The following is a 54940-nucleotide window of genomic DNA, read 5'->3' on the forward strand; positions in this document are numbered from 1 at the left end:
GGTGTTTCCAGCGCACATACAACATTTGAATCAGGCGTTTCAAAAACTGAGTCCGACTCAAATGCAGACACTTCAGGAGTCACTGAAATTACTTGAAAGTATTTTTTAATGAAGCAAGACAATCAAACAAACAGGAGAAGAACATGAGTAAAGTTGCTGTTGTATTTCATAGTGGCTATGGCCATACCGTTAAACAAGCTGAAGCTATTGCAAAAGGAGCGAATGCAACTTTAATTGCAATTGATGCTGAGGGTAATATCACTGAAGCCCAATGGGTAACGCTGAATGAGGCTGATGCCATCATCTTTGGATCCCCAACCTATATGGGTACAGTGAGCTGGCAATTTAAGAAGTTTGCAGATGCAAGTTCTAAGCCTTGGTTCACCCAGCAATGGAAAGATAAGGTATTTGGTGGGTTTACGAATTCAGCCACGATGAATGGCGACAAGCACTCCACCTTGCATTATTTCTTTACCTTGGCAATGCAGCACTCTGGATTATGGGTTGGTACTGGCCTCATGCCTTCTAATTCCAAAGCTGCTAAGCGTGATGATGTGAATTACGTTGGTTCATTTGCTGGTGCGATGATGCAAACACCATCAGATGCAAGTGCTGATGAAGTGAATCTTGGCGACTTGGAGACAGCGCGTCTTTATGGTGAGCGCGTAGCTAAGATTACTCAACAATTGCGCGGCTAAGAATGCAGGCTAGATACTCAACCGTCGCCATTGTGTTGCATTGGCTCATGGCCGTACTGATTTTGGTCACATGGTCTATCGCTATAGCAATTGATGATATGCCGCTGAGCCCAGCCCGCATTACTGGACTCAGTTGGCACAAATGGCTCGGCACCACCGTATTCTTCTTGGTTTTGCTACGCATTTTGTGGCGAGCATCTCATCCTGCTCCCGCCTTAAAGACTGTTATGCCTGTATGGCAGGAGAGAGCGATGCAGCTGACCCATCTGGCCTTGTATTTATTGATGCTGGCAATACCGCTAGTCGGTTGGCTGATGAGCTCTGCCAAGGGTTATACGGTCAATTACTTTGACCTCTTTGAGCTACCAGATCTGGTACCCCAGGATAAGGCACTCGGGCATCTGCTCAAAGAGATACATGAGACCCTAGCTAATGGTCTGATGGTGCTAGTGGGGCTGCATATTTTGGCTGCCTTGAAACATCAGTTCATCGATCGGGATGATCTACTGAGTCGCATGTCTTTTAAAAGGGGCGGTCAATGAAAAAGCATTTACGCAAAATAACGCAGTGGTTTGTTATCGCTTTTTCTCTGGCTGGTGCGGGCTCTGCTTTGGCAATGGAGTACACCTCAATTGATGTTGCTAAAAGCAAGATTACATTCACTAGTAAGTTGATGGGTTCAAAGCTTTCGGGCGGCTTCGGAAAATTTTCTGGAAAAGTTATTTTCAATTCGGATGAGCCTGAAAAATCGAAGGCCAATTTAGTGATTGATATTGCGAGCTTTGCTGCTGGTGGAGAAGAGCTTCAAGAGGAGGCTAAAGGAAAAGATTGGTTTAACGCCAAGAGTTTTCCGAGTGCAAACTTTGTTGCTGAATCTGTGAAAGCTACTGGGGCTAACGCCCTTGAGATTCGGGGATCCTTGACCATTAAAGGCAAGTCGGTGCCAGTGACGATTGCTGCTAAATACCAAGTACAGGGTAAGCAAGTCATATTTGATGCCGCCTTCCAGTTGTTACGTCTTGACTATGGTTTGGGCGCTGGTAATTGGGCGGATACCTCAGCAGTAGCCAATGAAGTTCCAGTGAATGTGCATTTAGTGCTCAATCAAAAATAGTATTTGTTGTGACCATTTTTTTAATCAAGTTTCAATTACGGAGAAATACATGAAATCAAATTTTTTAATCGCATTGCTAGCAAGCATTGGTTTAGTTGCAACAGCTTCTGCTGCGCCTGCCACTTACACTGCTGATGCAAATCATACCTTTGCTCAGTTTGAATATAACCACTTGGGTTTTTCAAATCAGACTAGCCGCTTTAATACTGTGACTGGTACTGTGACTATTGATCAGGCTGCAAAAAAAGGTAGCGCTGATATCACCATCGATACGAAATCTGTTGATACTGGCTCTGCTTTGTTTAATAGCCATATTCAAAGCGAAGACTTTTTGTCTACGACGCAGTTCCCAACGGCCACTTTCCAATCTAATGACATGATCTTTAAGGGTGACAAGCCAGTTGCTTTGAAAGGCACTTTGACTTTGAAGGGCGTAAGCAAGCCAGTGACTTTGAAAATCTCGAACTTTGAGTGCAAAAAGCACCCAATGTCTGGGGTGGATTACTGCGGTGCGAATGCGGAAACCAAGGTAAAGCGTACTGAGTTCAATATGGGTAAATATGCCCCTAACGTTGGTGATGATGTGACCATCTTGATTGCTATTGAAGCGGCTAAAAAAGAGTAATTTTGGGGATAAAACCGCTGATTACTGAAAAACCACCTTCGGGTGGTTTTTTATTTCCTAGTCGAGTCGGTTTATAATTCGCTAAGCAATTGAATTCAAAGAGATTATTCTCAAAAATCCCTTTCAGTCCGTTTGACAGCCCAGAGGGGCTCTTGGACAATGCCTGGGGCGCTTTGAATCAAGCCTAACCATCCATGACAGTCACTTTCCCAACCACCTCTAGCCACCCTGATTCGGTGCTCGAAGCCCGCGCTCTGAGTTGCGTGCGGGGTGAAAAAGCTTTGTTTGCTGACTTGAGTTTTGAGCTCAAGACTGGTGAGTGTTTGCATATTCGCGGTGAAAACGGCGTTGGCAAGACTAGTTTATTACGCTTATTGAGTGGTTTATCTAAGGCTGAATCGGGCGAGGTGCTTTGGCGCCAACATTCTATTTTTGCGGATGTCAGTGCGTATCATCGCCACCTATTATTTCTGGGGCATCGTGATGCACTCAAGGAAGAGCTCAGCGCATTAGAGAATTTACAAATGTACGCATCCCTTGATGACGTGGATTTATTGCTTGAGGATGCACTGGGTGCTTTGGCGCGATTTGGTTTGCGTGGGCGTGAAAACTTACCAGTGCATTATTTGTCTGCTGGCCAAAAGCGAAGAGTGTTAATGGCGCGCATGTTGACTCGTCAAGCCAGTCTTTGGATTTTGGATGAGCCTTTTAATGCCCTAGATGTTCAAGCAGTCGCCGAACTCGAGCGCTTGATTGCAGAGCATCAGGCTCGCGGTGGGGCGGTAGTTCTCACTAGTCATCAGGCTGTGAGCCTAGATCACGTCAAGGTGCTGGAGCTATGAGTCCTTTGTTGTCGATGGTGCATCGTGACTTGCTGTTGGTGATGCGTCGCAAAAGCGAGGTGCTCACCGCCTTGTTTTTCTTTGTGGTGGTCACTAGCCTTTTCCCTTTAGGCATTGGCGCTGATACTGCATTACTGCGAAAAATTGCGCCCGGTGTTATCTGGGTTGCCGCTTTGCTATCTACCTTATTGGGTTTACAGCGGATGTTTGCTGCAGACTATGCAGATGGTGCTTTAGAGCAAATTGCTTTATCACCTCAACCCATGGTCTTGTTGGTCGCGGGAAAAATTCTGGCGCACTGGATTGTATGTGGCTTACCTTTAGTCATTTTGGCGCCGATGATTGGCATCCAGTTTGATTTGGATGCAAGCTCACTCTATGTATTGATGGGGACTTTATTGCTAGGCACCCCAGTGTTGTCGCTAGTGGGATCTATTGGTGCTGCACTAACCCTGGGCGTCAGAGGCGGCAGTGTCTTAATGAGTTTGTTGATCTTGCCCTTATATATTCCCGTGTTGATTTTTGGGGCTGGGGCGGTATACGCCAATAGTGTGGGCCTGGATAGCTCGGGCCATTTTTCACTATTGGGCGCTTTATTGATTTTGGCTTTAGCATTTGTACCTTGGGTTAGTACTGCAGCTGTGAAGATTGCGATTGAATGAGTCAGACAAATAATTTTTCAAATCACCGCTTGGTGAACTGGTTTAAGTTATCCAGCCCCAGCACCTTTTATCCGGTGGCGGGGAAACTCATTCCGCTTTTCTGGGCGCTTACTGTCTTGTTTGGCTTGGCTGGCTTATGGGTAAGTTTTTTTGTTGCCCCCGTGGATGCCGTGCAAGGCCAAGGCTACCGAATCATTTTTATTCATGTACCAGCATCCTGGATGTCGATGTTTATTTATATCGTCATGGCAGCATGGGCTGGTCTTGGCTTGATCTTTAATACCCGCTTATCCGCCATGATGGCGCAAGCTCTGGCACCTATCGGTGCTTGGATGGCTTTTCTGTCTTTATGGACTGGCGCGTTTTGGGGTAAGCCGATGTGGGGCGCTTGGTGGGTCTGGGATGCACGCTTAACCTCCGAGCTGATTTTGTTATTTCTCTATCTGGGGTTTATTGCGCTTCAGGCCTCGATTGATAATCCTCGACGAGCAGATAAAGCGGGCGCGATTCTGGCCTTGGTGGGCGTTGTGAATGTGCCGATTATTTATTTCTCGGTGAAATGGTGGAACACCTTGCATCAAGGCGCTTCAGTCTCCCTCACCAAAGCACCTGCCATGGCTCAGACCATGTTGCTAGGAATGTTATTAATGGCCCTCTGCTTTTGGATGTACACCATTGCGGTAGCGTTGATGCGGGTGCGCACCATTATTTTGGAGCGTGAAGCCCATACCGATTGGGTGAGACAATTAGATGAGGTGAAAAACTGATGTGGAATAGTCCAGCAGAGTTTTTTGCAATGGGTGGTTATGCCCTTTACATATGGAGTAGCTTTGGGGTATGTGCTGTCATTCTGTTGTTAGAGCCCCTCACCATTTGTTATCGTAAAAAAGCCATCATTCGCAGATTGAAACAAGAATACTTAGCAGAGCAGTTCGATAAAGAGAATCGTCATTGAAGCCTAGACATAAACGTGCATTGATTATTGTTGCAGCCTTAGCGGTGATTGCTGTGGCTGCTCTGTTGATTTTGAATGCCCTTAACAGCAATATCGCTCTGTATGTCACCCCAAGCGAAGTGGCAGCAGGTAAAGCTCCACAAGGTCAGGCTTTTCGGATTGGCGGCATGGTGAAAAACGGATCACTCCAGCGCGATGGCTTAACAGTGCATTTTGTGATTACCGATCTAGTTAAGGATATTCCCGTTTCTTACACTGGCATTCTTCCGGATTTATTTAAGGAAGGTAAGGGCGCAGTGATTCAGGGACGCCTCAATTCCAATGGGGAATTTATCGCTAGTGAAGTTTTGGCTAAGCATGATGAAAACTACATGCCCCCAGAAGCAAAACATGCGTTAGAGCAAGCGCAAAAAAATGGAAATAAATAATGATCCCTGAGTTTGGCCACTACGCTCTGATATTGGCTTTATGTGTGGCCTGTATTCAAGGAGTGCTCCCTTTAGTGGGTGCTCATTTTGGCCGTCGTGAGCTCTTCATTTTGGCTAGACCTGCCGCACAAACTGTATTTATGTTGCTGGCGATTGCTTTTGGCATCCTCGCATGGAGTTTTTACGTCAATGATTTCTCTGTTCTCTATGTAGCAGAGCACTCCAATTCTCAATTACCTGTCATTTATCGTTTAGGTGCTGTTTGGGGTGGTCACGAAGGCTCCTTGTTGTTGTGGATTTTCTTGTTAAGTACCTGGACGATTTTGGTGGCGCAATTATCTAAAGCTTTAGATGAGTTTATGGTGGCGCGTGTGATTGGTGTTTTGGGTTTGGTGACGAGCGGGCTTTTATTATTTGTTCTGACGACTTCAAATCCTTTTGAGCGTCTCTTGCCAGCAGCGCAAGATGGACGCTCACTCAATCCTCTATTACAAGATCCCGGTCTTGTCTTCCATCCGCCCATGCTGTACATGGGATACGTTGGTTTTTCAGTCGCCTTTGCTTTTGCGATCGCTTCTTTATTGTCCGGAAGGCTAGATGCTGCCTGGGCGCGTTGGTCACGCCCATGGACTACCGCTGCCTGGGTATTTTTAACCCTAGGGATTGCATTGGGATCATGGTGGGCTTACTACGAGCTGGGTTGGGGTGGTTGGTGGTTCTGGGATCCTGTTGAGAACGCTTCTTTTATTCCCTGGTTAGTTGGAACAGCTTTATTGCATTCTCTTGCGGTGACTGAAAAGCGTGGTGGATTTAAAAGCTGGACAGTACTTCTGGCAATTACCGCTTTCTCTTTATCGCTCTTGGGAACATTTTTAGTGCGCTCAGGTGTGCTGACTTCGGTGCATGCCTTTGCGACCGATCCAAGGCGCGGCATTTTTATTCTTATTTTCTTAGCCTTGGTGGTTGGCTCTTCATTGACGCTCTATGCATGGCGTGCACCTAAAAATACCTTAGGTGGAAAATTTAGCCTGAGCTCCCGTGAGACATTTATTTTGTTGGGTAATGTGTTTTTAGTAGTGTCAGCAGGCTCTGTCTTATTAGGAACTCTTTACCCACTATTAATTGATGCGCTCCATCTGGGAAAAATTTCAGTAGGGCCTCCATACTTTAATAGCGTCTTTGTCCCAATCATGGTGCCTTTGTTGGTGCTAATGGGAATCGGGCCTTGGGCTCACTGGAAAAATACCGATTTGTTAACAGTGCTTCGCCGCTTGTGGTCAGCTGGCCTGGTTGCTGTGGTTGCTGGTATCGCCATTCCACTCATCATGGGTCAATTCACTTGGCTTGCTGGCCTTGGATTCTTATTGGCCTTCTGGATTATTGCTTCGGGTTGCTTGCAGATCGTAAGACAAATCAAATTAGGAAAACCAACCCGCTCATTTATTGGTATGCAATTCGCGCACCTAGGCATAGCCATCTTTGTGATTGGTGTGACCATGGTTGGTGCTTATCAAGAAGAGAAAGATGTGCGGATGTTGGCGGGTGAGACAGTGTCTGTGGGTGGCTATCAAATTCAGCTACTAGGGGTTGAGTCTGTGCCAGGACCAAATTACCAAGCAATGCGCGGCAGCTTCTTGTTGACCAAGAACGGCATTGCACAGGCCACTCTCTATCCAGAAAAGCGGAGTTATTTTTCTTCTACGATGCCGATGACCGAAGCTGCCATTAATGTCAGTCTGACGCGCGATATTTATGTATCGCTTGGAGAAGAATTGAGAGATAAGGCATGGGCAGTTCGGGTCTACTACAAGCCTTTTGTAGATTGGATTTGGGGCGGTTGTTTATTGATGGCTTTAGGAGGCGTATTGGCGATCTCTGATAAGCGATATCGCATGAAGCTCAAGCGAGTCTCAGTATGAAGGCCAAGTTTTTAATTCCCTTGCTGCTTTTTGTAGTTTTGGTGATCTTTTTGGCCGTAGGCCTCAATCGTGATCCACATGAGGTGCCTTCACCGCTCATTAATAAGCCTGCACCTGCTTTTGATATTCCACAATTAGCGCAAGCGAACAAAACTTTTTCCCCGGAAAGCATGAAAGGGCAGGTTTGGATTCTGAATGTGTGGGCATCTTGGTGTGTTGCGTGTCGTGAAGAGCATCCAGTGTTAGTGGAGTTGGCCCATTCTCAGCAAGCTCCAGTGATTGGCTTGGATTACAAAGACAAGCGCGAAGATGCCTTGGCGATGTTGGCTAAACAAGGCAATCCGTATGTATTGTCTGCATTTGATGCGAATGGACGGGTCGGCATTGATTATGGGGTCTACGGTGTTCCGGAAACATACGTGATAGATCGCGCTGGCATTATTCGATTCAAGCATATTGGACCTATCACGCCAGCAGTGTTGAACGAGAAGATTTATCCCTTATTGAGCGAGCTAAAAAAATCATGAAGCGCATCATTCTGATTGCACTTTCGCTCATGAGTTTGCAGCTGGCTTTTGCGAATGATGCCGCCCCGTTGGCGGATGATCCAGTTACAGAGCAGCGTCTCATTAGCATCTCAGAAGAAATGCGTTGTTTGGTCTGCCAGAATGAATCTTTAGCTGGCTCTCGCTCAGATTTAGCAAATGATTTGCGTAGAGAGATCCGCGCCTTAATTCGTGAAGGTAAGAGTGACGATCAGATCCGCAATTTTATGGTTGAGCGCTATGGCGACTTTGTTCTCTACCGTCCACCAGTAAAACCCGTTACTTGGTTGCTATGGATTGGCCCCTTTGTCATCTTAGCAATTGGTATTGCGGTTCTGTTAGGCTATCTGCGTCGTCGGAATGCTGGCCCAGTAGATGCCGCCCTATCTACTGAGGATAATCAAAAAATTGATGCCTTACTGAATGCTGCCGATCAATCTAAACAAGGTGAAATAAATGGCTAGTTTCTTGATCGCCGCGTTTTTATTGCTGGTCTTGGTTTTGCTTTTACTATTGCGCCCCCTCATTTTTGCAACTCAGGGCGAAGGCACCTCTCGTCGCCAGATGAATGCGGCTATTTATCGCGAAGAGTTGGATAAGCTGGCCGCTGAGCATGCTGCTGGCAGCATTAATGCCCAAGAATATGAAATCAGTCATGCTGAAATGCGTCAGCGCCTTTTCCAAGATACCAATGAAGAGGATGACAAAGCAGTGATGGGCTCCACTAAAAAAGTACTCATCAGTGTTGCCTTATTTGTAGTCTTGATATCTACAGCGCTATATTTTTCTTTGGGTGATGTTGTAAAGGTGGCAAAACAGAGTGCTGAGAAGCCAGTAACCCAGGCTGCTGTAGAGAAAATGGTGGCTGACTTTGCAGTAAAGATGGAGCAAGATCCCACTAATCTGAAAGGGTGGGCAATGCTAGCGCGCTCTTATCGCATTCTGGGGCGCAGCGAAGACGCTGTCAAAGCCTATGCACGCGCTGGTAGCTTCATTGATTCGGATCCAGAGCTTTTGGCAGAGTATGCAGATACTTTAGCTACTACGGCTAATGGAAATTTTGCAGGCAAACCACTGAAACTGATTCATCAATCTCTCAAGCTTGATCCCAATAATCTCTTGGCACTATGGTTATCCGGAACAGCCTCATTTACTAGCGGAAATTACAAAGCTGCGGTACAGACTTGGGAAAAACTAGCCAAACAATTACCAGCAGGATCTGATGAGGCTCGAGCTATTCAAGGTTCAATTGCAGAAGCGCGTAGCAGGGGCGGCTTACCAAGTACTGCCCCTATTGCTGGAGGCAAAGGAATTAGTGGCCAAATCGATCTGTCACCTGACTTGAAGTCAAGGGTGAAGCCTGGAGACGTTGTGATGGTGATTGCTCGTCAGCCTGGTGAGCGCATGCCTGTTGCTGTTCTGAAAACTGCTACCACTCAGTTTCCAATGACCTTTGAATTGAATGATGCCTTAGCAATGAATCCTAGCAATCCGCTCTCAGCACTGACTGAGGCCTCGATTGAAGTTAGAATTTCTAAAACAGGGATGGCAAAACCAGAGGCGGGGGATCTGATGTCCTCCGCTAAGACGGTGAAGGTCGGCTCTAAGCAAGTGCAATTGCTGATTGATCAAGTACGCCAGTAATACGGTGATTGGGCTGTTACTAGTCACCTGAAATCAACTATAGAGGCCTTATGATTTCTATCAAAAGACAAATGTATAACCCTTTGGCAATTGCCATTGGCTTTTGTGTGGTCCTCACTTTCCTTTTTGGAGTGTTGTGGTTTTTGGTGCCACCGCCACCCAAAGTCATTGAGATGGCCACTGGATTTCCAACTGGCTTGTATTACCAGTTTGGCGAGCGCCTCAAAACTGAGGTAGCTAGCGAAGGTGTCAAGTTGGAAGTGAAGGCTACTGGTGGCACGATTGATAATTTGGCTCTCTTAGATGATCCCAAGTCTGGCGTGAGTTTTGCCATGATTCAAGGGGGTGTAGCAGACGTTAGTAAGTATCCCAATTTAGTTTCTATCGCCGGGATGTTTTATGAGCCAGTTTGGGTTTGGTATCGCGAACCTGCTTTTAAAGCTGACGGTGGTCGCCTCCAGGTTCTGGGTCAGCTCAAAGGTAAGCGGGTTGCAATTGGTAATGAGGGAAGTGGCACCCTTGCATTGAGCACTGCCTTATTAAATGCCAGTGGTATTTCCGAGAATCAATTTACCGCTGAAAAATTAAAACCAGATCAGGCGCTCACAAAACTGAATAATGGTGACGTAGATGCTGTCTTTGTCGTGGCCGCTGCAGAGGCGCCGATTCTGAAAAAATTTTATGAGATTCCCGGAATTCGCTTGATGAATTTCGACCAGGCAGACGCCTATACGCGTAATTTGCCTTATCTCTCAAAAGTGAGTGTTCCTCGTGGTCTATTAAGCATCGAACACGATCTCCCGCGTCAGGATATTCAGGTACTTGCACCTACGGCAACCTTGGTTACTCACAGCAATGTAAGTCCAGCCCTGATTTCTTTGATGTTGGGCGCCTCTTATGACATCCTCAAAAGCTATTCACGGTTGCAAAAACCTGGTGAGTTTCCTTCCAGTGCAGGTATGGATTTTCCTTTACACGTGGATGCAGAAATCTACTTAAAAGATGGCCCCTCGTTTTTGCATCGCCACCTGCCTTTCTGGACTGCAGTATGGGTAGGGCGCTTTGTCAAAATTGTGATCCCATTGCTTGTGATCTTTATCCCCTTATTTACTTATATTCCATCGGCTAAAAATTTCCTATTGCGACTGAAGTTAGCGCAAGTGTATGCAGAGCTTAGGGAGATTGATAAAAATGCCTTTAATCCTGAGCTGAAGGAGAAAAACTTTAAGGATCTAGAGGTAATTGAAAAACGGGTCGGAAATATCAAAGTATCAATGATGGACTCTAAAGAGCTCTATGACCTCAAGGGCCATGTCGGGGATGTGAGAGCCCGCCTAACTCACCTCTATTCCTAAGCGAGAATCACATGCATCCAAAATTCATTTCATTTGTAGCAGTATTGCTGGGCGCATTGATTTCATTTGGATTGCATGCCCAGCCTTATCCACATAAGCCAATCAGCTTAGTTGTTCCGCAGGCTGCAGGCGGCACCAATGATATCGTCGCGCGCTTAATAGCACCTGCTTTTGGAGAGTCTATTGGGGCTTCAGTAGTGGTTGAGAATCGACCTGGTGCAGGTGGCAACATTGGCACGCAGAGTGTGGCGCGCTCACCTAAGGACGGCTACACCTTACTCTTAACCATTAATAGCGCTCAAGCGATTAACCCAGCGTTGTATAAAAACCCAGGATTTGATCCCGTAAATGATTTTGTGCCACTCTATTACGTTGGCGCAACACCGTATGTTTTAGTGTCTCCACCCGGATCCCCCTACAAGACACTGGCGGAAGTGGTGGCTGCAGCTAAAAAGAGACCCGGGGAATTGTCTTATGCCTCGGCAGGCAATGGGACTATCAGTCATTTATTGGGAGCTATGCTCAATACCAGTGCTGGTATTGATATGCAGCATATTCCCTATAAAGGGGTGGCTCCCGCAATTAATGATGTTCTGGGTGGGCAAGTGCCTTTGGCTTTTGCTAGCCTACCTTCTGCGCTCAATTACATTAAAGCTGGCAAGCTGCAAGCGATTGCCATTAGTTCAGCTAAGCGTTCCAGTGCGGCGCCAGAGATTCCAACGATTGCAGAGACCTATCCTGATTGTGTAGGAGAAGTATGGGTAGCGATCTTTGCGCCTAGTGGAATTTCTCCGGAGATTACGAAGAAGGTTCAGATAGCGATGGACAAGGTCATGGCGCGAGCCGATGTACGTGAGAAATTAACTGCTCAAGGTTTAGATCTACAGCCGGTAAACCCAAATCGACTCATGAACCTTTTAAAAGAAGAGTTGGCGAAGTGGGCCAGGATCGTGAAGGCCTCTGGGGCGCAGTTAGATTAAGCTTTTTGTGCTGCTTGCCCTAAAATAAGTCTATGAGCTCCACCAATCTATCTCCTGCGTTAACCTCGGCCAAAGATCTTTCGCACGCTTTGCGCGAGGAAGGCTTTGCAGTGCTATCCCCACAGACTGTAGCTGAGATTAGCAAAGTCAGTTTAGATAGCCTGCAACATCTCAGGCAATATTGGGAGGGTCTACCACGTGATCCGTATTTAAAGGATGGTGGTCGCTATCGTTTTCGACGTCATGCAAGTTATGAAATCAAAAACAATACCCTGAGCTTAGTGCCTCATCGCGCGCATTGGCAATCGATTGATTACAACGCACTGCATGGCGGCATTGAGCGCTGGTTTGAACCTGTTCAAGCCGGTCTTGCTAATGATCCCGCCTGGCAAGCCGTGTTACTTGGCATAGCAAATATATTAAATAGCCTAAAACCGGTGACTACATGGTTTGTCGAGGCGCATCAATTTCGGATTGACACAACGGATGGTATTGGGCGACCCACTCCAGAAGGCGCTCATCGTGATGGCGTGGATTTTGTGGCGGTATTTTTGTTGGATCGCGTCGGAATTAAGGGTGGTGAGACCAGAATATTTGATGCGAAGGGTTCGGCTGGTCTGCGATTTACGCTGACACAGCCTTGGTCTCTCTTGTTAATGAATGATGAGCGCATGATTCATGAATCTACGCCTATCCAGCCGCTTGCAAACTATGGCTACCGTGATACCTTGGTATTAACGTACCGCTCGAATGGCTTTCAAGATTCACCCAATCGGAGTCAACAGTAAGTCCGTTTACTCTGGCTCCATTCCAGCAGCCTTAATGGCTTGAGCCCATTTTGCAGTTTCAAGTTTAATTTTTTGTCCAAGCGCTTCTGGTGTTCCTGGTTGTGTCTCAAAGCCCAGAGATGCAAAGCGCTCTTTGAGCTCTTTGGATTTAGCAGCATCGTTAATTGCCTTGTTGAGCTTTAATACGACATCCTTAGGCATGCCTGCCGGACCAAATGCAGCAAAGAATGCAATCAATTCATAATTCTTAATTCCCAAAGCTTCGTTCACAGTTGGCAACTCAGGGATTGCGGGTGAGCGCTTGAGGGATGTGACGGCAAGGCCACGAATCTTTCCTGCCTGTACTTGAGGCAATGTCACCGCGAAATCTGCCGTAAACATATTTACTTGCCCGCCAATAAGATCAGTCATTGCGTTAGGCCCACTCTTATAGGAAACACCTGTCATCTTGATGCCGGCAGCGCTAGCCAAAATTTCGGAGGAAACCCGTTGGGAGGTACTGGCATAAGCAAAAGTCATTTTCCCTGGATCTGCTTTTGCTAGTGAGACAAAACCATTGAGAGACTTTGCGGGTACATCGTTGTTAATGGCAACAATCAGTGGCACTGAGCCAAAGTAGCCAATCGGAACAAAAGCAGTGTCTTGGTTGTAAGGTAGATTTTTGACTAGGCTTTTTAGGGCTGCGTTTGTGCTGTTGGTTCCAAAAAGAAGGGTGTAGCCATCGGCTGGAGATTTGGCTACAACATCTGCGCCAATCATGCCGTTTGCCCCGGGGCGGTTTTCAACTACGACGGGCTGTCCTAAGGATTCTGCCATTTTGGCTGCAAAAGCACGCCCAATTTGATCAGTGGCACTTCCCGGTGCAAAGGGAACAATTGCCTTGATCGGTTTTGATGGGTAGGTATCAGCGAGAGCAAGTGGTCCCAACAGGCCAAGATAGGCGCTCAAGCAGTAAGCAAGAAGCTGGCGAATTTTCATACTGTCTCCCTTGTATTTTTCTCTAGTGTAGCGGGTCTTTGCTGCCTTGGGCGAGTAGAATGAAATCACTTTTTACCGATACTTTATGCGCTTTCGATCCACTGGTTACACCCCTCTTATGCTGCTGGCGCAAACCTGTGCTTTATTGGGTTTTGCTTGTTATGCAGTTGTGCTTACTCCTTTGCAGGAAGAATGGCATTTAAGTAATTTGCAATCAGGCCTTATTGCCAGCGCTTTTTTCTTTGGTTATATGTTGGCAGTGCCTGTAGCTACCGCCTTAACGGATCGCGTCGACGCAAGAAAGGTCTATCTTTTTGGCGGCATTTGCGCAAGTGCTGGCTTGCTCGGAATGAGCTTCTTTGCATATAACTTTTGGACTGCAATCCTATTTATGGCTCTTAATGGGGCCGGACTTGCAGGAACTTATATGCCAGGCCTCAAAATTTTGTCGGATCGTATTCAGTCTGGCGAGTTAACGCGACACATTGCTTTTTATACGGCGTTCTTTGGAATTGGTACAGGCTTTTCGTATTTGTGTTCCGGATGGATTTTGAATGCGATGGGCTGGCATTATGTTTTTGGTCTGATTGCTTTTGGGCCTCTGGCGGCATTTTTGATTGTGCTATTTTTTATTCCACCCTTGGAGCATGAAAAATGGACTGGTCCACTCCAGATTCGTTTGCGAGATTTATTTCCGATCGATAAATGGAGGTTGGTGCTGCAAGATAAAAAAGCAGCTGGATTTATTTTTGGATATACCGCCCATACCCTGGAGTTGTTTGCTTCTCGCAGTTGGATTGTGGCGTTCTTTGCTTTTTGCGTCGCAAGTTCTGGCGAATCCTTTTTCTTAGCCATTACTACGCTTGCTGGCGTGATTAATTTCTTTGGTGTGCCGGCATCTATTTTGGGAAATGAAATTGCCTTACGCATTGGTCGTCAAAAGTGGGTTTGTATTGTGATGCTGACAAGTGCCATACTGGGTATCGCGCTTGCCTCCTCAACCGGTCATTCTTGGTGGCTTATCTTGACCCTAGCAGTAGCGCATGCAATTTTTATCATGGCCGATTCTGCAACCTTAACTGCTGGATTAGTTATTAGTGCACAAGAAAATATTAAGGGCGCGGCAATGGGCTTACATTCTTTGATGGGTTTTGGAGGAGGTCTTCTAGGTCCTGCTATCTTTGGCTTTGTTCTTGATATTGCAGGCTCACGCTCAAACGCCTCTGCCTGGGTATGGGCTTATGCTGCCATCGTCATTTGGGGTGTTCTATTCGTGCTCTATGAGCGTCGTAGTGGTTGGGTAGAAAAAATACGCTCTTGAGTTATTGATGAATCAACACATGCGCCTCACTTGCTATCACTGCTCCAGTACCATCTTGCCGGGTGAGCTGGTTGAGGCTGAATTAGCCGGCTCTATCCGCGCCTTTTGTTGTGCTGGATGCATGGCGATTGCCCAAACGATTCATGGCGAGGGATTGGAAGTCTTTTATGCGCGCCGCGCACAATCCAGTGATAAGCCTGCAGCATATCTAGCAAACAATGAAATTCCCGAGAAGCTAAAGCCTTATGACGACCCTTCTTTACGTGGTCGTTTTACAAGACCGTTTGGTGATGCAGGACAATTAGAAACGACATTGCGCCTGGAGAAAATTCGTTGTGCTGCCTGTGTGTGGTTATGTGAACAGCACTTGCGTCGAACCGTCGGCGTCAAAGATGTGCAAATTAATTATGTGACGCAAAAAGTGATCGTGCATTTTTCACCTGATCAAACAAGTTTGGCGAGATTACTTTTTGAGATCGAAAGAATTGGTTACGAGGCATGGCCATTTGAACCATCGCTCTCCTTAGATAAGGCCAAAAAAGAGCGCCGACAGCTACTGACCAGATTGGGTGTTGCTATGTTGGGCATGATGCAGGTAATGATGTATGCCTGGCCGACGTATGTTGGTGCCGATATCACTCCCGAGTTTGAAGTCTTGTTGGGTTGGACAAGTTGGGCGTTGACGGTGCCGGTCATGGTGTACTCAGCAGGGCCAATATTCCAGGCAGCTTGGCGCAGCATGCAAACCTTTAGGCAGACGCATTTATTGGGGATGGATGTACCCATTGCACTGGCATTAGCATTGGCTTTTATTGCGGGCACGATTAATTTGATTCGTGGCTCTGGTCAAAGCTACTTTGACTCCATCACGATGTTTGTGGCATTTATCTTGGCTGCGCGTTATGTAGAGTTATTGGCAAGACAGGACGCCCAAGGGGGGGCGGAAGCATTAGCGAAGCAATTGCCCGCAACTTGTGATCGTTTATCTGCTTACCCTGATACGCAGAAGGTGGAAGTAGTGCCGGTGGTGAACTGTAATCCCGGTGAAGTGCTGCGCGTCTCCCCTGGTGAAGTGGTGCCTGCTGATGGTATCTTGATTGAGAATGCTAGTGCACTAGATGAGTCTTTATTGACGGGCGAGTCAAAGCCGGTTGAGAAAAAAATTGGCGATCGGGTGTATGCAGGTACACACAATATTCTCAATCCCCTCATCATGAGGATTGAGGCGGTGGGTCAATCTACCCGAATTGCTGGTATCGCCTCTTTATTAGATCAAGCGCTACTGGCCAAGCCCATCATGGTGAGTTTGGCAGAGAAGTGGGCGGCTTACTTTGTGGCTTGTTTGCTTTGCAGTGCTTTCATCGCTTCGGCTATTTGGCTGTATTTTGATCCTAGTCGCGCTTGGACTGTATTGGTGTCTGTTCTAGTTGCTAGTTGCCCTTGTGCTTTATCGCTAGCTGTACCAACTGCAATGGCGGCATCGCAAGGCGCAGTTACAAAGTTAGGCTTATTGATTGTGCGTGGTCATGTCATGGAGGGCCTGGCCAAAGCCAGTGACCTCGTATTGGATAAAACTGGCACGCTGACGATGGGTCAGCCAGAGTTGCAAGAGGTTATTAATTTGCGTGCGGGCTATCGACGTGAAAATGCCTTGGCCTTAGCTGCGGTATTGGAGGCAGGGCAAAGACATCCGTTGGCACTTTCTTTGATGCGTGCCGCTACTGCTGAAAATTTATCTTTACCTACATTGAGTGAGCCAGTGATTAATCAACTGGGAAAAGGTTTAAGTTCAGGCGAGTATCGCTTAGGAAGTGCATTGTGGCTGGGGGTAGAGCAGAGTGCGCAATTAGGGCAATACGGTCAGGTGCATTTAGCGGATGCACAAGGATTAATAGCTAGCTTTGTATTTTTGGACACGCCTAGAGCAGGATTAGAGCAATTCCTAAAAGTAGTGAAGTCTAGAAAGATTGCAGTGCATTTAGTTTCTGGTGATGATCGCGCTACGGTTGCGTGGTGGGCACATCATGTTGGTATTAAGCAATATCGAGGCGGTTGTACGCCTGAAGATAAGTATGACTACATCGAAAGGTTGCAAAAAGAAGGTCGTTTTGTATGGGCTATTGGCGATGGTGTGAACGATGCGCCTTTGCTTGCTCGTGCTGATATTTCTATTGCAGTTGGCGCTGGTGCACCTTTGGCTGCAGCTGGAGCTGATGCAATTCTGACGGCTAGTTCTCTAGAGCCTTTAGCAAAAACTTTGTTGCTAGCTGATAAAACTCACGCAATCATCAAAGAAAACTTATGGTGGGCCTTGGCTTACAACTTGCTGGCTATTCCTGCTGCAATGATGGGCTTAGTAAATCCCTGGGTTGCTGGGATCGGGATGTCGCTTTCCTCGTTAGCCGTGACTTTAAATGCCTGGCGCTTACGAAAGGCTTAGACTATAGGAATGGAAAGTCTATTTCTTCTCATTCCCATTTCTCTGGTTTTAATTGGCCTTTTGGTCTGGATTTTGAACTGGTCCATAAAAAGTGGTCAATTTGACGATTTAGACGGTCCTGGTGAGGCGATTTTGATGGATGATGACACTCCAAAATCCAAATAAGTTAGTAAACACTCTAAATAATAGCTATATATTTAAATAGCCCAAGCAATCTAGGGTTTCCCTTAGATGTGCAGGGTGAATTTGCCTCACCCTTTTTGATATAGATCAAATCCCCCTTGGGACTCTACTTTGATAATCAATCCAGTCTATTTGGATTATGTCGCTGTTTGGTCACAAAAAAGGAGAAACCATGGGACTTACCGTGGGGAGTAATCAAGATACCTTCAATTACAAGGTTGTCAGCCAATTTGCCATCGTTACTGTGCTTTGGGGAATTGTTGGCATGCTCGTGGGGGTTATCCTCGCAGCCCAGTTGATCTGGCCTGAAATCACTTTTAATATTCCTTGGTTGAGTTATGGTCGCTTGCGTCCTTTGCACACCAATGCAGTGATTTTTGCTTTTGGTGGGTCAGCCTTATTCGCAACATCCTATTACATCGTTCAGCGTACATGTCAGGCGCGTTTGTTTTGTGACAAGCTAGCAGCCTTTACCTTCTGGGGCTGGCAGGCAGTTATTGTGCTGGCTGCAGTGACATTGCCATTGGGCATATCAACCTCAAAAGAATACGCTGAGCTTGAGTGGCCGATTGATATTTTGATCACTGTAGTTTGGGTAGCCTATGCAGTTGTTTTCTTTGGCACCATCATGAAGCGCAAAACGAAACATATTTATGTTTCGAACTGGTTCTTCGGCGCATACATTCTGACTATTGCCATTCTTCATATCTTTAATAACTTAGAGATGCCTGCAACATTATGGAAGTCCTACTCTGCATATGCTGGGGTTCAAGATGCAATGGTTCAGTGGTGGTATGGCCACAATGCAGTAGGCTTCTTCTTGACCACTAGCTTCTTGGGCATGATGTATTACTTCATTCCAAAGCAGGCTGAGCGTCCAATCTATTCATATCGTTTGTCGATTGTTCACTTCTGGGCCTTGAACTTTACGTATATGTGGGCAGGCCCTCACCACTTACAACACACTTCTTTGCCTGACTGGACTCAGTCGCTCGGTACTGTGTTCTCTTTAATTTTGCTAGCCCCATCTTGGGGTGGCATGATCAACGGCATCATGACATTGTCTGGCGCTTGGTATAAATTGCGTCGTGATCCGATCTTGAAATTCTTGGTAGTGGCATTGTCCTTCTACGGTATGTCTACCTTTGAAGGCTCCATGATGTCTATCAAGACAGTGAATAGCTTGTCTCACTACACAGACTGGACTATTGGGCACGTTCACTCTGGTGCTTTGGGTTGGGTAGCCATGATTACCATTGGCTCTCTCTACTATCTGATCCCGCGCTTGGTTGGTCAAAAAGAAATGTACAACACCAAGTGGATTGAGTTGCATTTCTGGATCGCCACTATTGGAGTTGTTCTCTATATCGCTGCAATGTGGATTGCCGGCGTTATGCAAGGTTTGATGTGGAGAGCGTTTGAACCAGACGGCACTTTGACATATAGCTTTGTCGAGTCTGTTAAAGCGACTTTCCCTTTCTATGTTATTCGTTTGATGGGCGGCTTGTGCTACCTAAGCGGCATGTTCTTGATGGCGTACAACGTCTTCAAAACAGTGCAGGGTAAAACTTTTGTAAATGCGCCTATTCCAATGGCCGTTGCTGAACACTAAAAGGAGAAGAAAATGTCTAGCGAAAATAAATTCTTTTCCCACGGAACGCTTGAGAAAAACGTTGGTTGGTTAATTATTGCAACGATCGTGGTTGTATCGATTGCAGGGTTGGTGCAAATTGTTCCACTCTTTTTCCAGCACACTACTACTGAGCCTAGTCCTGGTGTTGTTCCATACACAGCTTTGCGTTTAGCTGGTCGCGATATCTATCAGCGTGAAGGTTGTGTCGGTTGCCATTCACAGCAGATACGGACATTGCGTTCTGAAGTAGAGCGCTACGGCCCCTATTCATTGGCTGGCGAGTCTGTATATGACCATCCATTCCTATGGGGTAGTAAGCGTACAGGCCCAGATTTGGCACGTGTAGGTGGGCGCTATTCAGATGCATGGCATCAAATTCACTTGAATAACCCACGCGACGTAGTGCCAGAGTCCAATATGCCTGCTTATCCTTGGCTCGGAAAAAATGCAGCTGATGCAAGCTCTATTCAGTCACATATGGTTGCTATGCGTCGTTTAGGCGTTCCATACACTGATGAAATGATTGCAAATGCACCTGCAGAGTTAGAGGGTAAGACGGAGTTAGATGCATTAGTTGCTTACCTGCAAGGCTTAGGTATTACGCGTCGCTATATTACTGTCGAAGAAGTTGTAGCGAAGTAATTAACAAGGTTATTAATTAAAACTACTTAAATCAAATGGAACAGATTACTCCCTACCTCTCGGCATTTTCTACAGTAATAGGCCTAGTTTTTTTTGTAGGAATTGTTTTGTGGGCTTGGTCTCCTGGTCGCAAGAAAGCAAATCAGGAATCAGCAGAGCTTCCATTTGATCTTCCGGATGAATTTAGTAAGGACAAATCATGAGTGACTTTTTTAGCAGCGGTTGGAGTGCTTACATCGCCTTAGTTGCATTAGTTGGAATTTTCTGGTGTATCTGGCTTTTGTTCTCCCAAAGGAAAGCAAAGGTTGTGCATACGGCCGATGGCGCGGTTGCTGATACGGGTCACGTATGGGATGGCGATCTGCGTGAGTTAAATAATCCATTGCCACGTTGGTGGATGTGGATGTTCTTGCTCTCTTGCATCTTTGCATTGGTCTACTTAGTGTTATTTCCAGGTTTGGGATCATTTCCGGGGATTATGGGCTACACCACTGATGGTGCTTTGATGAGCTCTATGACTGAAGCAAATGATGAGCTAAAGCCTGTTTATGCGAAATACGTCAAGATGGACATTGATCAAGTGGCGGCCGATCCTAAAGCCCGCGAAATGGGTCAACGCCTCTTCCTGAATTCTTGTGCACAGTGTCATGGCTCTGATGCTGGAGGCGCTAAAGGCTTTCCTAATTTGACTGATGGTGACTGGCTCTATGGAGGTTCACCAGAAAATATCAAGGCATCCATTACCTATGGACGTGGCGGTGTGATGCCTCCATTCCCACAACTGGATAGCAAGCAAATCGTGGATGTAGCCAACTATGTTCGTAGCTTGTCAGGCTTGCCTGCGGATGACTTGAAGGCCGCTCGTGGTGCTGAAGTATTCAAGGCAAACTGTGTAGCGTGTCATGGTCCGGATGGCAAAGGCAATATTGCTTTAGGCGCACCAAATTTAACCGATAAAACTTGGTTATATGGTGGCTCAGAAGCGACGATTATTGAAACGGTAACTAAGGGTCGTATGGCTATGATGCCTGCTCAAGATAAGGTATTGAGTCCTGAGAAGATTCATTTGTTAGCAGCTTATGTCTGGGGTTTATCTAACAATAAACAACCGGCAGCAGCTAAATAAGATTAGTAATTAGTGCCATATATTTCGCCGGGCGGGAAGCCAATTCCGATAGAAGTTATTGAGGAGTCTCTTTACGAGGTCCGGCGAAAGATTTACCCGCGTTCAGTATCAGGATTATTTGCCCGCTGGCGCTTTATTCTGGTATTTGCCACCCAACTGCTGTTTTATGGCCTACCTTGGCTCAGTTGGAATGGTCGTCAAGCAGTTCTCTTTGATTTAGTTCAGCGTAAGTTCTACATCTTTGGTCTCGTACTATGGCCGCAAGATGTGATCTATCTCACACTCTTACTTATTCTTTCTGCACTTGCCTTATTTTTATTTACTGCGGTAGCCGGTCGCTTATTTTGCGGTTATGCCTGTCCGCAAACTGTCTATACCGAAATTTTTATGTGGATTGAGCGCAAGGTAGAGGGCGACCGATTTGCGCGGATTCGTTTGGATGGTGAAGAGTGGCCTTGGGGTGTTCGGAAGTGGCGTCTTAAGATTACCAAGCACTTCCTTTGGCTCCTAGTAGCCTTCTGGACAGGCTTTACCTTTATTGGTTATTTCACGCCGATAGAAACCTTGGGAATTGCTATCTTGCATCTCTCCTTAGGCCCGTGGCAGACCTTCTGGCTGTGCTTTTATAGCTTTGCAACCTGGGGTAATGCTGGCTTTATGCGCGAGCAAGTCTGTAAATACATGTGTCCGTATGCCCGCTTTCAAAGTGTGATGGTGGACAAAGATACCTTCTTGGTAACCTACGATAAGGTGCGTGGCGAACCTCGTGGTAGCCGTAGTAAATCCGCCGACCATGCTTCCTTAGGTTTGGGTGATTGCGTTGATTGCAGTATTTGCGTGCAAGTATGTCCCACTGGCATTGATATTCGCGATGGCTTGCAGTACATGTGTATTGGTTGTGGTGCGTGTATCGATGCTTGTAATCAAGTGATGGAAAAAGTGAACTATCCAAAAGGATTGATTCGTTACACCACCGAGCGTGCAATCGAAGATAAAGAATCGAATCAGAGTGCAATCAGGCATATTCTTCGTCCTCGGGTATTAATCTATACCGCTTTTATCACGGTGCTTGCTTCTGCATTCTTGATTTCTTTGGCTACACGCAATCCCCTGCGCGTGGATGTCATGCGAGATCGTGGTGCCTTGGCGCGTGAGGTTGAGGGTGTGCGTATTGAGAACATCTATCGAATTCAGATCATGAATGCCTCAGAGCATCCAATGAAGGTGAGGCTGAAGGCTGTTGGCTTGGAGGGCTTAAAGATCCTCAATTCTCAGGGCCAGGAAGTGACTGAAATTCAGGTGGCCCCAGCAAGCAATCAGCTGATGCCTATTAAAGTCAGCACCGATATTGGTTTGAATGAATCAGGCAACTACCCAATTCATTTTGATGTCAGTGCCCAGGAAATGGCGGGCGATGAAATGATTATCAGAACCCGCGATGAAAAATCGAGTTTTATTATTCCACGTTAAGCAGGCAAGAAAAGACGGAGAGTATGCATATGACCGAACAACAGATTAACAAACCCTGGTGGAAACAGTTATGGCCTTGGCTATTAATTAGCGGGCCAGCAATTGCTATGATTGGCTGCGCAGTTACGATTTGGTTGGCTGTCAATCTGTACGCAGATAAGCCCCTGCGCGATGGTGTTGTAAAGCAGGGTTTGAAAGTAGAGCAAATTAAAGAGACGCAGGCGAGCAAATGAAATATCGCCTCTTAATTTGGATCTTATGGCCTTCTTTTTTAGTGGCTGGTATGGCTGAAGGTCTGCTCTTTACGGTCATTCATCCACAGGACCTGTTATTTTTTGGATATCACCCGGATGTCTCCGACGAGGGTATTTACACCATTGGTTTTTTTATTATTTGGACTTTTTGCGCCGTATCGAGCGCATTGACTGCGTATATCCTGCCGGGAATCGAATCACCTGACAGCAAAGAGATTGACCGCGGCCTACTCTAAACCTGTTTTACTGGAATATCGCTACTCACGCAGGCCGTTCTATCTGGATTGGGGATGCTGGCTAACTCGTATAGACCATTCATGTCAATGAGTTTGATGTGACGCTGTTTAATTTGAATCAGGCCAGATTCTGCAAAGCGCGACAACATACGGCTTACAGTCTCAATCTGAATCCCTAGATAGCTACCAATCTCAACACGACTCATGCGCAAATCAAATTCATTATTGAGATAGCCGCGTGCTGCCAAACGTTGCGAGAGGCTGAGCAAAAACGCCGCTAGTCTTTCTTCGGCGCGCATTGTGCCTAAAGAGAGAAGGTGGCGCTGATCTTGAGTCAATTCACGACTCATAATTTTGTGGAACTGATTTTGTAGTACTGGAATTTCCCGTGCCAAATCTTCAAAGGCATCATAGCGAATGATGCAAACTTCACTTTCTTCCAGTGCGATAGCATCGGATTGATAGTGGCCATCGCCAATACCATCTAATCCTAAGATTTCTCCAGGCAGATGGAAGCCGATCACTTGCTGACGGCCATCTTGCAAACAGTATTCTGTTTTGAGTGTGCCAAAGCGTACGCTATAGACCGAGCTCAGGGGATCGCCATGGCGGTATAGGCTCTCACCCTTTTGAAGATGAACCCGCTCTTTGACGAGCGAATCGATTTTGGATACGTCGCTAGGATTCAGGCCGACTGGCAGACAAAATTGCCCTAGTACGCAAACGGAGCATTTGCTGGTCGGGGTATCGGTTGGTTTGTAATTCATATTGGGTTAATTATGCAGACAGTTTATTCTACTAGGGTGAAGGCAGATTTCTACCCCCTTATATGGCAAATTGAATGCTGACGACCAGTTTAGTTTTGGCTGTCTTTCTGGGTGCCCTAGTAAGCGGCTGGCACTGCGCCTTGATGTGCGGAGGTATCGCTGCAGCCATTGAGCGTCCGGCAGTCTCTGCGGCCCCTTTACGTTCTAAATCAGAGCTTTTTTACCTGCAGCTGGTCATGCATATGGGCAGGGTCACAACTTACGTCTTGCTCGGGGCTTTGGCAGCCTGGGTAGGGGTAGCCGTTTGGCAGCAAAGCCTTGTCCCTATACAAAGATCCTTATTTGTTTTGACTTCGATCATGCTGCTTTGGATGGGCTGGCGTTTGTTGCGCTTGGGTAAGTCTGAAGGTAGTTTTGGTGGCAGATGGTTGAGTACCCAGATAGCCGCTTATTGGGCCAAATATCTGGGGCGTTTTGCCAGTGGGCCATCTCGTTGGTTTAGCGGCATGCTTTGGGGTTTGGTGCCTTGTGGTTTGGTCTACAGTGTTTTGCCATTAGCATTTCTATCCGGGGATGTGTTTACGGGTGCAATGCTGATGTTAGCTTTTGGTTTAGGAACCTTGCCAAATCTATTGTTGATCTCTAAATTTTCTGCCGCTCTAACGCAGTTTGGGCAATACAAATGGGTGCGCTATTGTGCAGCGCTGCTTTTATTAATTGCAGGCACGGTCGGTTTATATCGTGCCTGGGTGCTACCCCAAGCTTTACTGCAAGGCGGATTTTGCATTTCTTAAAAGGGGATTAAGAGTGCGTTGTGGCTGTGATGCCTGATATCAAATCAGGATAGAAGCATTCAGAAGGTATTGTTTGCAGAAAACCACTACGTTCGGCCATTTCCCGGGGTTGATGATCAAGCCCACAAATAATGAGTTTGACGTTCCGAATCTTGCAAAGATGAGCAAGCTCTGTAATCGTTTCCATGCCAGAGGTATCAATATAAATCACATTCTTTAAATCGATTAATAAAGTTTGTGATGGTAGGTTCTCCTCAATTTTTTCCAAGAGCTTTACAGCACCAAAGAAGATGGCTCCATGGATGCGGTAGGCATCGATACGGCCTTGTTGATGCTCAAGCTGGGGATAGTGTTCGACATCAGCAATCTCACACCGAGAGAGGCTAGAAATCCGATAAATAAAGGTAATAAAGGCGAGCAACAGACCCACTTGAACGGCAACAGTGAGATCTAAGATGACGGTTAATAAGAAAACGCTGATGATGGTTAGTTTGTAAGGCAGTCTAAATTGCTTGAGGTCCACAAACTTTTTCCACTCACCCATATTCCAGGCGACGTACATCAAAATAGCGGCTAAGCTTGCCAGTGGAATATCTTTTGCTAGTGGCGCAGCAAAGAGCACTACTATCAATAGCGTGAGGGCATGCACAATGCCGGCAAGGGGAGTGTTGCCGCCACTTTCAATATTGGTAACAGTACGTGCAATCGTGCCAGTCGCTGGCATGCCGCCAAAAAATGGACTGACCAAATTGGCAACCCCTTGCGCCATGAGCTCTTGATTAGAGTCATGGCGATCATGGATTAAGCCATCTGCAATCCGTGCGCAAAGCAATGACTCAATTGCTCCCAGCAGGGCTAAAGTTAAAGCCGGGGTAATCATGAACTGGGCCGTTCCCCAGCTGATAGGGATCCATTCAAAATGGGGGAGGCTAGAAGGAATTCCACCGAATCGGGTACCAATAGTATCAACGGGAAGATCTAATAATCCATTTAGTGCTGTTGCAGCAACCATCGCTACGACAGTGCCAGGCAGATGACTCAGCCAGCCAAGATGTTTTTGAAATATCTTCCAAAGAATAATTAACGCCAAGCTCGCAGAGGCCAATCCGAGGGCTGCAGGATTTACAGTATTTGCAGCCGCATAGAGCGCTTGGATTGATTGAAAAAATTGGGCTGGCATTTTCTCAATTTGTAAACCAAAAAATTCTTTCACTTGCGATAGTCCGATTAAGACGGCGATGCCATTTGTAAAACCAATAATGACCGCAATCGGAATGAAGCGCACTAGCGTGCCCAGTCTAAATAGCCCCATGACAAAGAGGATGACACCAGACATTGCGGTTGCTAGCAATAAATTCGGAACACCATAGCGCTCAACTATTCCGTAGACGATGACAATGAATGCGCCTGCGGGCCCACCGATTTGTACTCGACTTCCGCCTAACAGGGAGATTAGTCCGCCGGCAATAATGGCAGTAAAGATACCGGCCTCAGGCTTGAGGCCACTGGCAATCGCAAATGCCATTGCCAAAGGAAGCGCCACTACTCCGACCGTCAGGCCAGCAAGAATATCTTTGGTAAAGAGGCTGCGGTTATAGCCTTGGAAAGCGTCGAGGATCTTTGGGTGAAAGAACATGCTTGCTTAAGAGAGTCGGCTGCCTACCCAATAGGTGAAGACTGCAGTAGAGGCGGTAACGAAAGAGCCCCATGCAATATCGATCAAGGCAAGACGCATGGGAAAGTTGCGAATCACTGCAAGATTAGTGAGATCGTAAGTCATGTAACAGAACAGACCAAAGAGGGCTCCATACACTAGGGCATCCATCCAAGATTGTTTGGTCAGGGCGGGAATGACAACAAAGATGCAAGCGCCAAGTGCGTAAAGAAGATAAAAGGCTAGTCCTGCAAGCAATTTTGGCTCACCAGCCATGAGCTCACCCATTTCCTCGCGATAGAGGTTTTTGGCAAGCCCTAGAAGCCATACTAAATCTACCGCGATTAGGGTAAATAGAAACGATAGGTAGACGCCAAAATACTTGAGCAATTCAGTTTCCCCTTGAGCTTTTATAGATCAATAATAAGTATTATGATGGAAAGAGTGGATGTGTAGTTCAATTTAAAAGGGGTTGATATGTTTAAGCATTTATTAGTGCCGGTGGATGGCTCCGATGTGAGCAAAAAATCCTTAAAAAAGGTGGCTGAGCTTGCTAAGGCTGATGGTGCTGCGGTGACTTTGGTCTATGTTTCCGACCCGCTTCCTCCTTTGGTGTATTCCGATAGCACGATGGGCTACGGCATTTCTGCAAAAGAGCACAAAACTGTCTGTGATGCCTACGCCAAAGATGTCTTTAAGAAGGCTGCTACTGCCTTAGGTGCCAGCGTCAAAGCCAAGTCTTTGCATATTTCCAATAGCAATCTATCCGAAGGTATTTTGGATGGCGCTAAAAAAGCAAAAGCCGATGTCATTGTGATGGCTTCACATAAGCGTACAGGCATCAAAGGAATTTTATTGGGTAGCGAAACGCACGAGGTGATTGTGCACTCTAAGTTACCTGTTTTAGTGCTCTAACTTCGTATTGAGGCATCATGAAAAAAGGGTCCTTGAGACCCTTTTTTATTGCTTCTTCATTGCCCGAAAACCAGATTACTTGCTTGGTGGGCTGCCTAAGAGCAAAACTTCGCGCGTTAGTTGTCCACTCTCGTTATCGCGCATCGACCATAAATCCAATTGTGTTTTTGAGCCATAAGGATCTACGTAAATACCATCTTTTCTGAGTTCAAAATGCAGGTGGGGTCCAGTTGATCTGCCGGTGGTTCCAACGAAACCAATCTCGAGGCCTCGGCGCACTTCATTGCCTAATTCAAGTTCGGTGTTGTAGTTACTTAAATGTGCGTAGTAGGTGTGATAGTTGCCAGGATGTTCTAAGACAATCAGATTGCCAAAAGCACCACTAAAGCCCATGTGTACTACTTTGCCATTGGCGACGCTGAAGATAGGGGTCCCGATGGGGGCCGCATAGTCAATACCCATATGGGCGCGATATCTTTGTTTTGTCGGTGCGGCTTGCGCTACAGGCGCATTTGCTTTGGAGCGCTTGGCTGAGCCGGCGCGGACCATACCCACACCACGTGAGATACGTCTATAACTCAAGGGGTTAGTCCAAAAGGAGCGCTCTAAGGGTTCGCCATTGCCTGTGAAGAATGCCCCCGGAATGTCATTACGCTCGACCCAGAATGCGCTAGCAAACACCTCTTTATTGGAGGGATCAATAATTTCTACTGCCCAAATTTGTGCCCATCGTTCGCGATCACCAAAGTCCACAATTAAGCGCACGATGCTATTGGTATTCTCCAGAGAATTATTATCTTCAGGATAAATTTGTTTGATGATGGAGTTGAGTTCCCAAACAAGTTCAACAGGTAGCTTATCGCCTAGCTTGCGTTGATCGTATAAAACTTCTTTTAGTGGTACTCGTATTTCAGTCAGATTCTTCGATTCATTTCTCAAGAAGTCTTGTTGCACCAAAAAGCCGCCGAATGCTGAAGGGGTGAATGTCCATACTTCAGTTCTGCTGTCCTGAATAGGACCATTCATAATGCTTAAAGAATCAAAGCGGTTACGGGTTGTGAATGCCACTGCATATGGAATGCAGTCACCGCGCATATTGTTGAAAAAGCCTTTGGTCTGACTTTTGAAAAATTCAGAGAAAGCCTTGTTGTCTATGCCAACACTGGCAGGTAAGTTGTCTTCATTAAAGTTGCGACGCAAACACCCTTGAGTAACCCGGTAGTCTAAATTAGCATCGCTATCGAGGGTGAGCTCATTGGGATCTTTTTTCTGGAATAAGGAGGGATTCAAGCTCATGCTATTGGACTTTGACCCTGCGCCAGCAGACTTATCTTTAAATCCTACTTGTCGGGTGTTCTGGACAAAGACTTTTTTACGTGCTGGATTGGATTTCTGGGTCTGGCTAGATTGCGCCTGGGCAATTGAACTCATTTCAGGAGCTAAGCCCAGGAGCGCGCAGCCAAACAGAGTGATGATCCCTTTAAGCAATAGGGATTGATAAGTTGCTTTTGTATTCACCTCGTAATTATCTAACAAGGCGAGTCTCTCCGCCGATATTCATGTTGTAGTGCAGCAAATTAAAGGGTCTCGTCATCTGGTGCGACTTTAAGAACGTCAAATGCAGCTTTGAGGCGCGTTTCGTAATGACGCTTTAAGGTGGCCGCTGCTTGTGGCGACCATTCTTTAAATCCCGCTCCTTTGGCGATGCCAGTTTTGCCACTTTTTACTAGATTGGTGACGCATGCAGGGGGCGCGGTGATGTTCGAAAGGGAGGGGTATATCAATTCAGCGGCCAAGGTCATTCCCTCCCAGCCTGAAATTTCTTTTTGAGTCATCGGCCCCACAGCCGCATAGCGAAAACCAAAGCTATAGCGCACTGCAGTATCAATATCGTCCGGTGTGGCAACCCCATCCTCAACGAGCGAGAGTGCTTCGCGCATCAATGCATGCTGAATGCGATTGGCCAAAAAGCCTGGAATATCTTTTTTGACTAAGACGGGTTTTTTGCCATGTGTGCGATAGAACTCGCAGAGTTTTTGAGCTAAATCTAAGTCTGAATGTTTGCCAGCTACAACCTCTACCAAAGGAACGATATGGGCTGGCATGAAGTAGTGGGTATTAAACATACGCGCTGCGGATGGCAGGTATTGCGCAATATCGCTTATCGGAAAGCCCGAGCTATTGCTACCAATCGGAATATGGGAGGGCACACGCTGATCAAGATCGGCAAAAAGCGCTTGCTTTAAATCGAGGCGTTCAGAAATCGTCTCAATAACCAGATCGGTGTTCTCCCAGTGATTCCAGTCTTGGAGGCTTCCCGTCAGTAGCTTGCCCCCACGCTCAGGCCATTGCGGGTGAATCGACTCCGCACATTCTTCAATAGCCTGGATGAGACCCTGCGCCTTAATTGGGTCACGCCCCAAAAGGATGGTCTGCGCTCCCGCAGCCAAAAAGTCTGCTGCAATACCAATACCCATAACCCCGGTACCAATAACCACCACTTTGCTCATCGTGTGCCTATCTAGAAGGAATGCAATAGCTTGATTATTCCCTATTCACGTTCATGTCACAAAATTCGATTCTAGATACAATTATTTTTTAAATAAGGAGTTGAGATGCCGATTATTGAATCCGTACAGGTTGCCTCAGTAGCTGTTCCTTTGGATAAGGTCACGTCTTTTTCAACCCGAACCGTATCTGAGCGGCACTACTGTTTAGTGAAGGTACGCGGCAAAGATGGTAACGAGGGCGTCGGATTCTGTTACGTTGGTAGCGCTGGTGGCGATATTGCCAAGATTGCCGTTGAGCAGTTACTGGCCCCCAAGTTGCTTGGTCAAAACAGCCATCGCAGCGAAGGCCTATGGATGGAGATGTATGGTGAATCCATTTTGCAGGGGCGTACCGGCGCAGTCATGCGCGGCATTTCTATTTTGGATACCGCCCTCTGGGATTTAAATGCTCGTGCAGCTGGTTTGCCGCTCCACCATTATTTGGGTGCGGTAGTAGATGACCGTGTTCCAGCCTATGCCAGCGGCGGTTACTACCTTGAGGGTAAGACTCCTGCTAAATTAGGCAAGGAGATGGAGTCTTATGTACAGCAAGGATTTAAAGCGGTCAAAATGAAGGTTGGGCGTCTCTCGCCTGCTGAAGAAGAGGCGCGCGTCAAAGCAGCTCGTAAGGCGATTGGCGATGACATTCTCTTAACCTTAGATGCTAATAACGCCTGGCGAGATTTACCTACTGCGCTGGAATACGTCAGACGCTTTGAGGCTTACAACCCCTATTGGATAGAAGAGCCATTTTCTCCGGATGCAATCGATTTGCATGCAGCCTTAGCACGTCAAACCAAGATCAATGTTGCTACTGGAGAGATGGAGGCTGGTCGCTGGCGTTTTAGAGAATTAATTGACGCAGGCGGCGCTGCCATTTTGCAATCAGACGCGGCAGTGTGTGGTGGTATTACAGAATGGCGTCGTATCTCGGCCTATGCAGACGCTAAAGGGATTACCGTTTGCCCCCATTGGATGCATGATTTACATGCCCCTTTAGTTGCTGCTACACCCAATGCGCGTTTTGTTGAATTCTTCTTGGATGATCAGGTGCTCAATTTCCGGAGATTGATTAATAAGCAATTGACGTTTAAGAATGGCGATTTAATCTTGCACCAAACACCAGGACTCGGGTTTGAGTTCGATGAAGCTGCTATCAAGCTGTATGCCGGTAAAGCAGCTTGGACCAAGATTGCATAAGCTAAAAATAATGAAGCCCGCATCTGCGGGCTTCATTATTGATGGTGACTAGATCTTGAGATTAGGAAGATCTTGGATTGAGTTTGAAATGGGTAATGGTTTGAGTTATCAATACCAAACCAAAACCCACAAAGCCCACTAAATCCGCCTCGGTTGAGGGGTAAGCTAAAGCGACTCCAGAGATCACCATAATGACACGCTCAAACACTTTGGTCTTCTCAATAAACCAGCCCTGTAAACCACCTGCTAAACAAATAATTCCTACGACAGCAGTAAAGGAGACCCAAGCGATTTGCATCCAATCCGCCTTTTCAAGCGCATCGGTTGACCCCATTAACAGCAAGCTCACACCAGATTGGTCGAGCACAAACATAAATGGCACCAGAATTGCTGGAGCAACATATTTCCAAGTTTGTAAGGTTGTTTTATAAGGATTACCTTTGCAAATAGCAGCTGCGGCAAAAGGTGACAGTGCGGTTGGTGGGGAGACCTCAGATAGAACGGCGTAATAGAAGATAAACATATGAGCTGCAAATGCCGGCACACCTAAATTAATGAGGGCAGGTGCAGCGATCACTGCGCAAATAATGTAAGAGGCAGTTACTGGAACGGCAAGTCCAACTACCCAAACAACCAACGCTGTAAAAATGGTAGTTAAGAGTAATGAGCCGCCAGCGTACTGAATCACAATTGAGCTAAATTTCAGGCCCAAACCGGTGAGGGTGACAGTTCCCACAATTAAGCCAGCGCCAGCACAGGTAGCGGCAATCGCCAATACCCCAGTGGATCCTGAGGCTAGTGCCTTTGTGAGGTTGGAGTTGTATAAACCGGAAAGAATAGGCTCCTTGCCTTTGAACCAAGCCCAGGGAATGATGGCGGTATCTTCTCGCAACATGCTGGAGAAGGCAGAGACTACGGTTGCCCAAAAGACCGACATCACTGGAGAGAAGCCCATCAACATGAACACCACAATGGAGATGAGCGAGAAGAAATGAAACCAGTATTTCTTGGTCAGCTGCCATGCGCTCTCAGCAGATTCAAAATGAATGTTTTTCATGCCGTACTTGCGTACGTCAATTTCTACCATCACAAATAAGCCGAGGTAAAAGAGAATCGTTGGAATGGTTGCCATAAGCAACACATCTAAGTAAGAGATCTTGAGGAAATCCGCAATCAAAAAGGCGGCGGCACCCAGTACTGGTGGAGAAATGATGGCGCCTAGACCACCCGCTGCTAATAGGCCACCAGCAGCATTCTTCTCATATCCCACCTTATCGAGCATCGGTGCAGCCACCGAGCCAACGGTTACCGTAGTAGCAACACCAGAACCAGAAGGGCCCCCAAGCAAGAAGGATGACATCACAATAGTTCTACCTACCCCAGAAGATTTGCCTCCCATGGCGGCAAAAGAGAAGTCAATAAAGAACTTTCCTGCGCCAGTAAATTGCAAGAAGGCGCCAAAGATGGTGAATAGAATGATGAGCGTAGCGGAGACGTCAACAGCCGTGCCATAGATGCCTTCTAAGGTCATGTACATGTAGCCAACGAGACGATCCAAGTCGTATCCTTTGTGGGTCCAGGGCGCTGGCAAATAGTTGCCAAAGAGTGCGTACAGCAAAAATAGCACGGTCACGGTTACCAAAATCATGCCGTTCGTTCTTCTAACGCTTTCGAGAATGAGTAGGATTAATGCAATGCCCACCATGACATCGGTTGAGTTGGGGGCGGTATTGCGATCCATGAAATCATCACCACCACTTAAGATGTAATAGGCAATCGCAACCGAGGCAAGCGCGAATACGATGTCCCAGGGCATCAGGCGATTTTTAAAGCAGGTAGCAATCGGGAAACTCAGGAAGACTAAAAATAAGACTAGAGCAACGTGGATGACTCTTAATTCTTGGGTGGGGACAATTGAATAAGCAGCATAGAGGTGAAAGAGGGACATGCCCACTGCCACTAAAGTGATGAACTTGGCTAACAATCCCTTGTAGTCATTAGAGTCACCCTCTTCTTGTTTGATGAAGGCATCTAGTTTTTCTTGGGTCTCGTTGTCAATGACGTTTTGATTCATGTCTCCGCCTATTTGCTAATTTATATTTATTTTTTGAACTGCATTAATGCAAAAGGGGTGAGATTCACTCACCCCCATCTATAACTTAAGTTAGTTTACTTTAACGTTTTTCTCTTTAAAGTATTTCAGTGCTCCAGGATGGAAATCAACTGGTGTTGATTTCTGTTTCTGGTTTTCCAGACTGATGCTCATAAATTCTTGGTGGGTGCGCACCAACTCTAGCTTGTTATCGAAGATGGCTTTCGTAATCTTATAGGCCTGATCATCGGGCATATTGGCGTTCACCACCAAGATGTTGGCAACGGCCGCTACTTTATTGTCTTTAGCCATACCGCTGTAGGTTGCCTTTGGAATATTGGCTACAAAATAAAGATTGCCATATTTCTTATTCATGGCAGCAACTTCTTCGCTGGTGTCGATCATCACAATCTTCGTTCCAGGAGTATTTGCTAAGTCAGTTACCGCTGCTGTTGGCAACCCGCCTACCCAAAAGAAGGCATCGATCTTGCGATCTTTAATGGCGTTGACAGATTCTGCAACGCTTAGGCGCTCACGTTTGACATCCTTATCTTTATCAATACCAGCTGCCTCCAGCAAGCGGAAGGCCATCACTTCAGTTGCACTTCCGGGGGCGCCAGTGCTAATACGCTTGCCTTTGAGATCCTTCATGGATTTGATGCCAGTCGAATCTACGGTAACAACGTGCATGAGGTTGGGGTAGAGCACTACCAGGGTTCGCAGATCTACTTTTTTGCCGGTAAATTTACCTTCGCCTACTTGGGCATCTTTGGCAGCATCTGCCATCGAGAAGCCAACATATGGCTTGCCTGTACCGATGAGATTTAGATTATCGACTGAGCCCCCAGTAACCTCTGCAGTAGCCGACATGCCGGGAACTTTGCTTGAAAGTACAGAGGCTAAGCCGCCACCCATTGGATAGTAGACGCCGCCAGTACCGCCGGTGGCAATCGAAATATTTTGCGCCTGCGCGCTGGCCCACAAAAAGCTGAGAGATAGCACAACGACTTTAAGTAATTTCATGAAAGTCTCCTATTGAATTTTTTAATATGGATGCATTAAAGACCAGGCATGCTGAAATGAATCGCCTTAAGTTCGCTTAGTAGCTGCGCTTGTTGCTCGGCGCTTAACTGCATGAGTGGTGGGCGAACTCTGAGCCATTCTGGGTCATTGCTATAGTGGGCCACAGCGGTTTTCATACCGGCAATCATTTGGTATTTAGAAAATACGCCGCGTACTTGATCAAGGCTTGCTTGGCGCTCGTCAGCGTTGGACTCTCTCCAATGCGCTGCTAAATCTGCAATCGCTTTTGGATTGATATTTGCAGTAGCGGAGATACAGCCAACCCCACCAGCACGCAGAGCGCGCATCAGGAATACTTCACTGCCAGCATAGACGCGGAAGCCTGCGGGAGCTAATAGTTTGATGACTGACTCCGTGTAAGCCCAGTCGCCAGAGCTATCTTTCATGCCAACCACAGTCTTTGGATATTCTTTTGCAAGACGTTCTAGCAGTGAAAGGCTTAAGTTAATTTTGGTAACAGGCGGAATGTTATAGATATAAATTTGTAGTGCAGCACTACCTACTTTTTGAATCACCTCAGAGAAGTAGGCAAATAGTCCATCGTCACTCACATCTTTGTAATAAAAAGGCGGCAACATCAGCACGCCAGCACATTTGTGATTGACTGCATGGCGAGTCATATTCACAGTTGCATCAATAGAGGTGGCGCCTGTGCCCGGCATCATATGTTCGGGATTGAGGCCACCTTCGATCAGCGTAGTTAAGGTGCTCATCTTTTGTGGGGCAGACATGGAGTTTGCTTCAGAGTTGGTGCCGAAAATAGCCTGGCCAACACCATTCGCTTCTAACCATTGACATTGCTTGAGCAATTTTTGGGCATCAGGACTGCCATCCGCCTTAAAGGGTGTTATTACCGGTGATAACACTGCTGGCAAGGTGGAAGGATGCAAAGAAATGGTCATGCTGACTCCGTTTTAATAATGAACTTCTGAAAGAAGTGGTTGTTGTGTAAAGAAAGCTTCTAAATTATCTACAGCTAAATTGGTCATGGCTATCCGTGTTTCCGAGGTAGCGCTACCAATGTGCGGTGTTAATAAAACATTTTCAAGGCTAAGGAAGGCGGGATTTGGATTGGGTTCATTATTGAACACATCTAATGCAGCACCCGCAATTTTCTTTTGTTGCAGTGCATATATAAGCGCTTCTTCATTGACTACACTACCGCGCGCGATATTGATCAGATAACCCTTGCTGCCCAGCGCCTCTAATGCAGCGGCATCGATCAGGTTATCGGTTTCGGGACTGGCAGGGCAGGCCAAAAATAGCACATCGCAAGCCGAAGCTAAATCACGAACGTCTTGATAGTAGGTATAAGGCACCTGCTTCGGGTTTGGGCCCGAATAGGCAATTTTTACCTTAAAGGGTTCAAGGCGCTTGGCCAAATCTTGTCCAATGCGACCCATGCCGGCGATACCGACCGTTTTACCGGCCAAGGTCGTGGTCAGTGGGAAGGGCGCTTTAGACCAAGCAGTACTTGTAACGTAGGTTTGAGACTCCGGAATCTTTCGCATCAAGCTGAGCATCATCCCAATGGCCAACTCACAAACGGCATCGTTAAGGACCCCCGGGGTATTAGTTGCCTTGATGCCATGGTCTTTCAAGTAACTCAGCGGAAGATTGTCGTAACCCACCCCACAGGTAGATACCAGGCGAATGCTGGGAATTTGTTTCACCAGAGCCTCTGGTAGTTTGGTATTTGAGCGAATCAAGATCGCTTCAAATTTTCCAGCGGGGGGAGGGCTTGAGACATCCAAATGACGAGTTGGACTAAAGCGGCGATTAATTTCCGCTTGCATAATCTCAGGGAAAAGGCCGACCTGCAGCACCGAATTGACGGGGATCATGTCTCTCTATGTTTTTTATTGAAATAATGCTTCCATTGTATGAGGATTTTTAGAAAAAAGTCCTCCCTTTATCAGGAGAATGTCTGATGTTATTTACCCCAGCTGAAACCAAGGTAGTCGTTGTTGGAGGCGGCACGATGGGTGCTGATGTCGCGGCGGTTTGTGCGCGTGGTGGATGTGCGGTTCAGGTGGTCGAGCCGACTACTGAACGTCGTGCCTTATTACCGGATTATTTTGTCAACACGATGACTGAGTTGGGTTACGAAAACCGCATTCACTTACTCTCCGTAGCGGGGTCTCTAGAAGAGGTGGATTGGTCGGATATCGATCTGGTGATTGAATGCGTACCAGAGCGTTTAGATATTAAGCGTGAGCTGTTTGCGAAGTTGGAGCAGTATGCAAAACCAGAAGCGGTGTTGGCCAGTAATAGCACTAGCTTTCCAATTAGTGAAATTGCCAATGGCTTGAAAACGGCCGCGCGAATGATTGGCTTACACTTTTTTATGCCAGCACATTTAGTGCCCTGTGTTGAAGTGGTATATGGCGCTAAAACTTCCCCGATGGTTGGTGATAGCCTCTCTCGTTTAATGACTGCCTGCGGCATGGTTCCAGTGACAGTGAAAAAGGATTTGCCAGGATTTTTGGCTAATCGCTTACAACATGCTCTGTCGCGCGAGGCTTTTGCCATGGTAGATGCAGGTATCTGTACGCCCGAAGACGTTGATAAAGCAGTGCGTTTTGGTTTTGGCTTTCGCTATATTGCTGCCGGCCCTGCAATGCAACGGGATCACGCCGGTCTAGATGTACACGCTGCTGGCGGGACAACGATCTATCCTTCCTTGAATAATTCACCAACGATTGCGAAATGTTTAAGTGAGCGGGTTGCCAGTGGAAAATTTGGCATGAAAACAGGTGAAGGATTTTTTCCGTGGACTGCAGAGACCATTAAGGCTGAGCGTGAGCGTTATCAAGAGGCGCTGAGAGAGGGTTTAAAGATTATTCAAAAAGACTTGCCTAAAATTCAGACGGGGAACGACTAGCCTTTTTAGGAAATATCTTTGAGATGAAGTTTTCTCAAGTGGGGCGCGAGACGATTGGTAATGAGTACGATTGCAATGGTGGCTGCACCACCAAAAATAATCGATGGCACTAAGCCAATTAAGCTAGCCGCAATACCGGACTCAAGGGCGCCCAACTCATTTGAGGACCCAATAAAAATACCGTTGATGGCGCTAATGCGTCCGCGCATATGATCAGGCGTGGTGAGCTGCATAATGCTGCCGCGAATCACTACCGAGACCGAGTCGCAGCATCCAGAGATAAATAAGAAGCATGCGCAAACCCATAGATTGCTTGATAAGCCAAAAGCAATAATGGCAAGGCCAAAACCTGCCACAGAAATGAGTAAGTGTTTCCCAGAATCTTTAAGTAGCGGACGCCTTGCCAGGTAGATGCCGGTAATGACTGCGCCAGCTGCGGGGGCGGCTCTGAGAATGCCCAGAGCTTCAGGACCAGCATCTAAAATTTCTTTTACAAAGGCCGGCAGGATTGAAACTGCGCCGCCAAACAATACTGCGAACATGTCTAAAGCCATAATGCTCAAGATGAGTTCATGCTTGCGTACGTAATGAAAGCCCTCTAAAAAACTCTTAAAGAAATGACCAGAGAGCTGACTGATTTTTTCTGTTGGAGCATGAATAAAAGTAATGCCGTATAAACCAAGGGCGCCACAGCAGGCTGCCGCAAAATAAGTCCACTCCAGACCTGCAAAGCCAATCATGAGTCCACCAAGGCCAGGGCCTGCTACTACGCATATCTGAAATGCGGAAGAGGCATAGGCTGTGTAGCGTGGCAACTCGTCCCTGGGAATGATTTGACCAAAGATGGCCGTGTAAGAGGGGCGCAATAGGGCGCGACCTGCTCCAATGCAGGCGATCGCCGTATAAATGAGTGGTACTGGAGGACTTAACCAATGCAATGCGATTGCAGTAAGAAAAAGCGCCACCGCAATATGAATCACGCAGGCAATTGCAGCAATCAGTTTTCTGGAGTAATGATCAACAGCGTGACCAGCATAAAGCGCAAGCAAGAAGTAAGGGATAAGCTCGGCTAAGCCCACTAAGCCTAACGAAACCACACTATTAGTGATTTCGTAAAGATGCCAACCGACAGCGACCATCGTGATTTGATAGCTCAGGGTTGCGCCAATACGATAGAGCAGTAGGGTTCTAAAGGCTTTGCTTGTACTCATGTTTTACTAAGTTTAAGGGAGTTTCTGCTTTATCCTTAAGGTATGAAGAAAATCATTCGCGTTTGGGATTTACCGATTCGCCTGTTTCACTGGCTCCTCGTACTTTGCATTATTGGCAGCCTCATTAGCGTCAATATCGGCGGTAATGCAATTGAATGGCATGCTTTTTTTGGCTACAGCATCCTCACCCTCTTAATTTTTAGAACTATCTGGGGCTTCGTGGGCTCAACCCATGCCCGTTTTTCCACATTCATTCCTACGCGTGCAGACATCCTCCATTATTTACAGGGAAGCGCTCCCCGTTTTCTGGGACATAACCCTATTGGGGCCCTTTCGGTGTTTGCCTTGTTATTTGTTTTATGCGTTCAAGTAATAACCGGTTTATTTGTGGATGATGAGATTGCGTTTTCCGGTCCGCTGGCCAAGTTTGCTTCAGAATCCGTAGTTTCATTTCTCTCGGAAATACATGAAGGCAATCAAGTGGTGATTTACACCCTCATCACGATTCACATTGCAGCGATTTGGTATTACAAGAAATTTAAGGGCGAGAATTTAATCACGCCAATGATTACGGGTGACAAAGAAATTGACCCAAGCAAAGAGGCAGAGTATTTGCCTTCTGACTTGGGTCGCTCCTCCAAGGATGGAGGCTTACAGCGGGCTTTGGCGCTATTGCTCTTGAGTCTGATAGCCTTGGCCGTAGGTTACTTGATTACGCGGTAGTTTTATTTCTTTCTGAAGTCGTCGTGACAGCCTTTGCAGCTTTGTCCTGCTGCGCCAAAAGTCTTTTTAATATTTTCAAGATCGCCCGATTGAGCAGCCTTATTCAGATCAGCGACTGCTAACTGCATTTTATCGGCAGCTGCTTTAAATTTCGCATTGTCAGACCATATCTCTGGTTTTGCTTTACCGCCTTCAGTACCAGGGCCAAATGCTTGCCAAGGCAAAGTAGACATCATGCTGACGATAGCAGCATTCTTGGCAACTTCATCTTTGTTGTAAGGTACATCCCCTTTGACCACTGCACCAATTCTGGCGAAGTGCGTACCCATGACGGTAAAGACGCTCTCACGATAGTCAACTGCTTTTTCAGCATTCTGAAATTGGGCAAAGGCACTTCCGCTCACCATGAGCAATGCTGCTGCACTTAAAACTACTTTTTGAAGTTTCATGAAGGCTCTCCATTCATTGGGGTAGGACGGCTTCAGATTAGGATAGCCCAGAATGCTGATTTTTGCTGCCTTTAAAAAATCATGCGCAGCGGACTGGTCAATAAAAGGATGAGCCATTCAAAGAAGCTCATGAGGGGCGCCATCCAAAGGTTGCCAATGATGCCTGTGAAAACTAGGCCTAGAACAATAAAAAAGCCCCATGGCTCAAGTCTGCCTAAGGCAATGGACTGGCGAACAGGCAATAAACCGGCAAGAATACGACCACCATCTAATGGGGGTAGGGGGAAGAGATTAAAAACCAGCAGACCCAAATTCCAGGAGATACCAGCTTGCGACATGGCGATCAAGAATTTTTCATCAATTCCAAGTCCCACGAGTAGGATGAGGAAGATTAGCCAGACTAAAGCTTGGATAAAGTTCGAGCCAGGTCCAGCTAGCGCTACCCAGATAGAGTCAATTCTGGGGTTGCGAAGGCGCCCAAAGTTCACTGGTACCGGTTTAGCGTAGCCCACTAAAAAGGGGGAGCCAGTCAAGAGGAGGGCCAGAGGGATGAGAACCGTTCCAACAGGGTCAATGTGTTTAGCGGGGTTGAGGCTGACTCGGCCCAGCATATAGGCTGTATTGTCGCCAAAATGACGTGCTGCAAAGCCGTGAGCGGCCTCATGGATAGTGATGGCAAAAATGAGGGGAATCGCATTAATGGCGACGGCTTGGATAGAATAGTCAGTAATCATGGCAATATGATATCCATAGGAGCTCAAAGTGACTGACGAAAAGAAACCCGATTCAAAAACCCCAGCAAAGCCAGTAGCGGCTAAACCCCCAGCACGTCCGCCGGTACCCAAGGGTCCATCTGGCCCCGCAGGTAGGCCTCAGGCAGGCTTTGGCGGCGGAAAAGGCATGATGCGCAAGGCTGGCCGCGGTCGATAGTGGATAATTACTGCATTATTAATGTGTTTATAGAGGATTTAGCATGAACGAATGGCACAACGAATCTAAAGGCGAAGTTAACAAAAAGATCATTACTTTGATCGTGATGTTGGCTGCTGCAACTAGCTTGGCAATTTTGTTTGCATTGGTAGCTGCTCATACTGGTTACGTATTCGGTTAATCCGTATTCATGACTAGCCATCGCCAACCTGCTGTATTCGCTGGCCATGGCAGTCCGATGTATGCCATCGAGCCCAACCGTTACACGCAAGCTTGGGCCTCTTTAGGTAAGTCACTCAAAAGACCAGACGCAATTTTGGTCATCTCGGCGCACTGGGTAACTCGCGGCACTTGGGTTACAGCCATGATCAAACCAAAAACCATTCATGATTTTGGTGGGTTTCCTCAAGCGCTATTCGATATTCAATATCCTGCGCCGGGAAGTCCGGCACTAGCCGATCGCGTTCAAGAATTATTGAGCGTTTCGGTTGTGCTTGAAGAAAATGAATGGGGCATTGACCATGGCGCATGGTCCATTCTTAAGTATCTTTACCCGAACGCAGATATCCCAGTAGTGCAGTTGAGTCTGGATGGCTCAATGACGGCGCGTGAGCACTATGAGCTGGCCAAGCAGCTACGGCCTTTGCGCGATGAGAATATTTTGATTCTAGCCAGTGGTAATGTCGTCCATAACTTGCGGACTATTCATTGGCAAGTCGGTGCACAGCCTTATCCTTGGGCGACAGAATTTAATGAATTCTTTGTTTCACAGATGCGCGCTAATCAACATGATCCATTGATTGATTGGGAGAGCTTTGGTGAGTCTGCGCATCTATCCATTCCAACAGCAGAACATTATTGGCCTGCTTTATATGCTTTGGCGCTCCAGCACGATGGCGAGCAAGCACAGGCTTTTGTTGATGGAATCGAGATGAGTTCTATCAGTATGTTGGGCTTTTTAATTCAATAAGAACAAATTATGTGGCTCTCTATTCTTGCAATCTTCTTTGGCGCTGGATTTGGAGCGTTATTACGAGCTGCCTTTAATTTCTTAACAGTAGGCTCTGCTTCCATCATTCCATTGGGGACACTGCTTTCCAATATGGTCGGTGGTTACCTCATTGGTATTGCCATTGCTTTTTTTGGTAACAATCCCAATCTATCGCCTGAGTGGAAGCTCTTGGTGGTCACTGGCTTTCTAGGTGGCTTAACCACCTTCTCCAGCTTTTCTGCAGAGGTAGTCACTTTTATGCAGCGCGGAGAATTTACTTGGGCTCTTGGTACGGCATTGCTGCATCTTGTGGGCTCCTTAGCATTGACCTTCTTGGGTATTCTCACGTATCAAACGTTGAAATAAAAAAAGGGGGCTGATAGCCCCCCGATGGAATTGATCAAGCGGTTTACTCGGGCTTGATATTCGCTGTTTTAACCACAGCACTCCATTTGCTTGATTCAGATTTGATGAGTGCTGCAAAATCAGCGGGAGTGCCCCCGCCAATTTCATTGCCTTGCGAGAGCATGAGTTCGCGAAGCTGGGGATCTTTGAGTGCCTCATTGGCCGCAGCATTTAACTTATCAATAATGGCTTTTGGCGTACCTTTAGGAGCAATCAGACCTTGCCAATTCAATACCTCTACCTTGGGGTAGCCCGCTTCAGCAAAGGTAGGAATATTCGGTAACAGTGGAGAGCGTTTTTTGCTCGTAATGGCAATCGGGCGTAGCTTATCCGCTTTAATGCTGGGCATGGCTGAGTACATTTGATCAAACATCATGGTGACATTGCCTGCCATCAGGTCTGTTAGGCCGGCAGATCCACTTTTATAAGGAACATGAATCATATCGATGCCAGCGCTTTGCTTAAATAGCTCTGCAGAAAGTTGATGACTACCGCCGATACCGCCGGAGGAGAATGTCAGAACGCCTGGTTTAGCTTTTGCGGCTGTAACAATGTCGGCTACCGTTTTATAAGGTGAGTTTGGGTTCACCACTAAAACTAAGGGCCCTTTTTCAATCAAGACGATGGGCGTGATGTCGGTTTCAGGGTCATAACGTAGATTGCCAAAAAGCGTTTTGTTAACGGCCATTGGCGCAAAATTACCCATACCAATGGTGTAACCATCGGGCGCGGCGCGCGAGATAAATTCCGTACCAATATTGCCGCCAGCACCGGGCTTATTATCCACAATGATGGGTTGCTTCAGAATGACACTCATCTTCTGCGCAATCTGACGACTACGAGAATCGGCGCCACCACCGGCGCCGTAAGGCACGATGAAGTTAATGGGCTTGCTAGGATAGTTAGCTTGCGCAGAGGCGTTTGCTGAGGCTAGGCTCGCAATGGCAGCGAGGGAGAGAAAAATCATTTTGAAGGGTGAGTTGCTCATCATCGTTTAAAGCCCTCTTTAAATAAAACCCAAAATCCCAAGTGCGGCACCGATAGCAATCAGATAGATCGGATGCCAGCGTGTAAAGAAAGTAATCGCAATTGTGCTGGCAGTCAATAGATAGGCGGCCATGCTGTTATTGATTTGCAGCGAGATTTGCCAGGCAGCAGATAGAACCAAGCCTACCGCTAACGCGCCTGCTGCAAACTGAATGGCCTGTTGTTTTTCCTTGTCTTGCATACCCAAAATCGATTTTTGCAAGAAATAAATCATGATCGAAGAAGGCCAAGAAATAGCGAAGGTAGCAATTACCGCCCCGAGGACTCCACCAACATTCCAGCCAATTAATGTGACCGTCATCAGATTGGGGCCCGGTGCTGCCTGGGCGATCGCAAAATAATCTGAGAAGGTTTGTGCATTAATCCAATGCTCTTGATTTACGGATAAATCGTAGAGTACCGGTAGCAAAGCGTTAATACCGCCAAACGCCAATAAGGAGAAGGCAGAGAATTTGAGAAACAGACTAATCAGTGAACTAATCATCGCTTAGTCTTTTTCCATGCCAAAAATATGGCCAAAGGAGAGGCAATTAAAACTACCCAGCCTAGACCCAGATGAAAATACGTGGCTGCCAATATCACCATGGCAATTACAGTAAGCATCGGTGGATATTTAAGCTCGGTACGCAACATTTTGAAGCCGGTACTGGCAATCAAACCAACCCCAACGGCTGAGACGCCTTTGAGCATGCCTTGTACAACCGGCATATAGCTATAGTGTTCGTAGAGAACGGCTAATACGAGAAGTAGAGCTACTGGTCCCAGCATCAGCCCTAGTACTGCTGCAATAGCACCAGGTACTCCTGCAAAACGGCTGCCAACACAAACACCCAGGTTGACGATATTAGGGCCCGGAACAATCTGGCAGATGCCCAACATCGCACTGAACTCCTCCGCAGTAAGCCATTTCTCTTGCTCAACAATCGTGCGGCGCGCCCACGGCAATACTCCGCCAAAGCCGGACATGCCAATCTTGCTAAACCCGATAAAGAGCTCGCGTGGAGTCAGTGTTTTTTTCAAGCTATTGCGGTTTAAATGGGTGAGGGGCTGGCTTATGATCTAGCCAGGCTTCTAAAGTCTCGGTAATGCCTTTAGCAAACGTTTCAAATATTGGCTCAGCAATAAAACCTAAGTGTGGCGTTACCAACAAATTGGGCGTGTTTCGTAAAGAATCTTTTTCTGGCAATGGCTCAATATCAAAAACATCAACTGCGGCTTGACCTGGTCTGCCTGTAGCCAAAGCTGCTTGCAGATCTGTCATGTTGATCAGTGCGGCGCGTGAGGTGTTAACCAAAATTGCATCAGGGCGCATCAAGGCTAATTGATCTTTACTGATTAAGCCTTTGGTTCCAGGGCCGGCTACTAAGTGCATCGAAACGATTTTTGACGTAGAGAGTAATTCCTCAAGACTGACGGACTTAGCGTTTTCAGCGGCCGCACGCTCTGGGGTCATGCGTGGACTCCAGGTTACGACTTCCATACCAAATGCTGCACCTACTCGTGCTACACGACTACCAATGGCGCCTAAACCCATGATGCCCAGGCGCTCACCAGAGAGCATGGGAAGGACAGAGAGTTCATCGCGCCAACCGCCATTTGCAATGAGTTTGTTCTCTTCAATCAAGCGCTTAGAAGCGCCTAATATCAATGCCCAAGTCAATTCAGCGGTAGTTTCTTTAGAGGGGCCACCTGGAGAGCAGGCAATCGGAATATTGCGAGCCACCAATGCTGCTGCGTCTAAGGTGCCATTACGCTCACCTGTAAACATCAAAAATTTCAGTTTAGGCAATCTGGCAATCATCGCGGCATTAAATGGCGAGCGATCTCGAACAATGGCAATCGCATCAGCATCCTTCACAGCTTCATAGAGCGCTTCATCGCGCAGTGGTTCATGGTGGATTGTGAGGTTTGCTTGCGCCTCTAATTTTTTCCAATCAGAAAAACGACGCAGAGCGCGCTCATAATCTCCCAGCACAACAATATTTGGTAACGCAGTCATGAATGAATACTCTCTATCAATTTAGTCGGGGGTGCAAAGGCTCAGAATCTGTTTGAGGTCAGATGCTTGGCCCAATTTCCAGAGTGCTGCAATTAATTGACGAGTTTTTTCTTTGCCAATCACTGGTTCAGCCAAGCTAGTAAATTTCTGTTCCAGGTTTGCATCACTCATAGGGTTTTCAACAGAACCAATAGCGTTCTTCACAAAAATATGCACTTCTTTGCCATCCTTCAGGAAGGCTTTGACATCGACTGAAGCTTCACTAATGGAGGTGTCTGTGGTGGCGTTAACTTTGGCGCGTAAGGCGACAACATCAGGGCGGTTAACGATGTCATCCGCATACTCACCTTCACCTGCCTGGCCAAAAATGAGGCCAACAGCACAGCCATGGTAGACGCTAAATTTACCTTCGAGACCATCTTTAGGTGTCTTCTTGCCAGTGAGCTCTAACACTAGTGGATGAACGCGCAACTCAATACGCTCAACCTCTTCGGCCTTCACACCCTGGGCGCGCAATTGTGCACAAGCATCAATCGCTGGGTGAATCACGATTCCACAAGCAAATGGCTTATAGGTATTGAGAGAAATCTCAAAAGATTTTCCAAGCGCGCGATCAATTTCTGACCAGTCGCATTTTGTAGAAACAGTTTGCATATAACCACGTCCTGCTTCCAAGGCTTTGGGACTTGCTGTAAAGCCATGCTTTGCTAGCAATGCAGAGAGTTGTCCAGCACGGGCAGCGCCGCCTGGATGAAATGGTTTAGTCATCGTGCCAAACTGTTCGCGCATGCCTACTGGTTGAGAAGCGGCAATACCCAGGGCCATCGTTGTCTTTTGAAGATCCAATCCCATTAAACGGGAGCAGGCTGCAGCAGAACCCAACATACCGGTAGAGCCGGTAATGTGCCAGCCACGATGGTAGTGGTCTGGGTACATTGCATTGCCCACACGACAAGCGACATCGATGCCCAAGATAAGGGAGTCAATGATTTGACGACCATTGGCGTTAATGTGCTCACCTAAAGCCAGAATGGCTGAAGCAACTGGGCCAGCAGGGTGAATAACAGTCTTGAGGTGCGTGTCATCAAAGTCAAAAGTATGAGAGCTAATACCGTTGATCAATGCAGCGGCACCCATATCGACTTTATCCTTGCGACCCAAAATGCTGGCTTGTGGAGCTGGCTGAAATTCGCGAATTGCAGCCAAAGAAGATTCCACGCTTTCGTGATTTGCAGCGCCAATTGCGCAGCCTAACCAGTTTAAGAATGTGCGATGCGCTTCATGATCCACTTCGGGAGTCCAGCCTTGGCTAGGATGAGCGGTAACAAATTCCGCCAAAATTTTAGTAACGGGCGGTGCGTTCAAATCTGCGGCTGCGGCAATAGCGTGTGACATAGATGTTCCTGTAAATGAGGGAGTTATTTAATAGAGAATATTTATTCGATTTCGATATTGCGATCTTTGGCAACCTTGGCCCAACGTGCAATATCTTCTTTAATGTAGTTGGCAAACTGAGGTGGCGTCATTGGCATTAAAGTCATTGCCTCGCTTGTCATTTTTTCTGAGAAATCATGCGATGCCAAAACCTTATTTAATTCTGTGTTGAGTTTGCTGACAATAGCAGGGGGCAAGTTTGCCGGCCCTACTACGCCATACCATTGCTGGCCATCAAAGCCATTGAAGCCCAATTCTTTAAACGTGGGAATATTCGGCGCAGCGGCACTGCGTTTGGAGCCGGTTACTGCTAAGCCGCGAACGCGATTGGTGCTGATGTAGGGCAGCGCTGCAAATAGCGTTGGAAACATCGCTTGTGTTTGACCTGCTAATAAATCGGTATAAGCCGGACCAACACCGCGATAAGGAACGTGCACCATGAAAATACCAGCAGCAAGTTTTAGTTGCTCCATGCCCAGGTGGGTTAGGGTGCCGGGCCCTGCAGAACCGTAACTCAGTTTGGCTGGATTCTTCTTGGCGTAGTCCACAAACTCTTTAAAGTTTTTAATGGGAAGATCGGGATTAATGATTAAGACGTTCGGTGTTGCGCCAATCATGCCTACGGGCGTGAAATCTTTGATGGCGTCATAAGGCAAACGGCGCACTGCTGGATTGGTGCCATGGGTTCCAACATAGGCAATCATCAAGGTATAACCATCTGGCGCTGCTTTAGCGGTGGCTTGCGAAGCAATTGCACCTCCACCGCCACCCATATTTTCAACAATAACCGGTTGACCAATGGAGCGAGACAGCTTTTCAGCAACTGCACGAGCAATATTGTCTAGACCGCCGCCAGCAGCAACAGGGGCAATGAGTTTGATGGGTTTTGTGGGGTAGTTTGGTGTTTGCGCATGAGCGCCAACACTCAATACGAGTCCCAGCGTGGCCAGCAAAGCAGATAAAAAAATCGGCAAGTGCCGATTCATTGTTTTAGACATGTCTCAGGTCCAGATGATTGTTATTGGTTTAATGTAAAACAGCCCAATAATTCTACTATTGATGACCCGATATGGTGGGCGGCCTAGCCTGTTTTGAGTTTTTTACGGATGGAATGCTCCACGGGGATGGAGTCTAGGTTCGGTTCCAAGGCTTCCCGCTCATCAAACACGAAGCAGCTTCCCTGGTAGTGGGCTGAACCAACCTCCTCAAAGTACTTCAAAATGCCACCTTCGAGCTGGTAGCTATGTTCCATGCCGATTTCTCGCATATAGAGCCCAGACTTCTCGCAGCGAATCCCTCCAGTGCAAAAACTCACCAGGGTTTTACCGGCTAACCCCTCTTTGTGAGCTGAAATGGCCGCCGGAAATTCGGTGAACTTATCGATATTGAAGTGCAGGGCATTTTCAAAGGTGCCGTAGTCCACTTCAAAAGCATTGCGGGTATCGACCATCACTACTGGGCGGCCTAAATCGTCAGTGCCCCGATCTAGCCACTCCTGCAATTTTTTAGGACTGATGAAATTGGCTCGACCCTTCTCCGGCTGAATAGTCGGGTGGTTCATGCGAATAATTTCATTCTTGAGCTTGATCAGCATCTTTTTGAAGGGTTGATCCTCTGACCAACTTTCTTTGGTCTCCAGAGATGAAAAACGAGGGTCTGAGCGCAGCCAGTCCACAAATCCGCGCAATGCTTCCGCTTTTCCAGCAAGAAACAGATTGATGCCCTCGCCAGTGAGCAAAATAGTACCTTTAAGCTCCCGTGCATTGCATTCGTTGAGCATTTTGGCGCGCAACTCTGGCAACCCATCTAGGCTGACAAATAAATACGCGGCAATATTCAAAATCGACTTCATGTTCTCTCTCTTTGGGCTAGCTGGTCATTATCGAGCAAATGGCGCCTGGGGGTGGTAATCTTGAGGCCTCATTCTAAGGAGACAATCCATGCTAGATCTAGTAAAAATGGCCAAAAGAGCCCTCTTGATCGCTTTAATGGCCTTGGGGGCTAGTGGCCTGACCTGGGCACAAACTTCGGGTGCTTGGCCCACCCAAAAACCGATCCGCTTAATTGCGGTATTCCCACCAGGCGGCTCAGTAGATCAAGTGGCCCGTATTTTGGCGCCAGCCCTGCAAGCTGAATTAAAACAAAACGTCATTGTGGAAAACGTTGGTGGCGCTTCCGGGGTGATTGGCACCTCCGCCATGACACGTTCTGATCCTGATGGATATACCTTCGCAGTGGTGTTTGATACCCATGGCGTTAACCCAAGTCTCAAAGATAAGCTTCCGTATGACACGATCAAAGATATTGCACCCGTGATTTTGGTGGGCACTTCACCAATGGTGTTGGTAGCAAGTAAAAAATCTGGCATTACGAGCTTTAAGCAATTGGTCGATTTATCTAAAACCGGTAAGCAATTTAGCTACGGCTCTATTGGCATTGGTAGCCTAGGTCACCTAGCGATGGCTCGCTTGGCAAAACAAGCTGGCTTTGATTGGAACCATATTCCTTACCGTGGCGGCGGCCCTTTAATGCAGGATGTTCTGGGTGGCCAAGTGGAATTAGCAGTTGGCTCGGAATTTTTGGTAAAGCCGCATATTGAGAGTGGTGGTGTGATTCCCTTGGTAATTACTACTGCAAAGAGATCGCCTGCATTACCGAATGTGCCGACGATTTCTGAGAGCGGCTTCCCAGGGTTTAGTGCGCCAGCATGGTGGGCGGTCTTAGCGCCAGGGAAAACTCCTCCAGCCCTAGTGGATGCAATGAATAAAGCCCTCAATAAGGTATTGAAAACACCTGCAGTGGCTGCCAAATTTAAAGCACAGGGTATTGAGATTGTTGGTGGATCCCCCGAGACTTTGCGCGACTTTATTGGTAAGCAAATTGCCATTTGGGGCAAATTCGTGATCGAAAACAACATCAAAGAAACTGGTCAATAGAAAGTATTTATGTCTGAACGTTTAATTCCCTATCAGCCTATGGATTTGGCTGAGCCTGCTGAGTTGGTGGCCGCTATTCGTAAGCGACGTGGCGGTCAATTTATTAATTTGGATCGCATGTTATTGCATAGCGTGCCTATTGCTGAAGGTTGGAATCACTTCATTGGTGAGATTCGCAATAACCTTTCCTTGGATCCAAAACTGCGTGAGCTGGCAATGTGTGGCGTTGCTGTTCTCAACGGTGCCGAGTATGAATTTTTTCATCATGCACCCCCCTTTAAAAAAGCGGGCGGTACCGAAGAGCAAGTTCAGGCATTGCGTTTAATTGGTCAAGCCGGTTTTCCACGCAATCTATTTTCCCCATTAGAAAATGATGCGGCTGATTTGACATTCCAGATGACGCGCAATATCAAGGTAGAACCTGAGCTCATGGGGCGTTTGCAAAAAGCATTGGGCAGTACCGATACAGTGGAGTTGGTCACTGTCATTGCTGCTTACAACATGGTGTCACGCTTTTTGATAGCTCTGGACGTCAATCCAGAAGACCATCCACCAGCCTAAGTTATTTGCAAACAAGATGATCCGCAATATTCAAGCCATTATTCCGGGTATCGCCACCTCAGATGGTGCGGGCGTCAAATTGCGCCGTAGTTTAGGCGGTCAGCAGCAAGTGCGTTTAGATCCTTTTTTGATGCTGGATGAGTTTTCCTCAAATGACCCCAATGATTATGTGGCGGGATTTCCGGCGCATCCACATCGGGGTTTTGAGACGGTGACCTATATGCTCGAAGGACATATGTTGCATGAGGATCATTTAGGCAATCAGGGGCACCTCAAAACAGGTGGTGTGCAGTGGATGACGGCAGGACGAGGCATTATTCATTCCGAGATGCCCCAGCAGGTTAGCGGCGCAATGCGCGGCTTCCAGTTGTGGATTAATTTGCCTGCCGCTGAAAAGATGAAGCCTGCCGGATATCAAGATATTCAGGTGGAAGATATTCCCAAGGCAACCCTTCCCCATGGCGGCTTCGTCAAGGTCATTGCAGGCACATATGCAGCCGATGGTAAGACGGTTGCAGGTCCAATTCAAGGAATCACCACGGCCCCATTATTTTTGGATGTGCATTTACCAGCGAATGCCGAGTTTGAACATCGCATTCCTAAGGAGCTAAATGCCTTTCTGTACATCTACGAAGGCGAACTAGAGGTGGGTGGACCCATGAGACCGGCTCCTAAGCAGGCCGCTATCGTCTTGGGTGATGGAGATCTTTTAAAAATCAAAGCCGGTGCTCAGGGCGCGCAATTGATTGTGCTTGCGGCTTTGCCATTGCATGAGCCAGTAGTGCAGTACGGTCCCTTTGTGATGAATACGCGCGCTGAGATTGAACAGGCAATCGACGATTATCAAAATAATCGTTTTGCAGTTTCCTAATGATTCATTGGGAAGAGGGTGGTCAAACTCACTCGGCTCGTTGGCGTTCAGAAAACGGTATTGCCCCGCATAAAAAAATTCAGATCGGTGACGATACGCTGACTGCTGATATCGCCTATCGCCTGGCTTGCGAAGGTACGGCAATTTTGTATCGAGGCGATTTTCAAAATGCCCGCCAGCTTCTGCAAGCTTTGGTCCGAAGGGCAGATAAGCCCTCGAAGAAATCTCAACGGACGGAGCGCGTTGAAAAAGATAAAACCAAAAGTCCTCTAGATAGCTTTAATCTTCATCGCTTGGCGCAGTCTCAACGTGCGCGTATTTTGGGGATGTTGCTCATTCCCGTGAATGCGGATCACAGCATTTCTTTAAGGCGTGCACCGGATGTAGCGCAAGCTTGTCTTGAGGCCTACGGCAAACAAGAGCAAGACTATGTGATTTCCTTGCGTGAATTATTGGGCGTAATTAGCGCCCATGAGTGGCGTAAGAAAGGTGTACCAGTACTAGCAAGAGAGGATGAAGAAATTCGGATTCATCCGCACTATGGTGTGTTTTCACCCATTCGTGGCGAATATATTGAGCTAGTCTTAAAAGCGCCTTTGCCAGCAGCACTCAGTACCCAATCCCTGACATTTGATATCGGCGTAGGTACTGGTGTTCTGTCAGTGGTGCTGGCAGTCCGGGATGTGCGCAACATTATTGCGACCGATCTGAACGAGCGTGCCATTGCCTGTGCCCAAGAAAACATTGACCGCTTAGGCCTTGGTGAGCAAATCACGATTCTGAAAACGGATTTATTTCCCGAGGGCAAAGCAGGGCTGATTGTTTGCAATCCACCTTGGTTGCCAGCTCGTCCTAGCTCGATGCTAGAGCAGGCGGTCTATGACCCAGAAAGTCAGATGCTGAAAGGTTTTCTGAATGGCCTCAAAGAGCATCTTTTACCTAACGGTGAGGGTTGGTTGATTCTGTCGGATTTAGCCGAGCATTTGGGTTTGCGGAGTCGAGAGCAGTTACTTGGCTGGATAGAGAGTGCCGGCCTTAAAGTCATTGCGCGCATAGATACCAAGCCCAATCACCCTAAATCATTTGATAAAGCGGATGCTTTGTATCGGGCCAGATCAGCTGAGCTCACCTCGCTTTGGCGTTTGACTGCAAAAAATGAGTGAGTAAAACAAAACCCCTCTAACAATCAGAGGGGTTTGCTTTAAATGGTGGAGTCGGCGGGAATCGAACCCGCGTCCGCAAATCCTCCACAACAAGTTCTACATACTTAGTCATATCATTTGATTTAATCAGTTAAGCACGGATTGACACGTTCTTTGCTGACGATTCACTAAGTTTTCGAATCATTCCCCGTGACATGAAATGATCTTATCTCTTGTAAATGACCCTGATCTAGCTTGCGCTAGCTGACCCAAGAGAGAATCAGTTCAGGGGCAACCGCAATTAAGCGGCTAGTGCGAAACGTTCGTCGTTTGCAGTTAAAACATTCCCATTGATTTACGAGATAACGGGTCCTCGGTATGCCCTTGATGCTTTGTAATCCACGTCGAAACCATGTCGACCCCAGAGTTCATGCATAGGAAGTCTCTATTTTAAGGCTGATAGCCTGAGTTTGCTCAATATCTTTGGTTTATCCCTTGTTGGGAAAGATGATTTGCAATAACTCGAGCGGACTATGGATGATGAAGTCTGCGCCCCAGGCCTCTGGAGGCTCTTTACAGCCGCAATAACCATAAGCTGCCGCCACGGTATGCATACCCGCTGCTTTGCCTGCGATGACGTCTCTAATGTCATCACCTACATAAAGCGATTTAGTGGGGTCGATATTGGCAATTCGTGCTGCATGCAGGATAGGCTCAGGATGGGGTTTTGAGTATGGGGTGGTATCGCCCGAGACAGTAGAAACGGCTCTTTGGCTCAGGCCCATGAGCTCGGTCAGGGGATTGGTGAAGCGTTCGCTTTTATTGGTCACAATGCCCCAAGGAAGACTGGCTTGCTCCATTTGGGTCAGGAGATGATCCATATCGTCAAAGAGTTTGCTCTCAACTAACAAAGCTTTTTCATAGTTAGCGAAAAATTCATCTCGTAGTCCAATGAAATCAGGATGGTCTGGGGCGATGCCAAAGGCCCCCTCTAGAAGGCCGCGGGCGCCAGCAGATGCGTAGGGGCGTAAAAATTCATAGGGCTTTAGCGGCAAATTGCGCGCTAGCAATAGCTGGTTCGTAGCTGCCACTAAGTCTGGTGCCGTATCCGCTAGGGTGCCATCAAGATCAAAAAAGACCCCTTGGTAGGGGCTTTGAAGTATTTGTAAACCTGCGCTCATTTGCGAACCGCAATCATGTAGTTCACATCCACATCATCACCAAGGCTGTACACCTGGGTAAGCGGGTTGTAACTCAAGCCTTTGATGCCAATCATCTCTAGGCCAGCATGACGTGTAAAAGCAACAAGCTCAGAAGGCTTAATAAATTTAGCGTATTCGTGAGTACCTTTGGGGAGTAGTTTCAGAATATATTCGGCGCCAATAATGGCGAATAAGTAGGATTTAGGGCTGCGATTGAGGGTGCTAAAAAAGAGCGTGCCTCCGGGTTTGCACAGCTTAGCGCAAGCGCGCACAACAGATGATGGATCTGGTACATGCTCGAGCATTTCCATGCAGGTCACTACATCGTATTGCTCGGGTTGTTCATCTGCCAATGCTTCCGCTGAGATGGATCTGTAGGTGAGGTTTGCACCTACTTCTAATGCATGCAGTTCGGCAACTTTGAGCGCTTTTTCAGATAAATCAATACCGGTTGTCTCGGCACCGGATTGAGAAATGGATTCAGCCAAGATGCCACCACCACAACCAATATCAACCACTTTCTTACCATTCAAATCTACAAATGATTTGATCCAAGAAAGGCGCAGGGGGTTGATGGCGTGCAAAGGTTTGAATTCGCTATTGGGATCCCACCAGCGGTGAGCTAGGGCGCTAAATTTGGCGATTTCGGACTGATCAACATTCATAGGAATAAGGATAGGTTGCGCTGCAGTGGAAGAAGTTTATGAATATAGCGGAAATAAAAAAGCCCGCTAGAAGCGGGCTTTTTTACAAGTAAAAAGAATTACTTAGCTGTACCAACAACTTCGATGTCGGTGCGGCGGTTCTTAGCGCGGCCTTCAGCAGTTGCGTTTGATGCAACTGGATTGCTCTTGCCTTTTGATTCTGTGTAGATACGGCTACCGTCAACACCCTTGCTTACGAGGTATGTCTTAACGGATTGTGCACGACGCTGACCGAGGGCCATGTTGTATGCATCTGTACCAACGCTATCAGTGTTACCAACAGCGATAATTACTTCCAACTTGATCTTGCTCAAATCAGCAGCGATCTTGTCCAAAGTAGCTTTACCTTCTGGTTTCAAGTCAGACTTGTTGAAGTCATAAAGTGTGTCAGCTTGCAAAGTGATTTTGCTTTGGCTAACGCCAGCAGCTGCACCACCAGTCAACGCACCATCGCAACCTTTAGCTGCAGTAGCAGGAGTCCAGTTGTTATCACGCCAGCACAATGTGCCGTCGCCGTTTTTCCAGTTTAGGGCGCCGTCGCCGTTTTGCCAGTTATCAGAAGCCATTGCTGCAGAAGCAGAAACGGTAATAACAGAAGCGAGCAACACTTTTAGGGTTTTGTTCATTTTTAGTCCTCAAAAATCTCTTTTTTAATTAAAGTCAAACTTAAATGTAATTCGCCCTACCTTGAAGCAAAAACTGCAAAGCGACACATCTCAATTTCGTACAAACTGACAGAATCTTAGCATAGCGCCCCTCTGTCATCAAAATGATATTATTTCTAGATGGAACAAGCCGCTAAAGAAACACTACCAATATCCCTCGAAGACGAAATGCGGCGGTCCTATTTGGACTACGCAATGAGCGTCATCGTCGGCAGAGCCCTGCCAGACGTGCGTGATGGCCTCAAACCGGTTCACCGCCGGGTCTTATTCGCGATGTATGAATTAAACAACGATTGGAACCGAGCTTACAAAAAATCTGCCCGTATAGTTGGCGATGTAATCGGTAAATACCACCCGCACGGTGATTCTGCGGTGTATGACACCATCGTTCGTATGGCCCAGGACTTCTCTCTGCGCTATATGCTGGTTGACGGGCAGGGTAACTTTGGCTCCGTAGACGGCGATAACGCTGCTGCAATGCGGTATACCGAGATCCGCCTACGCAAGATCGCCCATGAGTTATTGGCCGATTTGGACAAGGAAACCGTCGATTTCGGGCCAAATTACGATGGTAGCGAGAAAGAACCCCTGATTTTGCCGGCCAAAGTGCCCAATTTGCTGATTAACGGCAGTTCTGGCATCGCGGTGGGTATGGCGACCAATATCCCTCCGCACAACCTGGATGAGGTCGTTACAGCCTGTTTACACGTCCTCCACAACCCAGAATGCACGATTGATGAGCTCATTGAGATCATTCCAGCCCCAGATTTCCCGACCGCCGGCATCATTTATGGCGTCCAAGGGGTTCGCGAAGGCTATCGCACAGGCCGTGGCCGTGTGGTGATGCGCGCGAAGACCCACTTTGAGGATTTGGATAAAGGTTCACGTCAGGCG

Annotated in this window: 64 protein-coding genes and 1 other RNA gene (2 of these 65 cut by a window edge); 41 read left to right on the plus strand and 24 right to left on the minus strand. The window is 47.1% G+C overall.

Annotated elements, in window-relative coordinates:
- From ICN24_RS09855 to ICN24_RS09935, 17 genes are all read left to right on the plus strand, one after another.
- Nucleotides 1-109, plus strand: partial view of a MarR family winged helix-turn-helix transcriptional regulator gene (locus tag ICN24_RS09855; RefSeq protein ID WP_216223516.1) — the end only. It extends 305 nt beyond the left edge of the window; 109 of the gene's 414 nt are visible here — the last part of the coding sequence; its start codon lies beyond the left edge, outside the window; the stop codon is at nt 107-109.
- A gap of 34 nt (nt 110-143) precedes the next feature.
- Complete coding sequence (locus ICN24_RS09860) at nt 144-698, plus strand: flavodoxin family protein (RefSeq protein WP_216223518.1); 555 nt, start codon at nt 144-146, stop codon at nt 696-698.
- Between the two features lie 2 nt (nt 699-700).
- Complete coding sequence (locus ICN24_RS09865; RefSeq protein ID WP_216223520.1) at nt 701-1240, plus strand: cytochrome b; 540 nt, start codon at nt 701-703, stop codon at nt 1238-1240.
- Nucleotides 1237-1812 (plus strand): YceI family protein, encoded by a 576-nt coding sequence (locus ICN24_RS09870; RefSeq protein ID WP_216223522.1) that lies wholly within the window; start codon nt 1237-1239, stop codon nt 1810-1812. Before ICN24_RS09865 ends, ICN24_RS09870 begins: the two co-directional genes overlap by 4 nt.
- Nucleotides 1813-1861: 49 nt before the next feature.
- Nucleotides 1862-2437, plus strand: coding sequence for a YceI family protein (locus tag ICN24_RS09875; RefSeq protein WP_216223524.1), 576 nt, complete (start codon nt 1862-1864; stop codon nt 2435-2437).
- Between the two features lie 194 nt (nt 2438-2631).
- Nucleotides 2632-3279 carry a cytochrome c biogenesis heme-transporting ATPase CcmA gene (gene ccmA / locus ICN24_RS09880; RefSeq protein WP_216223526.1) on the plus strand — a complete coding sequence of 216 codons (648 nt, stop codon included), beginning with the start codon at nt 2632-2634 and terminating at the stop codon, nt 3277-3279.
- Nucleotides 3276-3941 carry a heme exporter protein CcmB gene (gene ccmB, locus ICN24_RS09885; protein WP_216223527.1) on the plus strand — a complete coding sequence of 222 codons (666 nt, stop codon included), beginning with the start codon at nt 3276-3278 and terminating at the stop codon, nt 3939-3941. Before ccmA ends, ccmB begins: the two co-directional genes overlap by 4 nt.
- Complete coding sequence (gene ccmC / locus ICN24_RS09890; RefSeq protein WP_216223529.1) at nt 3938-4708, plus strand: heme ABC transporter permease CcmC; 771 nt, start codon at nt 3938-3940, stop codon at nt 4706-4708. Before ccmB ends, ccmC begins: the two co-directional genes overlap by 4 nt.
- Nucleotides 4708-4896, plus strand: coding sequence for a heme exporter protein CcmD (gene ccmD, locus ICN24_RS09895; RefSeq protein WP_216223530.1), 189 nt, complete (start codon nt 4708-4710; stop codon nt 4894-4896). Before ccmC ends, ccmD begins: the two co-directional genes overlap by 1 nt.
- On the plus strand, nt 4893-5324 hold the full coding sequence (gene ccmE / locus ICN24_RS09900) for a cytochrome c maturation protein CcmE (protein WP_216223532.1): 432 nt from the start codon (nt 4893-4895) through the stop codon (nt 5322-5324). Before ccmD ends, ccmE begins: the two co-directional genes overlap by 4 nt.
- On the plus strand, nt 5324-7243 hold the full coding sequence (locus tag ICN24_RS09905) for a heme lyase CcmF/NrfE family subunit (protein WP_216223534.1): 1920 nt from the start codon (nt 5324-5326) through the stop codon (nt 7241-7243). The genes ccmE and ICN24_RS09905 overlap by 1 nt, the downstream gene beginning before the upstream one ends.
- Nucleotides 7240-7770, plus strand: coding sequence for a DsbE family thiol:disulfide interchange protein (locus ICN24_RS09910; protein ID WP_216223536.1), 531 nt, complete (start codon nt 7240-7242; stop codon nt 7768-7770). Before ICN24_RS09905 ends, ICN24_RS09910 begins: the two co-directional genes overlap by 4 nt.
- Nucleotides 7767-8252, plus strand: a complete 486-nt coding sequence (locus tag ICN24_RS09915; protein ID WP_255532645.1) for a cytochrome c-type biogenesis protein — start codon at nt 7767-7769, stop codon at nt 8250-8252. Before ICN24_RS09910 ends, ICN24_RS09915 begins: the two co-directional genes overlap by 4 nt.
- Complete coding sequence (gene ccmI, locus ICN24_RS09920; protein WP_216223539.1) at nt 8245-9432, plus strand: c-type cytochrome biogenesis protein CcmI; 1188 nt, start codon at nt 8245-8247, stop codon at nt 9430-9432. Before ICN24_RS09915 ends, ccmI begins: the two co-directional genes overlap by 8 nt.
- A gap of 50 nt (nt 9433-9482) precedes the next feature.
- Nucleotides 9483-10787, plus strand: a complete 1305-nt coding sequence (locus ICN24_RS09925; RefSeq protein WP_216223541.1) for a TAXI family TRAP transporter solute-binding subunit — start codon at nt 9483-9485, stop codon at nt 10785-10787.
- A gap of 11 nt (nt 10788-10798) precedes the next feature.
- A complete protein-coding gene (locus ICN24_RS09930; protein ID WP_216223543.1) occupies nt 10799-11767 on the plus strand; it encodes a tripartite tricarboxylate transporter substrate binding protein in 969 nt (322 codons plus the stop codon).
- 32 nt (nt 11768-11799) lie between these two features.
- Complete coding sequence (locus tag ICN24_RS09935) at nt 11800-12555, plus strand: 2OG-Fe dioxygenase family protein (RefSeq protein ID WP_216223546.1); 756 nt, start codon at nt 11800-11802, stop codon at nt 12553-12555.
- Nucleotides 12556-12561: 6 nt separating this feature from the next.
- Here ICN24_RS09935 and ICN24_RS09940 read toward each other — a convergent pair whose 3' ends face one another.
- On the minus strand, nt 12562-13533 hold the full coding sequence (locus tag ICN24_RS09940; RefSeq protein WP_216223547.1) for a tripartite tricarboxylate transporter substrate binding protein: 972 nt from the start codon (nt 13531-13533) through the stop codon (nt 12562-12564).
- 118 nt (nt 13534-13651) lie between these two features.
- Between ICN24_RS09940 and ICN24_RS09945 the strand changes: the two genes are divergently transcribed.
- From ICN24_RS09945 to ICN24_RS09990, 10 genes are all read left to right on the plus strand, one after another.
- Nucleotides 13652-14854: a nitrate/nitrite transporter gene (locus ICN24_RS09945; RefSeq protein WP_255532646.1), complete on the plus strand. Its 1203-nt coding sequence runs from the start codon at nt 13652-13654 to the stop codon at nt 14852-14854.
- A gap of 7 nt (nt 14855-14861) precedes the next feature.
- Nucleotides 14862-17294 carry a heavy metal translocating P-type ATPase gene (locus ICN24_RS09950; protein WP_216223551.1) on the plus strand — a complete coding sequence of 811 codons (2433 nt, stop codon included), beginning with the start codon at nt 14862-14864 and terminating at the stop codon, nt 17292-17294.
- Nucleotides 17295-17303: 9 nt separating this feature from the next.
- Complete coding sequence (gene ccoS, locus ICN24_RS09955) at nt 17304-17459, plus strand: cbb3-type cytochrome oxidase assembly protein CcoS (RefSeq protein WP_216223553.1); 156 nt, start codon at nt 17304-17306, stop codon at nt 17457-17459.
- 190 nt (nt 17460-17649) lie between these two features.
- The gene (gene ccoN, locus ICN24_RS09960; protein ID WP_215320654.1) at nt 17650-19089 is read left to right on the plus strand and encodes a cytochrome-c oxidase, cbb3-type subunit I; all 1440 of its coding nucleotides are present in this window, start codon (nt 17650-17652) and stop codon (nt 19087-19089) included.
- 12 nt (nt 19090-19101) lie between these two features.
- Nucleotides 19102-19752, plus strand: coding sequence for a cytochrome-c oxidase, cbb3-type subunit II (ccoO, locus tag ICN24_RS09965; RefSeq protein WP_215320652.1), 651 nt, complete (start codon nt 19102-19104; stop codon nt 19750-19752).
- Between the two features lie 35 nt (nt 19753-19787).
- Nucleotides 19788-19955, plus strand: coding sequence for a cbb3-type cytochrome c oxidase subunit 3 (locus tag ICN24_RS09970; RefSeq protein ID WP_215358288.1), 168 nt, complete (start codon nt 19788-19790; stop codon nt 19953-19955).
- Nucleotides 19952-20878 carry a cytochrome-c oxidase, cbb3-type subunit III gene (gene ccoP / locus ICN24_RS09975; protein WP_216223555.1) on the plus strand — a complete coding sequence of 309 codons (927 nt, stop codon included), beginning with the start codon at nt 19952-19954 and terminating at the stop codon, nt 20876-20878. Before ICN24_RS09970 ends, ccoP begins: the two co-directional genes overlap by 4 nt.
- Before the next feature lie 12 nt (nt 20879-20890).
- Entirely contained in the window at nt 20891-22348 is a 1458-nt protein-coding gene (gene ccoG / locus ICN24_RS09980; protein WP_216223557.1) for a cytochrome c oxidase accessory protein CcoG, read from the plus strand.
- Nucleotides 22349-22377: 29 nt separating this feature from the next.
- Nucleotides 22378-22581: a hypothetical protein gene (locus ICN24_RS09985; RefSeq protein WP_216223559.1), complete on the plus strand. Its 204-nt coding sequence runs from the start codon at nt 22378-22380 to the stop codon at nt 22579-22581.
- Nucleotides 22578-22838 (plus strand): hypothetical protein, encoded by a 261-nt coding sequence (locus tag ICN24_RS09990; protein ID WP_216223568.1) that lies wholly within the window; start codon nt 22578-22580, stop codon nt 22836-22838. The genes ICN24_RS09985 and ICN24_RS09990 overlap by 4 nt, the downstream gene beginning before the upstream one ends.
- Here ICN24_RS09990 and fnr read toward each other — a convergent pair.
- Nucleotides 22835-23605 carry a fumarate/nitrate reduction transcriptional regulator Fnr gene (gene fnr / locus ICN24_RS09995; protein WP_216223569.1) on the minus strand — a complete coding sequence of 257 codons (771 nt, stop codon included), beginning with the start codon at nt 23603-23605 and terminating at the stop codon, nt 22835-22837. The two genes, ICN24_RS09990 and fnr, sit on opposite strands and share 4 nt — an antisense overlap.
- A gap of 74 nt (nt 23606-23679) precedes the next feature.
- Between fnr and ICN24_RS10000 the strand changes: the two genes are divergently transcribed.
- Nucleotides 23680-24399 carry a sulfite exporter TauE/SafE family protein gene (locus ICN24_RS10000; RefSeq protein ID WP_216223571.1) on the plus strand — a complete coding sequence of 240 codons (720 nt, stop codon included), beginning with the start codon at nt 23680-23682 and terminating at the stop codon, nt 24397-24399.
- A 7-nt stretch (nt 24400-24406) separates the two neighbouring features.
- On the opposite strand, the gene ICN24_RS10005 is transcribed toward ICN24_RS10000, so the two are convergent.
- Together ICN24_RS10005 and ICN24_RS10010 are read right to left on the minus strand one after the other, a co-directional pair.
- Nucleotides 24407-26035, minus strand: coding sequence for a SulP family inorganic anion transporter (locus ICN24_RS10005; protein ID WP_216223573.1), 1629 nt, complete (start codon nt 26033-26035; stop codon nt 24407-24409).
- A 6-nt stretch (nt 26036-26041) separates the two neighbouring features.
- Nucleotides 26042-26443: a DUF2177 family protein gene (locus tag ICN24_RS10010; RefSeq protein ID WP_216223575.1), complete on the minus strand. Its 402-nt coding sequence runs from the start codon at nt 26441-26443 to the stop codon at nt 26042-26044.
- Between the two features lie 87 nt (nt 26444-26530).
- On the opposite strand from ICN24_RS10010, the gene ICN24_RS10015 reads away from it, so the two are divergent.
- Nucleotides 26531-26968 carry a universal stress protein gene (locus ICN24_RS10015; protein ID WP_216223577.1) on the plus strand — a complete coding sequence of 146 codons (438 nt, stop codon included), beginning with the start codon at nt 26531-26533 and terminating at the stop codon, nt 26966-26968.
- Between the two features lie 75 nt (nt 26969-27043).
- On the opposite strand, the gene ICN24_RS10020 is transcribed toward ICN24_RS10015, so the two are convergent.
- Together ICN24_RS10020 and ICN24_RS10025 are read right to left on the minus strand one after the other, a co-directional pair.
- Nucleotides 27044-28504, minus strand: a complete 1461-nt coding sequence (locus tag ICN24_RS10020; RefSeq protein ID WP_216859944.1) for a M23 family metallopeptidase — start codon at nt 28502-28504, stop codon at nt 27044-27046.
- Between the two features lie 41 nt (nt 28505-28545).
- Entirely contained in the window at nt 28546-29478 is a 933-nt protein-coding gene (locus tag ICN24_RS10025; RefSeq protein WP_216223579.1) for a 3-hydroxyacyl-CoA dehydrogenase family protein, read from the minus strand.
- 105 nt (nt 29479-29583) lie between these two features.
- On the opposite strand from ICN24_RS10025, the gene ICN24_RS10030 reads away from it, so the two are divergent.
- Nucleotides 29584-30717, plus strand: a complete 1134-nt coding sequence (locus tag ICN24_RS10030) for a mandelate racemase/muconate lactonizing enzyme family protein (protein WP_216223581.1) — start codon at nt 29584-29586, stop codon at nt 30715-30717.
- Nucleotides 30718-30778: 61 nt separating this feature from the next.
- Here the strand turns inward: ICN24_RS10030 and ICN24_RS10035 are convergent, their stop codons facing one another.
- The 4 genes from ICN24_RS10035 to ICN24_RS10050 form a co-directional block, all read right to left on the minus strand.
- Complete coding sequence (locus ICN24_RS10035; protein WP_216223583.1) at nt 30779-32791, minus strand: TRAP transporter fused permease subunit; 2013 nt, start codon at nt 32789-32791, stop codon at nt 30779-30781.
- 90 nt (nt 32792-32881) lie between these two features.
- On the minus strand, nt 32882-33832 hold the full coding sequence (locus tag ICN24_RS10040) for a TAXI family TRAP transporter solute-binding subunit (RefSeq protein WP_216223585.1): 951 nt from the start codon (nt 33830-33832) through the stop codon (nt 32882-32884).
- A 35-nt stretch (nt 33833-33867) separates the two neighbouring features.
- Nucleotides 33868-34794, minus strand: coding sequence for a dihydrodipicolinate synthase family protein (locus ICN24_RS10045; protein ID WP_216223588.1), 927 nt, complete (start codon nt 34792-34794; stop codon nt 33868-33870).
- A gap of 12 nt (nt 34795-34806) precedes the next feature.
- Nucleotides 34807-35736: a 2-hydroxyacid dehydrogenase gene (locus ICN24_RS10050; protein ID WP_216223589.1), complete on the minus strand. Its 930-nt coding sequence runs from the start codon at nt 35734-35736 to the stop codon at nt 34807-34809.
- A gap of 86 nt (nt 35737-35822) precedes the next feature.
- On the opposite strand from ICN24_RS10050, the gene ICN24_RS10055 reads away from it, so the two are divergent.
- On the plus strand, nt 35823-36776 hold the full coding sequence (locus tag ICN24_RS10055; RefSeq protein ID WP_216223591.1) for a 3-hydroxyacyl-CoA dehydrogenase family protein: 954 nt from the start codon (nt 35823-35825) through the stop codon (nt 36774-36776).
- A gap of 5 nt (nt 36777-36781) precedes the next feature.
- Here ICN24_RS10055 and ICN24_RS10060 read toward each other — a convergent pair whose 3' ends face one another.
- Nucleotides 36782-37987 carry an MFS transporter gene (locus tag ICN24_RS10060; RefSeq protein ID WP_216223593.1) on the minus strand — a complete coding sequence of 402 codons (1206 nt, stop codon included), beginning with the start codon at nt 37985-37987 and terminating at the stop codon, nt 36782-36784.
- A gap of 42 nt (nt 37988-38029) precedes the next feature.
- On the opposite strand from ICN24_RS10060, the gene ICN24_RS10065 reads away from it, so the two are divergent.
- Nucleotides 38030-38710, plus strand: coding sequence for a cytochrome b/b6 domain-containing protein (locus ICN24_RS10065; protein ID WP_216223595.1), 681 nt, complete (start codon nt 38030-38032; stop codon nt 38708-38710).
- Nucleotides 38711-38712: 2 nt separating this feature from the next.
- Here ICN24_RS10065 and ICN24_RS10070 read toward each other — a convergent pair whose 3' ends face one another.
- Entirely contained in the window at nt 38713-39159 is a 447-nt protein-coding gene (locus tag ICN24_RS10070; RefSeq protein WP_216223597.1) for a cytochrome c, read from the minus strand.
- 71 nt (nt 39160-39230) lie between these two features.
- Complete coding sequence (locus ICN24_RS10075) at nt 39231-39893, minus strand: site-2 protease family protein (RefSeq protein WP_216223611.1); 663 nt, start codon at nt 39891-39893, stop codon at nt 39231-39233.
- 28 nt (nt 39894-39921) lie between these two features.
- Between ICN24_RS10075 and ICN24_RS10080 the strand changes: the two genes are divergently transcribed.
- From ICN24_RS10080 to crcB, 4 genes are read left to right on the plus strand one after another with little or no spacing between them, the layout of a single operon-like run.
- Nucleotides 39922-40089, plus strand: coding sequence for a hypothetical protein (locus ICN24_RS10080; protein ID WP_216223612.1), 168 nt, complete (start codon nt 39922-39924; stop codon nt 40087-40089).
- 43 nt (nt 40090-40132) lie between these two features.
- Complete coding sequence (locus tag ICN24_RS10085) at nt 40133-40270, plus strand: hypothetical protein (protein ID WP_216223615.1); 138 nt, start codon at nt 40133-40135, stop codon at nt 40268-40270.
- Between the two features lie 9 nt (nt 40271-40279).
- Nucleotides 40280-41059 (plus strand): 4,5-DOPA dioxygenase extradiol, encoded by a 780-nt coding sequence (gene ygiD, locus ICN24_RS10090; RefSeq protein ID WP_216223616.1) that lies wholly within the window; start codon nt 40280-40282, stop codon nt 41057-41059.
- Between the two features lie 9 nt (nt 41060-41068).
- Nucleotides 41069-41446, plus strand: coding sequence for a fluoride efflux transporter CrcB (gene crcB / locus ICN24_RS10095; protein ID WP_216223618.1), 378 nt, complete (start codon nt 41069-41071; stop codon nt 41444-41446).
- 43 nt (nt 41447-41489) lie between these two features.
- On the opposite strand, the gene ICN24_RS10100 is transcribed toward crcB, so the two are convergent.
- From ICN24_RS10100 to ICN24_RS10130, 7 genes are all read right to left on the minus strand, one after another.
- Nucleotides 41490-42473, minus strand: a complete 984-nt coding sequence (locus ICN24_RS10100; RefSeq protein WP_216223619.1) for a tripartite tricarboxylate transporter substrate binding protein — start codon at nt 42471-42473, stop codon at nt 41490-41492.
- A gap of 18 nt (nt 42474-42491) precedes the next feature.
- Nucleotides 42492-43016, minus strand: coding sequence for a chromate transporter (locus tag ICN24_RS10105; RefSeq protein WP_216223622.1), 525 nt, complete (start codon nt 43014-43016; stop codon nt 42492-42494).
- Nucleotides 43013-43552 (minus strand): chromate transporter, encoded by a 540-nt coding sequence (locus ICN24_RS10110; RefSeq protein WP_255532647.1) that lies wholly within the window; start codon nt 43550-43552, stop codon nt 43013-43015. Before ICN24_RS10110 ends, ICN24_RS10105 begins: the two co-directional genes overlap by 4 nt.
- 1 nt (nt 43553) lies before the next feature.
- Nucleotides 43554-44531, minus strand: coding sequence for a D-2-hydroxyacid dehydrogenase family protein (locus tag ICN24_RS10115; protein ID WP_216223625.1), 978 nt, complete (start codon nt 44529-44531; stop codon nt 43554-43556).
- A 21-nt stretch (nt 44532-44552) separates the two neighbouring features.
- Nucleotides 44553-45926, minus strand: a complete 1374-nt coding sequence (locus ICN24_RS10120; protein ID WP_216223627.1) for an MmgE/PrpD family protein — start codon at nt 45924-45926, stop codon at nt 44553-44555.
- A gap of 41 nt (nt 45927-45967) precedes the next feature.
- Nucleotides 45968-46963 carry a tripartite tricarboxylate transporter substrate binding protein gene (locus tag ICN24_RS10125; protein WP_216223629.1) on the minus strand — a complete coding sequence of 332 codons (996 nt, stop codon included), beginning with the start codon at nt 46961-46963 and terminating at the stop codon, nt 45968-45970.
- A gap of 83 nt (nt 46964-47046) precedes the next feature.
- On the minus strand, nt 47047-47817 hold the full coding sequence (locus ICN24_RS10130) for a sulfurtransferase (protein ID WP_216223630.1): 771 nt from the start codon (nt 47815-47817) through the stop codon (nt 47047-47049).
- Between the two features lie 88 nt (nt 47818-47905).
- On the opposite strand from ICN24_RS10130, the gene ICN24_RS10135 reads away from it, so the two are divergent.
- From ICN24_RS10135 to ICN24_RS10150, 4 genes are read left to right on the plus strand one after another with little or no spacing between them, the layout of a single operon-like run.
- The gene (locus ICN24_RS10135) at nt 47906-48901 is read left to right on the plus strand and encodes a tripartite tricarboxylate transporter substrate binding protein (protein ID WP_216223631.1); all 996 of its coding nucleotides are present in this window, start codon (nt 47906-47908) and stop codon (nt 48899-48901) included.
- 9 nt (nt 48902-48910) lie between these two features.
- Nucleotides 48911-49462: a carboxymuconolactone decarboxylase family protein gene (locus ICN24_RS10140; RefSeq protein WP_216223633.1), complete on the plus strand. Its 552-nt coding sequence runs from the start codon at nt 48911-48913 to the stop codon at nt 49460-49462.
- Between the two features lie 16 nt (nt 49463-49478).
- The gene (locus ICN24_RS10145) at nt 49479-50333 is read left to right on the plus strand and encodes a pirin family protein (protein ID WP_216223635.1); all 855 of its coding nucleotides are present in this window, start codon (nt 49479-49481) and stop codon (nt 50331-50333) included.
- Entirely contained in the window at nt 50333-51496 is a 1164-nt protein-coding gene (locus tag ICN24_RS10150; RefSeq protein WP_216223637.1) for a class I SAM-dependent methyltransferase, read from the plus strand. The genes ICN24_RS10145 and ICN24_RS10150 overlap by 1 nt, the downstream gene beginning before the upstream one ends.
- Nucleotides 51497-51539: 43 nt before the next feature.
- Here ICN24_RS10150 and ssrA read toward each other — a convergent pair.
- From ssrA to ompA, 4 genes are all read right to left on the minus strand, one after another.
- Nucleotides 51540-51898: a transfer-messenger RNA gene (gene ssrA / locus ICN24_RS10155) on the minus strand.
- A gap of 65 nt (nt 51899-51963) precedes the next feature.
- A complete protein-coding gene (locus ICN24_RS10160) occupies nt 51964-52656 on the minus strand; it encodes an HAD family hydrolase (protein WP_216223639.1) in 693 nt (230 codons plus the stop codon).
- Entirely contained in the window at nt 52653-53342 is a 690-nt protein-coding gene (ubiG, locus tag ICN24_RS10165) for a bifunctional 2-polyprenyl-6-hydroxyphenol methylase/3-demethylubiquinol 3-O-methyltransferase UbiG (protein ID WP_216223641.1), read from the minus strand. Before ubiG ends, ICN24_RS10160 begins: the two co-directional genes overlap by 4 nt.
- A 98-nt stretch (nt 53343-53440) precedes the next feature.
- On the minus strand, nt 53441-54007 hold the full coding sequence (gene ompA / locus ICN24_RS10170; RefSeq protein ID WP_216223643.1) for an outer membrane protein OmpA: 567 nt from the start codon (nt 54005-54007) through the stop codon (nt 53441-53443).
- Nucleotides 54008-54166: 159 nt separating this feature from the next.
- On the opposite strand from ompA, the gene gyrA reads away from it, so the two are divergent.
- A protein-coding gene (gene gyrA, locus ICN24_RS10175) for a DNA gyrase subunit A (protein WP_216223645.1) crosses the window boundary here: on the plus strand, nt 54167-54940 show its 5' end (the start). It continues 1935 nt past the right edge of the window; only the first 774 of its 2709 coding nucleotides appear in the window; its start codon is at nt 54167-54169; the stop codon falls past the right edge of the window.

The organism is Polynucleobacter sp. UK-Kesae-W10 (assembly GCF_018881575.1).
Classification (GTDB): domain Bacteria; phylum Pseudomonadota; class Gammaproteobacteria; order Burkholderiales; family Burkholderiaceae; genus Polynucleobacter.

Coding starts and splice junctions, on each gene's coding strand:
- ICN24_RS09860 (WP_216223518.1), top strand. CDS start 144: ATGAGTAAAGTTGCTGTTGTATTTCATAGTGGCTATGGCCATACCGTT.
- ICN24_RS09865 (WP_216223520.1), top strand. CDS start 701: ATGCAGGCTAGATACTCAACCGTCGCCATTGTGTTGCATTGGCTCATG.
- ICN24_RS09870 (WP_216223522.1), top strand. CDS start 1,237: ATGAAAAAGCATTTACGCAAAATAACGCAGTGGTTTGTTATCGCTTTT.
- ICN24_RS09875 (WP_216223524.1), top strand. CDS start 1,862: ATGAAATCAAATTTTTTAATCGCATTGCTAGCAAGCATTGGTTTAGTT.
- ccmA (WP_216223526.1), top strand. CDS start 2,632: ATGACAGTCACTTTCCCAACCACCTCTAGCCACCCTGATTCGGTGCTC.
- ccmB (WP_216223527.1), top strand. CDS start 3,276: ATGAGTCCTTTGTTGTCGATGGTGCATCGTGACTTGCTGTTGGTGATG.
- ccmC (WP_216223529.1), top strand. CDS start 3,938: ATGAGTCAGACAAATAATTTTTCAAATCACCGCTTGGTGAACTGGTTT.
- ccmD (WP_216223530.1), top strand. CDS start 4,708: ATGTGGAATAGTCCAGCAGAGTTTTTTGCAATGGGTGGTTATGCCCTT.
- ICN24_RS09905 (WP_216223534.1), top strand. CDS start 5,324: ATGATCCCTGAGTTTGGCCACTACGCTCTGATATTGGCTTTATGTGTG.
- ICN24_RS09910 (WP_216223536.1), top strand. CDS start 7,240: ATGAAGGCCAAGTTTTTAATTCCCTTGCTGCTTTTTGTAGTTTTGGTG.
- ICN24_RS09915 (WP_255532645.1), top strand. CDS start 7,767: ATGAAGCGCATCATTCTGATTGCACTTTCGCTCATGAGTTTGCAGCTG.
- ccmI (WP_216223539.1), top strand. CDS start 8,245: ATGGCTAGTTTCTTGATCGCCGCGTTTTTATTGCTGGTCTTGGTTTTG.
- ICN24_RS09925 (WP_216223541.1), top strand. CDS start 9,483: ATGATTTCTATCAAAAGACAAATGTATAACCCTTTGGCAATTGCCATT.
- ICN24_RS09930 (WP_216223543.1), top strand. CDS start 10,799: ATGCATCCAAAATTCATTTCATTTGTAGCAGTATTGCTGGGCGCATTG.
- ICN24_RS09935 (WP_216223546.1), top strand. CDS start 11,800: ATGAGCTCCACCAATCTATCTCCTGCGTTAACCTCGGCCAAAGATCTT.
- ICN24_RS09940 (WP_216223547.1), bottom strand. CDS start 13,533: ATGAAAATTCGCCAGCTTCTTGCTTACTGCTTGAGCGCCTATCTTGGC.
- ICN24_RS09945 (WP_255532646.1), top strand. CDS start 13,652: ATGCTGCTGGCGCAAACCTGTGCTTTATTGGGTTTTGCTTGTTATGCA.
- ICN24_RS09950 (WP_216223551.1), top strand. CDS start 14,862: ATGAATCAACACATGCGCCTCACTTGCTATCACTGCTCCAGTACCATC.
- ccoS (WP_216223553.1), top strand. CDS start 17,304: ATGGAAAGTCTATTTCTTCTCATTCCCATTTCTCTGGTTTTAATTGGC.
- ccoN (WP_215320654.1), top strand. CDS start 17,650: ATGGGACTTACCGTGGGGAGTAATCAAGATACCTTCAATTACAAGGTT.
- ccoO (WP_215320652.1), top strand. CDS start 19,102: ATGTCTAGCGAAAATAAATTCTTTTCCCACGGAACGCTTGAGAAAAAC.
- ICN24_RS09970 (WP_215358288.1), top strand. CDS start 19,788: ATGGAACAGATTACTCCCTACCTCTCGGCATTTTCTACAGTAATAGGC.
- ccoP (WP_216223555.1), top strand. CDS start 19,952: ATGAGTGACTTTTTTAGCAGCGGTTGGAGTGCTTACATCGCCTTAGTT.
- ICN24_RS09985 (WP_216223559.1), top strand. CDS start 22,378: ATGACCGAACAACAGATTAACAAACCCTGGTGGAAACAGTTATGGCCT.
- ICN24_RS09990 (WP_216223568.1), top strand. CDS start 22,578: ATGAAATATCGCCTCTTAATTTGGATCTTATGGCCTTCTTTTTTAGTG.
- fnr (WP_216223569.1), bottom strand. CDS start 23,605: ATGAATTACAAACCAACCGATACCCCGACCAGCAAATGCTCCGTTTGC.
- ICN24_RS10000 (WP_216223571.1), top strand. CDS start 23,680: ATGCTGACGACCAGTTTAGTTTTGGCTGTCTTTCTGGGTGCCCTAGTA.
- ICN24_RS10005 (WP_216223573.1), bottom strand. CDS start 26,035: ATGTTCTTTCACCCAAAGATCCTCGACGCTTTCCAAGGCTATAACCGC.
- ICN24_RS10015 (WP_216223577.1), top strand. CDS start 26,531: ATGTTTAAGCATTTATTAGTGCCGGTGGATGGCTCCGATGTGAGCAAA.
- ICN24_RS10025 (WP_216223579.1), bottom strand. CDS start 29,478: ATGAGCAAAGTGGTGGTTATTGGTACCGGGGTTATGGGTATTGGTATT.
- ICN24_RS10030 (WP_216223581.1), top strand. CDS start 29,584: ATGCCGATTATTGAATCCGTACAGGTTGCCTCAGTAGCTGTTCCTTTG.
- ICN24_RS10035 (WP_216223583.1), bottom strand. CDS start 32,791: ATGAATCAAAACGTCATTGACAACGAGACCCAAGAAAAACTAGATGCC.
- ICN24_RS10040 (WP_216223585.1), bottom strand. CDS start 33,832: ATGAAATTACTTAAAGTCGTTGTGCTATCTCTCAGCTTTTTGTGGGCC.
- ICN24_RS10045 (WP_216223588.1), bottom strand. CDS start 34,794: ATGACCATTTCTTTGCATCCTTCCACCTTGCCAGCAGTGTTATCACCG.
- ICN24_RS10050 (WP_216223589.1), bottom strand. CDS start 35,736: ATGATCCCCGTCAATTCGGTGCTGCAGGTCGGCCTTTTCCCTGAGATT.
- ICN24_RS10055 (WP_216223591.1), top strand. CDS start 35,823: ATGTTATTTACCCCAGCTGAAACCAAGGTAGTCGTTGTTGGAGGCGGC.
- ICN24_RS10060 (WP_216223593.1), bottom strand. CDS start 37,987: ATGAGTACAAGCAAAGCCTTTAGAACCCTACTGCTCTATCGTATTGGC.
- ICN24_RS10065 (WP_216223595.1), top strand. CDS start 38,030: ATGAAGAAAATCATTCGCGTTTGGGATTTACCGATTCGCCTGTTTCAC.
- ICN24_RS10070 (WP_216223597.1), bottom strand. CDS start 39,159: ATGAAACTTCAAAAAGTAGTTTTAAGTGCAGCAGCATTGCTCATGGTG.
- ICN24_RS10075 (WP_216223611.1), bottom strand. CDS start 39,893: ATGATTACTGACTATTCTATCCAAGCCGTCGCCATTAATGCGATTCCC.
- ICN24_RS10085 (WP_216223615.1), top strand. CDS start 40,133: ATGAACGAATGGCACAACGAATCTAAAGGCGAAGTTAACAAAAAGATC.
- ygiD (WP_216223616.1), top strand. CDS start 40,280: ATGACTAGCCATCGCCAACCTGCTGTATTCGCTGGCCATGGCAGTCCG.
- crcB (WP_216223618.1), top strand. CDS start 41,069: ATGTGGCTCTCTATTCTTGCAATCTTCTTTGGCGCTGGATTTGGAGCG.
- ICN24_RS10100 (WP_216223619.1), bottom strand. CDS start 42,473: ATGAGCAACTCACCCTTCAAAATGATTTTTCTCTCCCTCGCTGCCATT.
- ICN24_RS10105 (WP_216223622.1), bottom strand. CDS start 43,016: ATGATTAGTTCACTGATTAGTCTGTTTCTCAAATTCTCTGCCTTCTCC.
- ICN24_RS10115 (WP_216223625.1), bottom strand. CDS start 44,531: ATGACTGCGTTACCAAATATTGTTGTGCTGGGAGATTATGAGCGCGCT.
- ICN24_RS10120 (WP_216223627.1), bottom strand. CDS start 45,926: ATGTCACACGCTATTGCCGCAGCCGCAGATTTGAACGCACCGCCCGTT.
- ICN24_RS10125 (WP_216223629.1), bottom strand. CDS start 46,963: ATGTCTAAAACAATGAATCGGCACTTGCCGATTTTTTTATCTGCTTTG.
- ICN24_RS10130 (WP_216223630.1), bottom strand. CDS start 47,817: ATGAAGTCGATTTTGAATATTGCCGCGTATTTATTTGTCAGCCTAGAT.
- ICN24_RS10135 (WP_216223631.1), top strand. CDS start 47,906: ATGCTAGATCTAGTAAAAATGGCCAAAAGAGCCCTCTTGATCGCTTTA.
- ICN24_RS10140 (WP_216223633.1), top strand. CDS start 48,911: ATGTCTGAACGTTTAATTCCCTATCAGCCTATGGATTTGGCTGAGCCT.
- ICN24_RS10145 (WP_216223635.1), top strand. CDS start 49,479: ATGATCCGCAATATTCAAGCCATTATTCCGGGTATCGCCACCTCAGAT.
- ICN24_RS10150 (WP_216223637.1), top strand. CDS start 50,333: ATGATTCATTGGGAAGAGGGTGGTCAAACTCACTCGGCTCGTTGGCGT.
- ICN24_RS10160 (WP_216223639.1), bottom strand. CDS start 52,656: ATGAGCGCAGGTTTACAAATACTTCAAAGCCCCTACCAAGGGGTCTTT.
- ubiG (WP_216223641.1), bottom strand. CDS start 53,342: ATGAATGTTGATCAGTCCGAAATCGCCAAATTTAGCGCCCTAGCTCAC.
- ompA (WP_216223643.1), bottom strand. CDS start 54,007: ATGAACAAAACCCTAAAAGTGTTGCTCGCTTCTGTTATTACCGTTTCT.